This window comes from Kitasatospora sp. NPDC057518 (genome assembly GCF_042802075.1).
In the GTDB taxonomy this organism is placed as follows: Bacteria; Actinomycetota; Actinomycetes; order Streptomycetales; family Streptomycetaceae; genus Kitasatospora.
Genome location: NZ_JBHVEU010000007.1, coordinates 1 through 51,381, shown reverse-complemented (window position 1 = coordinate 51,381; position 51,381 = coordinate 1). Strand labels below are relative to the sequence as shown.

Below are 51,381 nucleotides of genomic sequence, written 5' to 3'. Positions count from 1 at the left end.
GAACCAGGGAACCCCGGAACCTCGGAATCCGAGAGCATCGGAACCCCCGTCAGGGCTGCCGCAGGGCCTCGGTGAGCCGGTGGGCCGCCTCGACGACGGCCTGGGAGAGCTGGGCGCCGGGGTGCCGGCTGAGCCGTTCGATCGGCCCGGAGACCGTGACGGCGGCCACCACCCGGTTGGACTGGCCGCGGACGGGCGCGGCCACGGAGGCGACCCCGACCTCGCGCTCGCCGACCGACTGGGCCCAGCCGCGGCGCCGCACGCCGCTCAGCGCGGTGGCGGTGAAGCGGGCCCCCTGCAGGCCGCGGTGGAGGCGCTCGGGCTCCTCCCAGGCGAGCAGGATCTGGGCGGCGGAGCCGACCTTCATGGGGAGGGTGACCCCCACCGGAACGGTGTCGCGCAGGCCGGTGAGCCGCTCGGCGGCGGCCACGCAGATCCGGACCTCGCCCTGCCGCCGGTAGAGCTGGGCGCTCTCGCCGGTGGCGTCCCGCAGCTGGGCGAGGACCGAGCCGGCCGCGGCCAGCAGCCGGTCCTCGCCGGCGGCCGCCGAGAGCTCGCCGAGGCGGGGGCCGAGCATGAACCGGCCCTGAACGTCCCGGCTGACCAGGCGGTGGTGTTCGAGTGCGACGGCCAGCCGGTGGGCGGTGGGCCGCGCCATGCCGGTGGCCGCGACGAGGCCGCCCAGGGTGGCGGGCCCGGCCTCCAGGGTGCCGAGGATCGAGGTGACCTTGTCGAGCACGCCGACGCCGCTCGTGTTCTCCATGGGATGGGTACTCCAGTCTCAAGGCCCGGGAGCAGCGGGTCCGCGCTGCTCACGGCGGCTCCTGGCGGGGAGCCGGGGGGTGTGGTCAGCGAGGACAGGCCGGAGAAGTCGGCCGATTGCCTGCGCCGGGCACGAGACGGGTACGCGAAAGGACCGGGGCGGGAAGCGCCCGGGCGAAGGACAGCACAGAGAGCACCGTGTCTCCTCATCTTTCCCGCGCCACAGTGGCGACAGGCCGGAGTTGGCACTGCCCCCGCCAACACGGCGCGTACTTCGGACGCCGGGTCGAACGGGGAGTTGCCGGGGCTTCGTAGGGCCGGTCCCTCCACCCCTCTGGATGATTCGCCAGGAACGATACAAGACATCCGGGGCGGGTCGGCAAGTCCCCCCGCCCTCGACCCGCCCTCGGCCACGCCCCGCGGGGCCGGCTCAGCGGTGGCGCGGCCCCGACAGGCCGGTGCACGGGGCCCCGTCCGGGCTGCCGGGCAGGGTCGCGTCCCAGGCGTGCAGGGCGGCGAGGGCGGCGGTGCGCTCGCGGTCCGTCGGCCGGGTGCCCTCGGGGCCGAGCAGGTAGTCGGCGACCGGGGTGAGCAGCAGGGTGGCGTCGCCGGCCGGGAGCAGCAGCGCCTCGTCCCACTGGTGCCGGATGACGGTGCGGCGCAGCAGCGTGCCGTGGCGCGGCGAGGTGCCGTGGCACGGCGGGGTGCCGGCAGAGGTCCGGCGGCGGAGTTCGGGGGCGACCTCGGCCTCCAGGACGGTGCGGACGTCCCGCAGGGCGCCGAGCGGCACGTGCTCGGCGGCGAGGTCGAGGAGGGCGGCGGCCTCCGGGGCGAGCCGGTAGGCGGCGACCACCGCGGCGGTCTCGACGGGCTCGAAGGGCTGCCCGGCGAGCCTGGCCACGTCGATCACGTCGCCCGCGAGGAAGGTGCGCCCGAGCCCCTCCTCGGCGAGGGCGATCAGGCATTCGACGTGGTCGTCGGCGGCCAAGTAGGGGCGGACCGGGACGGTGGCGAGGTCGCCGGGGAGCGCGGCGGTCGCGACCCGCACCTGGTACCACGGGTCGAGCAGCGGGTCCCCGGCCGGCCAGCGCAGGGTGACGGCGGTGTGCCGGGGGCGCTCGCCGAGCAGGGTGACCTCCACGGACTCCACCGGGTGGTCGGTGACCAGCCGGTTGACGGCCTGCCAGAGCGAGGCCTCGGTGGGGCTGACGAGGCTGAGCTCGGCCAGCGGCCGGGGCAGGTCGGGCGGGTAGTAGCCGGCCAGCGGCAGGTCGCGGATCGGGCGGACCCCGGTGGCGTCGGCGAGGTCGCGGGCGACCCGGGCGTAACACTCGACCCGGTCGCGGGCGCGCCGCAGCTCGTCCCGGGCGTGCGCGCCCATCCGGACGTCCTCCCGGGCGAGCGCGGCGAGCACCAGGTACGGGAGGTGGCGCTCGCCGCGGGCGCGGTGGAGCAGTTCGACGGGTCCGTCGGCCGGGTCGACGTCGAGCAGGCGGTGGAGCAGGTCGGTGTCCAGGCCGCCGTGCCGGTCCGTGACCCGGTCGGTGCTCAGGTCCGTGCTCAAGTCCGTGCTCGACGCCGTACTCGGTTCCGCGTTCGGATCCGCTTTCCGGCCGGTGCTCAGGTCGCTGTTCCGGTCCGTGTTCATGGGCGTCCGCCTCCGAGAGCCGTGGGGGTCGCCGGTCGGCGGCCGGGCGACCGGGGACGTGGCGGGTCCGGCGGTGAGGGGCCGGGCCGACTGCGGGCGCCACATCACCGATTGTGGCGACGGCCGATCAACACCGGATCACCACCGGGTCGACGATCTCTCGACATCCCGCCAGGTCCCGTGGGTTGATAGGGACTCACCAATTCGGGGGTGGCACGTGCGGGCGGGGGCGAGCACATGAAGCGGGCAGGTGCAGGAATGGATGATTTCCGGTTCTCGGTGCTGGGCTTGATGCGGGCGCAGCGCGGCGCGACCGTACTGAAGGTGGGCAGCCCCCAGCAGCAGGCGATGCTGGCGGTGCTGCTGCTCCGGCCCGGCCACGGCGCGAGCGCCACCGACCTGATCGACGCCCTGTGGGGCGAGGAGCCGCCGGGCACCGCGATGACGACGGTGCGCACCTACGCCTGGCGGTGGCGCAAGGTCCTGCACGGCGAGGCGCCGGACGCGCCGACCGTGCTGACCTCGGTCGGGGACGGCTACCGGCTGGTGCTGCCCAAGCACGCGGTGGACGCGGCGCAGGCGGAGGAGCTGGCGGCGCAGGCCGAGCGCACGGCGGCCGCCGGGGAGCCGCAGCAGGCGCGCGACCTGCTGAACCAGGCCCTGGAGCTGTGGCAGGGCGAGCCGCTGGCCGGCATCCCCGGGCCGTTCGCGCAGCGGCAGCGCCAGCGGCTCCAGGAGCTGCGGCTGACCCTGCTGGAGGAGCGGATCGCCCTGGACCTGGCGCTGGGGCGCTACTCCCGGTGCATCCCGGAGCTGACCTCGCTGACCACCGAGCACCCGCTGCACGAGCGGGCGTACGGGCTGCTGATGCGGGCGCTGTACCAGGCCGGGCGGCAGGCGGACGCGCTGGCGGTGTTCCGGGGCGCGCGTCAGCTGTTCCTGGCCGAACTGGGGGTGGCGCCCGGGGCGGAGCTGGACCTGCTGCACCAGCGGATCCTGGAGGGGGACCCGTCGCTCGCCGCCCCGGCACCCTCCGTCGCGCTCGTCCCCGCCGCGCTCGTCCCGGGCCCGGCCGCCGCCGGTCCGGCGGAGCCGGCCGCGCCCGGGGCCGAGGCACCGGACCCGCCCGTCGGCCCGTCGGCGCCGAACGCTCCCGCCGCCGCACCGGCCGGGAACACCGCCCCGGCCGGGAGCAGCACACCGACCCCCAGACCGGCCCAACTGCCGCCCGACGCGGCCGACTTCACCGGCCGATCGGTCCTGGTCGAACGGCTGGGCAAGGCTCTCGGCGGGGTGCACGGAGGGGCGCATGGAGGGGCGCCCGACAGAAACCCCGGCGCACCGGGCCAGCAGGCGCTGGTGATCGCGACCGTGGTCGGCATGGGCGGGGTCGGCAAGACCGCGCTGGCCCTGCACGTCGCCCACCGGGTGCGCGAGGCCTACCCGGACGGGCAGCTCTACGTCGACCTGCGGGGCGCCGACGCCACCCCGGCCGATCCGGAGGCGGTGCTCAGCGGCTTCCTGGTGGCGCTCGGCGTGCCCGCCGACGCGGTGCCGGAGGGGCTGGACGCCCGCTCGGCGCTGTTCCGCTCGGCGGTGGACGGCCGGCGGCTGCTGCTGGTGCTCGACAACGTCCACGACACCGCGCAGATCAGACCGCTGCTGCCGGGTGCGGTCGGCTGCGCCGTGCTCACCACCAGCCGGACCCGGCTGTCCGGCCTGCCCGCGACCGTCCAGGCCGACCTCGGCGTCTTCGAGCCCGAGGAGGCGCTCGAACTGCTGGGCCGCACCATCGGCGCCGAGCGGCTGGCCGCCGAGGCGCAGGCCGCCCGGGAGCTGCTGCTCGTCTGCGGCCACCTCCCGCTCGCGGTCCGGATCGTGGCGGCCCGGCTGGCGGCCCGGCCGAGCTGGACGGTGCAGACGCTGGGCCGCCGGCTGGCGGTCGAGCGGCGGCGGATCGACGAGCTGCGGATCGGCGACCTGGAGGTGGCGGCGGCCTTCGAACTGAGCTACCGCCAGTTGACGCCCGCCCAGGCCCGGGCGTTCCGGCTGGCCGCCTCGGTGGACGGGCCGGACCTCGGGCTGCAGGCCGCGGCCGCCCTGCTGGACCTGGACGAGTACGACGCCGAGGACCTGCTGGAGGCCCTGGTGGACGTGGCGATGATGGAGTCGCCCTTCCCCGGCCGCTACCGCTTCCACGACCTGCTGCGCGCGTTCGCCCGGCGCCGTCCGGACGATCCCGGCGCGGCCGTGGCGGCCCGCGACCGGATGCTGGACCACCTGCTGGCCACCGCGTGCTCGGCCTTCCAGCACGCCGTCCCCGGGGATCCGGCGGCCGGCGCGCTCGGGCCGGCCCGTAGCGCGGGTGTCCCGCTGGACGGGCCGGACGGGGCGCGGGCCTGGGCCGAGGCGGAGGGTTCCGGGGCGATCGCGCTGGCCGCGCAGGTGGCGGGCTGGAGCGTCGCGGACGACACCGACAGCCCGACCGGCGGGCCTTCCGACAGCCCGGCACCGGACCCCTCCGACGGACCGACCACGGACCCGCTGCGCGCCGCGATCGACCTGCTGATCGCGCTCACGCCGTTCGTCCTCGCCCCGCCCAGCCGCCAGCTGGCCACCACCGCGGAGGCCCTGGCCGCCGCCGCGGTCCACCGCGCCGACCACCGGGCAGCTGGTCGGGCGCACTTCCTGCGCGGCAACGTCGCCCTGGCCGCCACCCGGCTGGAGGAGGCGGAGGAGGCCTCCCGGCTGGCGGTGGCCGCCTCCCGCGCGGCGGGCGACACGGTGATCCTGCGCCAGGCGCTGAACGACCTCGGCCTGGTCTGCCAGTTCCTCAGCCGCTACGACGAGGCCGTCGGGCACTACGACGAGGCGCTGCTGCTGGCCCGCGAACTCGGCCACCGCTCCGGGGCGCTGGTGACGACGGTGAACGCGGCGCTGGCCCGGGTGCGCAGCGGGCGGGCCGCCGAGGCGGTGCCGATCTGCCACGAGGCGCTGGCCGAGCTGCGGACCCGGAACGACGATCCGGGCCGGGCGTACACGCTGTACGTGCTGGGGCTGGCGCTGCACGGGCTGGGGCGGCACGAGGAGGCGGTCACCTGGTTCGGCGAGTGCCTGGCGGTGGCCTCGGCGTCCGGTCTGCGGGCCCGGGCCGGGCACGCCCGCTACCGGATGGCGGACAGTCTGCGTTCGCTCGGCCGGACGGAGGAGGCGCTGGAGCACGCCGGGCAGGCGCTGGAGCTGTGCGAGGAGCTGGGTGCCGAACGGGACCAGGGCCACGCGCTGCTGGTGCTGGGCCGGACGCTGGCCGACCTCGGGCGGGAGGCCGAGGCGTACGGACGGCTGCGGGAGGCGCACCGGATCTTCGTCCGGCTGGGGCTGCCGGAGGCGGCGGAGGTGCCGGGGCTGCTGCCCCGGGCCGAGGGTCCGGATCCGTCGACCCCGTCGGGCCGGGCGGTCCGGCGGGCCGCCGACCGGCTCTCCTCGGGCTGCTGAGGAATCGATCCTGCTGACGGTTCCGGTGCGTTCAGGAACTGGTACGCAGGAACTGGTGCGCAGGAACCGGTGTGCTCAGGAGCCGATGTGTTCAGGAACCGGTGTGCTCAGGAACCGGTGCTGTTCCAGTCGCCGGTGCCACCGGTCGGGGTGGGCGTCGGGGTGGGTGTCGGCGTCGCGCCGCCGCCGCTCACCACCGTCGCCACCCCGGCGTCGGCCGCCGCCCCGGCGACCGTCACCGAGAGGCCGGCGCCCAGGGCGACGGTCACCCCGAGGCCGACCGTGAACAGCCGGAGGCGGGTGCGGATGGTGGTGGCCGGACGCTGCGTCATCTCTGGTACTCCTCGGCTCGCTTCCCTGCTGGGAAGGGGTTCCGTCGTGGTGTGGCACCAGTCTGGCCGGGAGCGTTCAACGGTCGATCTACAGTCGAGCACCGGTGATCACCAATGATCACCGGTGCTCGGTGGGCCGCCCGCTCAGGCCACCCGCTCAGGCCGTCGCGCGGATCTCCAGGGTGCAGCACTTCACGCTGCCGCCGCCCTTGAGCAGCTCGCTGAGGTCCATCCCGATCGGCCGGAAGCCGCGCTCGCGCAGTCGCGAGGCCAGTCCCACGGCCGCCTCCGGCAGCACCACGTGCAGGCCGTCGCTGATCGCGTTGAGGCCGAACACCTCCGCGTCGGCCCGGTCCGCCAGCAGCGCGTCCGGGAACAGCCGCCGCAGCACCGCACGGCTGCCGGCCGAGAAGGCCTCCGGGTTGTACATGATCTCGTCGCCGTCCAGCACGGCGAGGGCGGTGTCCAGGTGGTAGAAGCGCGGGTCGACCAGCTCCAGGCCGACCACCGGGCGGCCGAAGAACTCCTGCGCCTCCGCGTGTCCGTCGGCCACGCTGCGGAAGCCCCGCCCGGCCAGCACGTAGCTCGCGGTCGTCAGCAGGTCCCCCTCGCCCTCGTTGACGTACTCCGGGTCGCGGGTCTCGAAGCCCCGGGCGCGGAACCACTCCAGGTAGGCCGGGCCCTCGGCGGCCCGCTCGGTGTTGCGGAAGCGCGCCCCGAGCACCCTGCCGTCCACCACGGTGGCGCCGTTGGCCGCGTAGACCATGTCGGGCAGGCCGGGCAGCGGGTCGATCAGGTCGACCCGGTGGCCGAGCTCACCGTACAGGGCGTGCAGCCGCTCCCACTGGGCGACGGCCAGGTCGGTGTCCACCGGCTTCGCCGGGTCCATCCAGGGGTTGATCGCGTAGGTGACGTCGAAGTGGGTCGGACGGCACATCAGGTAGTGGCGCGGGCGGGCGGTGCGGGCCATCGGAAGCTCCTCGGAAGTCGGGTACGGGCGGCAGGGGCGGTACGGCGATACGGGCAGTACGGGCAGTAGGGGCGGGGGCCGGTCAGGCGGTGGGGGCCGGCGGCCGGGTCGGGAAGTCGCGCAGGCCTCGCAGCGGGCTGGCCAGCAGCACCGCGCCCGCCGACAGCAGCACGCCCGCCATCAGCCAGATCGTGCTGCGGGCGCCGATCGCCTCGCCGAGGTAGCCGCCGAGCAGGGCGCCCACCGGGATCGCGCTGTAGTTGAGGGTCGCGGAGCTGGCCCGGATCCGGCCGATCATCGCGGGCGGGCAGTAGCCCTGGGAGAAGCTGCCGGCGAGGACGTTGCCCGCCACCACCCCGCAGACCGCGACCGCCCAGGCGAGCGCGCTGACCACCAGCGGCAGCCGGTCGCCCGCCAACGGCAGCAGCAGGATGAAGGGCGCGACCACCAGTTCGCAGACCAGCAGCCCACGGGCGCTGCCCAGCTTGCGGGCGACCCGTCCGGCCAGCATCGCGCCGGCCAGTCCGCCGACGCTCACCAGCGCGAACACCCCGCCCACCGCGCCCGGTTCGAGCCCCACACTGCGCACCAGGAAGACCGTCTGCACCGCCTGGATGCCGTTCAGCCCCAGGTTGCCGACCGCCGCGAAGCAGGCGAACGTGCGCAGGTACGGGTCGCGCAGCAGGAACCGGACGCCCTCGCCGATCTCGCGCGGGATGCCGCGCCGCTCGGACACCGGCGGGGGGCGCTCCTCCGTCCTGATCCGCCGCAGGAACACCGCCGACACCAGGTAGGTGAGCGAGTCCGCGAACATCCCGCTGGCGGCGCCGAACGCCTGGGAGAGCAGACCGGCCGCGCCCGGGCCGGCGATCTCGGCCGCCGAGGCGCCGGAGCGCAGCTTGACGTTGGCCTCCAGCAGGTCGGCCTTGCCGACCAGGGTGGGCAGCACCGCGCCGTAGGCGGTGGAGAAGAACACCTTCACCGCCCCGGTCAGCAGGGCCACCACCACCAGGTGGGCCAGCGAGAGAACCCCCAGCCAACTGGCCACCGGCACGCTGCCGAAGAGGAGGAGCAGCAGCAGGTCGCAGACCAGCATCACCCGCAGCCGGGGCCAGCGGTCCACCCAGGCGCCGGCCAGCAGGCCGAGGAACAGCCAGGGCAGCCAGGCGGCCGCGTTGATCACGCCCACCGCGAGGGGGCTGGCGCCCAGGGTGACCACGGCCACCAGGGACAGCGCCACGCTCCCGACGGCCGTACCGAAGTTGCTGGTGGTCTCACCGATCCAGAGCCGGCGGAAGTCCCCGTGGGCCCACAGGCCCCACCTGCTGCGCGGCCGGTCCGGCGGTGCCGGTGACTCGATCGGGACGGTGGTGGTCATCGCGGCTCACGCTCCGGACTTCTCGGTGTTCTGGGACTTCTCGGCGTTGTCGGTGGTGCCGGCGTTGTCGGTGGTGCCTGCGTTGTCGGTGGTGCCGGCGCTCTCGGGCCGCAGCTTGTCGGCGAGGACGGCGGCGATCCGGGCGAGCGGCTCCGGCCGGGCCAGGTCGCCGTGGCCGAACGGCAGCCGGTGGCCCTCGATCAGCCCGTCCAGGTGAGGCCGCCAGGCCTCCTCGTACGGCCAGTCGGCCGGCTTGCCGAGGGTGGCGCCGAAGAAGACGGCATCGCCCCGGTAGTGCTGGGGCTGGTGTTCGGCCATCAGTTTGCGGTGCCGGTCGAACACCTCGGGCAGGACGTGCGCGGCCTCGCCGAGCACCGCCGCCAGATCGGCCTGGCCGCTGCCGTCCGCCGGGTCGTAGCCCAGCGAGCGCAGCAACTCGTCCACCGTGTCGGCGGGTTCGGACGGCGGGGCGGCATCGGTGCGGACCGCCGGGCCGCCGTCCAGCAGGGCCAGCAGCCCGACCGGCGCGCCCTCGGCCTGGAGCCGGACGGCCATCTCCTGGGCGACTACCGCACCGAAGGACCAGCCCAGCAGGTGGTACGGGCCGGACGGGTGGACGGCGCGGATCTGCCGTACGTAGTCCTCGGCGATCTCGGCGACGCTGGCCGGCGCCCCGCCGCGCAGGCCGCGGGCCTGGAGGCCGTACACCGGCTGCCCCGGGTCGAGGTGGCGCAGCAGCCCGGAGTAGACCCAGCTGATGCCGGCCGCCGGGTGGACGCAGAACAGCGGGGGCCGGTCGCCGCCGGTGCGCAGGGGCAGCAGCACGTCCAGGGCGTCGGCCGCCGGGCCCTGGTCGAGCCGGCCGTCCAGCCCGGCCACCGTGGGCGCCTCGAACAGCGCCCGCATGCCGAGATCGACACCGAGGGCGGTGCGGACGCGCGAGAGCAGTTTCATGGCGAGCAGGGAGTGCCCGCCCAGATCGAAGAAGTCGTCGTCGATGCCGACGCGCTCCAGGCCGAGGGTTTCGGCGAACAGGGTGCAGAGCAGCTGCTCGCGCGGGGTACGGGCCGGGCGGCCGGCCGGGTGGGCGGCGAACTCCGGTGCGGGCAGGGCGCGGTGGTCGACCTTCCCGCTGCCGGTCAGTGGCAGGGTGGGCAGCGCGACGAAGGCGGCGGGCACCATGTGGGCGGGCAGCCGCTCGGCGGTGAAGGCCCGCAGGCCGGCCGGGTCGAGCGGGCGGTCGGTGACCAGGTAGGCGACCAGTCGGGTGCCGCTGTCGTCCGGCCGGACGACGGCCGCGGCGACCTCGGGGTGAGTCGTCAACACCTGCTCGATCTCGCCGAGTTCGATCCGGAAGCCGCGGATCTTCACCTGGTCGTCGGTCCGGCCGAGGTACTCCAGCTCGCCGTCACGGGCGCGGCGCACCAGGTCCCCGGTGCGGTACATCCGCTCACCCGCGACGAACGGGCTGGCGACGAAGCGCTCGGCGGTCAGGGCGGGCCGGTTGAGGTAGCCCCGGGCCAGTCCGGCGCCCGCCAGGTACAGCTCCCCGGGGATGCCGACGGGCACCGGGTTCAGGTGCTCGTCCAGCACGTACCCGGCGGTCCCCGCGACAGCCCGGCCGAGCACCGGCCGGTCCGAGCCGTCGAGCGGCTGCTCCAGCGCCTCCACGGTGGACTCGGTCGGACCGTACAGGTTGTACGCCCGAAGCCCCGGGGTCTCCCGCAACCGCGTCCACAGCGCCTGGCCGACGGCCTCGCCGCCCACCAGCACGACGCCCGGCGCAGGCGCCTCCAGCAGGCCCTCCTCGACGAGTTGGGCCACGAAGGACGGGGTGGCGTTCACCACGTCGATGCCGTGCGAACCGAGGTGGCGGACCAGCGCGGCCGCGTCGAGGCGCAGGTCCTCGCCGATCAGGTGCAGTTCATGCCCGACCACCATCCACAGCAGGCCCTCCCAGGAGGCGTCGAAGCAGAGCGAGGCCGTCAGCGCGAACTTCCGGTTCTCCTCCCCCGCCATCATGCCCGCCCGATGGCCGGCCAGCAGGGCGGCGAGGCTGCCATGCGAGACCACCACACCCTTCGGGCGGCCGGTGGAACCGGAGGTGTAGATCACGTACGCCGCGTCCGCCCCGTCCAGGACGGGCCTGGTGAACTCCGCCGGTCCGGGCACGTCCGTGACGTCCAACACCGGGAGTTCTGCCAGCAGTTCGGGCAGCGGCCACCGGTCGTCGGTCAGCACCAGCGCGGGCCCGGCGTCCGCCAGGGTGTAGGCCGTGCGCTCCGCCGGATACCCGGCGTCCAGCGGCAGGTACACCCCGCCCGCCTTCAGCACCGCGAGCAGCCCGACCACGGACTCCACCGAGCGCGGCAGCGCCAACGCCACCACCGCACCGGGCGTCACCCCGGCACCGACCAGCCGACCCGCGAGCCGTCCGGCCCGTGCGTCCAACTCCCGGTACGTCAGCACCTCTTCACCGCACACCAACGCCACCGCCTCCGGCGTGGCCGCCACCTGCTCCTCGAACACCGCCGGAAGCAGCGGCACCTCCGAAGCCAACGGCCGCGCAGCACCGAGCAGTTCGGCCCGCTCCTCCGGACTCACCAACGGCAGTGCCCCGATCCGGGTGTCCGGCCGCTCGACGGCCGCCGTCAGCAGGCCGGCGAAGTGGCGGACCATCGCCTCGGCCGTCTCCCGGTCGAAGAGGTCCGTCGCGAAGTCGAGCACGCACTCCAGACCGGCCGGTGCGCCGTCCGGACCGAAGGACTCGCCGATGCCGACACTCAGGTCGAACTTGGCGACCGCGCGACCGGACGGCTCCACGGAGACGTCCAGCCCGGCCGCGTCCAGCGGCGCCGTGTCGCCACCGCCCTGAAGGACCAGCATCACCTGGAACAGCGGATGCCGGGCCAGCGAACGAGCCGGATTGAGCTCCTCGACCAGACGCTCGAACGGCACGTCCTGATGGGCATGGGCATCGAGCTGGGTCTCCCGGACCCGGCCCAACAGCTCCGTGAAACTCGGATTGCCCGACGTATCCGTGCGCAGCACCAGGGTGTTGACGAAGAAGCCGACCAGCTGGTCCACCGCCTCGTCCGAGCGCCCCGCCGTCACCGAACCGATCGGGATGTCCGTCCCGGCGCCGAGCCGGGTGAGCAGGGCGGCGAGCGCCGCCTGCGCGGTCATGAACATCGTCACCCGCTGCTCGCGCGCCAACGTCACCAGCGCACGGTGCAGTTCGGCACCCAACGGAAGCACCACCCGGTCACCCCGGTGGCTGGCCACGGCACCCCGCGGACGGTCCGCCGGCAGCGCCAGCTCCTCCGGAAGATCGGCCAGCGCCTCGCGCCAGTAGCCGAGTTGGCGTGCCATCGGGCCGTCCTGGTCCGCTTCGTCGAGCAGCTCGCGCTGCCAGAGCGCGTAGTCGGCGTACTGGACGGGCAGCGGCGCCCACCCGGGCACGGTACCCGCCGTCCGCGCCGCGTAGGCGGCGGCGAGGTCCCGCAGCAGCGGCCCCATCGACCACCCGTCACCGGCGATGTGGTGCAGCACCAGCACCAGCAGGTACTCGGCCTGCCCGGCCGGGATCAGGTGGGCCCGGATCGGCAGGTCGGCGGCCAGGTCGAACGGGCGCCCGGTGCAGGCCTCCGGCACGGTGCCCTCGGGCAGCAGCTCGACGGGCACCCGGGCCGCCCAGGCCGGCAGGACGCGCTGGTACGGGGTGCCGTCCTCCTCCTCGATCAGCGTGCGCAGGACCTCGTGCCGGGCGACCAGGTCGCCCAGGGCCGAGCCGAGGGCGTCGGCGTCCAGCTCACCCGCCACGCGGAGCACCAGCGGCAGGTTGTACACCGCGCTCGGCCCCTCCATCCGGTCGATCAGCCAGAGCCGCTGCTGCGCGAAGGACAGCGGCACCCGCTCCGGCCGCTCGGCGTGAGCGGTCAGCGCGAGACGCTCCGCCCCCGAACCCAGGCGGGCCGCCAGCCCGGCCGGCGTCGGCGCCTCGAACACGTCCCGGACGGCCAACTCGGCGGCCAGCGTCGAGCGCACCCGACTGAGCAACCGGGTCGCGAGCAGTGAGTGCCCGCCCAGCGCGAAGAAGTCGTCCTCCACCCCGATCACGTCCAGGCCGAGCACCTCCGCGAACAGACCGCACAGGATCTCCTCCTGCGGCGTACGGGCCGCCCGGCCACCGGCCGGCGCGAATGCTGCCAGGTCGGGTTCGGGCAGGGCACGGTGGTCGACCTTGCCGCTGCCGGTCAGCGGCAGGGCATCGAGCGTCACCACTGCGGCCGGGACCATGTAGCCGGGCAGCGACTCGGCCGTGAACCGGCGCAGTGCGCCGCCGAGTTCGGAGGTGGAAGCCTCGGCCACCGCGCAGTAGGCGATCAGCCGACGGTCCCCGTCCTCGCTCTCCCGAACGGTCACCACGGCCTGACGGACAGCCGGATGGGCCGCCAACACCGCCTCGATCTCACCGAGTTCGATCCGGAAACCACGGATCTTCACCTGGTCGTCGGTCCGGCCCAGGTACTCCAGCTCACCGTCACGGGCACGACGCACCAGGTCACCGGTGCGGTACATCCGCTCACCCGACACAAACGGGCTGGCGACGAACCGCTCCGCCGTGAGCGCGGCGCGGCCCAGGTACCCCCGGGCCAGTCCGGCGCCCGCCAGGTACAGCTCCCCGGGGATGCCGACCGGCGCCGGGTTCAGGTGCTCGTCCAGCACGTACCCGACGGTCCCGGCGACGGCCCGGCCGAGCACCGGCCGGTCCGAACCGTCGAGCGGCTGCTCCAGCGCCTCCACGGTGGACTCCGTCGGCCCGTACAGGTTGTACGCCCGCAGTCCCGGGGTCTCCCGCAGCCGCGTCCACAGTGCCTGGCCGACGGCCTCACCACCCACCAGCACGACGCTCGGCGCCGGCGCCTCCAGCAGGCCCTCCTCGACCAGTTGGACCAGGAAGGACGGCGTGGCGTTCACCACGTCGATCGCCGACTCGCGCACATGGCGGACCAGTTGCCCGGCGTCCCGGCGGACCTCGTCGTCGATCAGGTGCAGCTCATGCCCGACCACCATCCAGAGCAGGCCCTCCCAGGAGGCGTCGAAGCAGAGCGAGGCCGTCAGCGCGAACTTCCGGTTCTCCTCCCCCGCCATCATGCCCGCCCGGTGGCCGGCCAGCAGAGCGGCGAGACTGCCGTGCGAGACCACCACACCCTTCGGACGGCCGGTCGAGCCGGAGGTGTAGATCACGTACGCCGCGTCCGCTGCGCCCAGAGCAATCAGGGGACCCTGTGCCGATCCCGGCGCGTCCGTGACGTCCAACACCGGGAGTTCTGCCAGCAGTTCGGGCAGCGGCCACCGGCCGTCGGTCAGCACGAGAACGGGCTCGGCATCCGCCAGGGTGTAGGCCGTGCGCTCCGCCGGGTACCCGGCGTCCAGCGGCAGGTAGACCCCGCCGGCCTTGAGCACCGCGAGCAGCCCGACCACCGACTCCACCGAACGCGGCAAGGCGATCGCCACCACCGCCCCCGGCGTCACCCCGGCACCGACCAGCCGACCCGCGAGCCGTCCGGCCCGTGCGTCCAACTCCCGGTACGTCAGCACCTCTTCGCCGCACACCAGCGCCACCGCCTCCGGCGTGGCCGCCACCTGCTCCTCGAACACCGCCGAAAGCAGCGGCACCTCCGAAGCCAACGGCCGCGCAGCACCGAGCAGTTCGGCCCGCTCCTCCGGGGACAGCAGCTCCGCCCTGCCGATCGGCAGGTCCGGACCGGCCGCGACGGCGGCCAGCAGCCGGCCGAACCGGACGGCGATCGCCTCGACCGTCTCGCGGTCGAACAGGTCCGTCGCGAAGTCGACCACGCACTCCAGACCGGCCGGCGCGCCGTCCGGACCGAAGGACTCACCGATACCGACACTCAGGTCGAACTTGGCGACCGCACGACCGGACGGCTCGACCGAGACGTCCAGCCCGGTCGCGTCCAGCGGCGCCGTGTCACCGCCGCCCTGAAGGACCAGCATCACCTGGAAGAGCGGGTGCCGGGCCAGCGAGCGAGTCGGGTTGAGCTCCTCGACCAGGCGCTCGAACGGCACGTCCTGATGGGCATGGGCATCGAGCTGGGTCTCCCGGACCCGGGCCAGCAGCTCCGTGAAGCTCGGATTGCCCGACGTGTCGGTCCGCAGCACCAGCGTGTTGACGAAGAAGCCGACCAGCTGGTCCACCGCCTCGTCCGAACGCCCCGCCGTCACCGAACCGATCGGGATGTCCGTCCCGGCACCGAGCCGGGTGAGCAGGGCGGCGAGCGCCGCCTGCGCGGCCATGAACATCGTCACCCGCTGCTCACGCGCCAACGTCACCAGCGCACGGTGCAGTTCGGCACCCAACGGAAGCACCACCCGGCCGCCCTGGTGACTGGCGACGGCACCCCGCGGACGGTCCGCCGGCAGCGCCAGCTCCTCCGGAAGATCGGCCAGCGCCTCGCGCCAGTAGCCGAGTTGGCGGGAGATGAGGCTCTCCTCGTCGGCCTCGTCGCCGAGCAGGTCGCGCTGCCAGAGCGCGTAGTCGGCGTACTGGACGGGCAGCGGCGCCCACCCGGGCACCGTGCCCGCCGTCCGCGCCGCATAGGCGGCGGCGAGGTCCCGCAGCAGCGGACCCATCGACCACCCGTCACCGGCGATGTGGTGCAGCACCAGGACCAGCACGTGATCTTCCGAGGAGACCCGCAACAGCAGGGCGCGCACCGGGAGTTCGGCCGCCAGGTCGAAGGGCCGGCGGGAGGCCGCGTCGACGGACTCGCCGATCTCCTCGGCCGGGCAGTCCCGGACCTCGAAGGGCACCGGTGCCGCCCCGACCGGCAGGATCAGCTGGTGCGGTTCACCGTCGGTCTCCACCACCAGCGTGCGCAGGACCTCGTGCCGGGCAACCAGGTCGCCCAGGGCCGAGCCGAGGGCGTCGGCGTCCAGCTCGCCCGCCACGCGGAGCACCAGCGGCAGGTTGTACACCGCGCTGGGCCCCTCCATCCGGTCGATCAGCCAGAGCCGCTGCTGGGCGAAGGAGAGCGGCACCCGCTCCGGCCGCTCGGCATGGGCGGTCAGCGCGAGACGCTCCGCCCCCGAACCCAGGCGGGCCGCCAGCCCGGCGGGCGTCGGCGCCTCGAAGACGTCCCGGACCGCCAGCTCGGCAGCCAGCGTCGAGCGCACCCGGCTGAGCAACCGGGTCGCCAGCAACGAGTGCCCGCCCAGCGCGAAGAAGTCGTCCTCCACCCCGACCACGTCCAGGCCGAGCACCTCCGCGAACAGACCGCACAGGATCTCCTCCTGCGGCGTACGGGCCGCCCGGCCGCCGGCCAGCGCGGCGAAGTCGGGGGCCGGGAGCGCGGCGCGGTCCAGCTTGCCGTTGGCGGTCAGCGGCAGGGCATCGAGCGTCACCACTGCGGCCGGGACCATGTAGCCGGGCAGCGACTCGGCCGTGAACCGGCGCAGCGCGCTACCGAGCTCGGGGCCGGCGTCCTCGGCCACCGCGCAGTAGGCGATCAGCCGACGGTCCCCGTCCTCGCTCTCCCGAACGGTCACCACGGCCTGACGGACAGCCGGGTGGGCCGCCAACACCGCCTCGATCTCACCGAGTTCGATCCGGAAGCCACGGATCTTCACCTGGTCGTCGGTCCGGCCCAGGTACTCCAGCTCACCGTCACGGGCACGGCGCACCAGGTCACCGGTACGGTACATCCGCTCACCCGCGACGAACGGGCTGGCGACGAACCGCTCCGCCGTCAGCGCGGCGCGTCCCAGGTACCCGCGGGCCAGTCCGGCACCCGCCAGGTACAACTCGCCCGCCACCCCACGCGGGACCAGGTTCAGGTGCTCGTCCAGCACGTACCCGGCCGTCCCCGCGACGGCCCGGCCGAGCACCGGCCGGTCCACGCCGTCAAGCGGCCGGGTGAGGGCGTGCACGGTGGACTCGGTCGGGCCGTACATGGTGTGGCCTGCGGTCAGCGGAGCCGCGCACAGCCTGGTCCACAGGCCCTGCCCGATGGCCTCGCCACCGAGCAGCAGCAGCTTCGGCGCCGGCTCCTCCAGCAGCCCCTCCTCGACCAACTGCTCGGCGTACGACGGAGTGACGTGCAGCGCGTCCAGCCCGACCTCGCGGACGTGGCGGACCAGCTGCCGGGCGTCCCGGCGCACCTCGTCACCGATCAGGTGCAGTTCGTGCCCGGCGACCATCCACAGCACCACCTCCAACGAGGCGTCGAAGCAGAGCGAAGCCGTCAACGCCACCCGCAGCCTGCCGTGCGCCGCCTCCGCGTCCGCGACCAACGTCGCCCGGTGGCCGGCCAGCAGGGCGGCGATGCTCCCGTGCGAGACCACCACACCCTTCGGACGACCGGTCGAGCCGGAGGTGTGGATCACGTACGCCGCGTCCGCCCCGCCCAGGACGGGCCTGGTGAACTCCACCGGTCCGGGAACGTCCGTGACGTCCAACACCGGCAGCTCGGCCAGCACCTCGGGCAGCGGCCAGCGGCTGTCCGTCAGCACCAGCGCGGGCAGTGCGTCCGCCAGGATGTGCCCGGTACGCTCCGCCGGGTACTCGGCGTCCAGCGGCAGGTACACCCCGCCCGCCTTGAGCACCGCGAGCAGCCCGACCACCGACTCCACCGAGCGCGGCAAGGCGATCGCCACCATCGCGCCCGGCGTCACCCCGGCACCGACCAGCCGACCCGCAAGCCGTCCGGCCCGCGCATCCAACTCCCGGTACGTCAGCACCTCCTCACCGCACACCAGCGCCACCGCCTCCGGCGTGGCCACCGCCTGCTCCTCGAACACCGCCGGAAGAAGCGGCACCTCCGAAGCCAACGGCGTGGCACCGCCGAGCAGTTCGGCCAGCTCCGCCGGGCTCACCAGCGGCAGCGCCCCGATCCGGGTGTCCGGCCGCTCGACGGCCGCCGCCAGCAGGCCGGCGAAGTGGCGGACGATCGCCTCGGCCGTCTCCTGGTCGAACAGGTCCGTCGCGTAGTCGAGCGCGAAGTCGATCCCGGCGGGCTCACCGTCCGGGCCGAAGAGCTCCTGGGCGGTCACGTTGAGGTCGAACTTGGCGACCCCGGTGGCGGCCGGCAGCACCCCGTTCCACAGGCCGGACGAGGAGGCGTCGGCCTGCTCGTTGTTCTGGAGCACCATCGCGACCTGGAAGAGCGGGTGCCGGGCCAGCGAGCGGGTCGGGTTGAGCTCCTCGACCAGGCGCTCGAACGGCACGTCCTGGTGGGCGTAGGCGCCGAGGTCGGTCTCCCGGACCCGGGCCAGCAGCTCGGTGAAGCTCGGGTTGCCCGAGGTGTCGGTGCGCAGCACCAGGGTGTTGACGAAGAAGCCGACCAGTTCGTCCAGCGCCTCGTCGGAGCGCCCGGCGACCACGGAGCCGATCGGCACGTCGGTGCCCGCGCCGAGCCGGGTGAGCAGGGCGGCGAAGGCGGCCTGGATGGCCATGAACATCGTCACCCGCTGCTCGCGCGCCAGGGTCCGCAGCGCACGGTGGAGTTCGACGTCGAGCAGCTGTGCCACCCGGTCGCCCTGGTGGCTGGCGGCGGCGCCCCTGGGGCGGTCCGCCGGGAGCGCCAGCTCCTCCGGCATTCCGGCCAGGGTCTGGTTCCAGTAGGCGAGTTGGCGGGAGAAGAGGCTCTCCTCGTCGGCCTCGTCGCCGAGCAGGTCGCGCTGCCAGAGCGCGTAGTCGGCGTACTGGACGGGCAGCGGCGCCTGTCGCGGCGCGGTTCCGGCCGTCCGCGCCGCGTAGGCGGCGGCGAGGTCGCGCACCAGCTTGCGGGTCGACCAGCCGTCGCTCGCGATGTGGTGCAGCACCAGGACCAGCACGTGTTCCTCGGCGTCGACCCGCAACAGCAGGGCGCGCACCGGGAGTTCGGCCGCCAGGTCGAAGGGCCGGCGGGAGGCCGCGTCGACGGACTCGCCGACCTCCTCCGCCGGGCAGTCCCGGACCTCGAAGGGCACCGAGGCCGCCCCGGCCGGCAGGATCAGCTGGTGCGGTTCGCCGTCGGTCTCCACCATCAGGGTGCGCAGGACCTCGTGCCGGGCGACCAGGTCGCCGAGGGCGCGTTCCAGCGCCGCCTGGTCCAGCTCGCCGGTCAGGCGCAGCGCCAGCGGCGAGTTGTAGAGGGCGCTCGGCCCCTCGATCCGGTCGATCAGCCAGAGCCGCTGCTGGGCGAAGGAGAGCGGCACCCGCTCCGGCCGCTCGACGTAGGCGGTCAGCGCGAGACGCTCCGCCCCCGATCCGAGGCAGGCGGCGAGCCCGGCCGGTGTCGGCGCCTCGAAGACGTCCCGGATGCCGAGTTCCGCGCCCAGCGTCGCGCGGACCCGGCTGAGCAGCCGGATGGCGAGCAGCGAGTGGCCGCCGAGCTCGAAGAAGTCGTCGTCGGCGCCGACCACGTCGAGGCCGAGCACCTCGCGGAACAGGCCGCAGAGGATCTCCTCCTGCGGGGTGCGGGCGGCCCGGCCGCCGGCCAGCGCGGCGAAGTCGGGGGCCGGGAGCGCGGCGCGGTCCAGCTTGCCGTTGGCGGTCAGCGGCAGGGCGTCGAGCTCCACGAAGGCGGCCGGGACCATGTAGCCGGGCAGCGACTCGGCGGCGAAGGAGCGCAGGGCGGCCGCGTCGAGGGGGCCGTCGGCGACCAGGTAGGCGACCAGGCGCCGGCCGCTGTCGTCGGGCAGCACGGCGGCCTGGCGCACGGCCGGGTGGCCGGCCAGCACGGCCTCGATCTCGCCGGGTTCGATCCGGAAGCCGCGGATCTTCACCTGGTTGTCGGTGCGGCCGAGGTACTCCAGCTCACCGTCCCGGGCGCGGCGCACCAGGTCCCCGGTACGGTACATCCGCTCACCCGCGACGAACGGGCTGGCGACGAACCGCTCCGCCGTGAGAGCGGACTGGCCCAGGTACCCGCGGGCCAGTCCGGCGCCGGCCAGGTAGAGCTCCCCGGGGACGCCGACCGGCGCCTGGTTCAGGTGCTCGTCCAGCACGTACCCGGTGGTCCCGGCGACGGTCTGGCCGAGCACCGGCCGGTCCGCACCGTCGAACGGCCGGGTGAGGGCGTGCACGGTCGACTCGGTCGGCCCGTACATGGTGTGGCCGGCGGTCAGCGGAGCCGCGCACAGCCTCGTCCACAGGCCCTGCCCGATCGCCTCGCCACCGAGCAGCAGCAGCTTCGGCGCGGGCTCCTCCAGCAGCCCCTCCTCGACCAGTTGCTCGGCGTACGACGGAGTGACGTGCAGCGCGTCCAGCCCGACCGCGTGGACGTGGCGGACCAGCTGCCGGGCGTCCCGGCGCACCTCGTCACCGATCAGGTGCAGCTCGTGCCCGGCGACCATCCACAGCACGACCTCCATCGAGGCGTCGAAGCAGAGCGAAGCCGTCAACGCGACCCGCAGCCTGCCGTGCGCCGCCTCCGCGTCCGCGACCAGCGTCGCGCGGTGGCCGGCCAGCAGGGCGGCGATGCTGCCGTGCGAGACCACCACACCCTTGGGCCGGCCCGTCGAGCCGGACGTGTGGATCACGTACGCCGCGTCCGACCCGCCCAGGACAGGCCTGGTGAACTCCACCGGACCCGGCGCGTCGGTGACGTCCAACACCTGGAATTCGGCGAGCAGTTCGGGCAGCGGCCAGCGGCCGTCGGTCAGCACCAGCGCGGGCCCGGCGTTCGTCAGGGTGTAGGCGGTGCGGTCCGCCGGGTACTCGGCGTCCAGCGGTAGGTACACCCCGCCGGCCTTGAGCACCGCGAGCAGCCCGACCACGGACTCCACCGAGCGCGGCAGCGCCAGCGCCACCATCGCGCCCGGCGTCACCCCCGCACCGACCAGCCGGCCCGCGAGCCGGGAGGCCCGCGCGTCCAACTCCCGGTACGTCAGCACCTCGTCACCGCACACCAGCGCCACCGCCTCCGGCGTGGCCGCCGCCTGCTCCTCGAACACCGCCGGAAGCAGCGGCACCTCCGATGCCAACGGCCCTGCGGAGTGGCGGAGTTCGGCCGCCCCGCCCGCGGGCGTCAGCCCGGCCGCCGCGACGCTGAGCTCCGGGTCGGCGGCGGCCTGCCGCAGGATCAGGGCCAGTACGTCGGCCAGCCGCTGCGCGGTCTCCGGGTCGAACAGGTCGGTGGCGTACTCCAGCCCGCCCGCGAGCCCGTCCGGGGTGCCGTCGGCGCGGTGGCGCTCGGTCAGCGCCAGCTTGAGGTCGAACTTGGCGGTGCCGTACTCCACCGGCTCCTCGGTGGCCGTCACGCCGGGGAAGGCGGGGCCGCCCTCGGCGGCGGCGGCGAAGGTCAGCATCACCTGGAACAGCGGGTGCCGGGCCAGCGAGCGGACCGGGTTGAACTCCTCGACCAGGCGCTCGAACGGCGTGTCCTGGTGCTCGTACGCGGCGAGGTCGGTCTCCCGGACGCGGCGCAGCAGTTCGGCGAAGCTCGGCCGGCCGGAGAGGTCGGTGCGCAGCACCAGGGTGTTGGCGAAGTAGCCGACCAGGTCGGTGGCGGCCTCGTCGAGGCGCCCGGCCACCGGGGTGCCGATCGGCAGGTCGGTGCCGGCGCCGAAGCGGTGCAGCAGGGTGGCGTAGGCGGCTTGGAGGACCATGAAGAGCGTCGCGCCGTGCTCGGCGGCGAGGTCGGCGAGCCGGGCGTGCAGGTCCGCGTCGAGCTCCAGCGGGACGACGGCGCCGCGGTGGCTGGCGACCGGCGGCCGGGGGCGGTCCGCGGGCAGTGCCAGCTCCTCCGGCAGACCGGCCAACGCCTCGCGCCAGTGGGCGAGTTGGCGGGCGGCCAGGCTCTGCGGGTCGTCCTCGTCGCCGAGCAGGTCGTGCTGCCACAGCGCGTGGTCGGCGTACTGGACGGGCAGCGGCTCCCAGTCGGGGGCGTGGCCGCCCTGGCGGGCCCGGTAGGCGTCGGTGAGGTCGCGGTAGAGCGGGCCGAGCGAGGCGCCGTCCCCGGCGATGTGGTGCAGGACCAGGACCAGGACGTGCTCGTCCGGGCCCTCGGGCCGCAGGTAGGCGTGCACGGGCAGGTCGGCGGCGAGGTCGAAGCCGTGCCGGGCGAGTTCGTCCACCGGGCGGTCGGTGGTGGTGAGCAGCGGGGCCACGGGCCCGTCCAGGATGCGCTGGTACGGGGTGCCGTCGTGCTCGGCGAAGACGGTGCGCAGCGCCTCGTGCCGCCGGACGGTGTCGCCGAGGGCGTCCGCCAGGGCGGCGGGGTCGAGCGGGCCGCGCAGCCGCAGGGCGAGGGTGATGTTGTAGGTGGCGGTGGGGCCCTCGGCCTGGGCGAGGAACCAGAGGCGGCGCTGGGCGAAGGAGAGCGGCACCCGCTCGGGCCGGACGGCGGGCCGCAGTGCCGGGCGGGCCTGGGCGGGGGCGCCGGCGGCGCGCTCGGCGATCCGCTCGGCGAGCCCGGCGACGGTGGGCGCCTGGAAGAGGTCGCCGATGGCGAGTTCGACGCCGAGTTCGGTGCGCGCCCGGCCGACCAGGCGGGTGGCGAGCAGGGAGTGGCCGCCGAGGGCGAAGAAGTCGTCGTCGATGGTGATGTCGTCGATGCCGAGGAGTTCGCCGTAGAGCTCGCAGAGCACCCGTTCGCGCTCGTCGCGGGGGGCGCGCCCGGTGTCGTCGGCGGCGAGGTCGGGGGCGGGCAGGGCGCGGCGGTCGACCTTGCCGTTGGCGTTGAGCGGCAGGGCGTCCAGCAGGACGGCCGCGGCGGGGACCATGTAGCCGGGCAGTACGGTGCCGGCGAAGGCGCGCAGCCCGTCCGGGGTGAGCCCGGGCTCGGCGGTGCAGTAGGCGACCAGCCGCAGGTCGCCGGGGCGGTCCTCGCGGGCGATCACGATGACCTGGCGGACGGCGGGGTGGCGGGACAGCGCCGCCTCGATCTCGCCGAGCTCGATCCGGAAGCCGCGCAGCTTGACCTGGCCGTCGATCCGGCCGAGGAACTCCACGGCGCCGTCGGCGCGCCGGCGGACCAGGTCCCCGGTGCGGTACATCCGCTCGCCCGGCAGGTACGGGCAGGCGACGAAGCGTTCGGCGGTCAGGCCGGGCCGGTTGAGGTAGCCGCGGGCCAGACCGGCGCCGGCGAGGTACAGCTCGCCGGGGACGCCGGGCGGCACGGGGCGCAGCCGGGCGTCCAGGACGTAGCCGCGCATGTTGTCCAGCGGGCCGCCGATCGGCACCCGGGGGCCGTCGAGGTCGGCGGCGGCGAGCGGGTGGTGGGTGGCGAAGGTGGTGGTCTCGGTGGGCCCGTAGACGTGGGCGAGCAGCAGGTCGGGGCAGGCGTCCAGGACGCGCCGCAGCAGGGTGCCGGAGGCGGCCTCACCGCCGGTGCAGACGACGCGCAGGGCGGCGAAGGTCTCCGGGGCCTGCTCGGCAACGAGGTCGAACAGGGCCTTGGTGAGGAAGACGGCGGTGACGCCGTGGCGGACGGTGACGGCGTGCAGGGCGGTGGCGTCGAGGGCGCCGGGCGGGGCGACCACGACGGTGCCGCCGGCCAGCAGGGGCGTCCAGATCTCGTAGGTGGCGGCGTCGAAGGCGTGCGGGGAGTGCAGCAGGACGCGCTGGTGGCGGCCGTCCTGCCAGCGCCGGTCGGCGGCGAGGTCGACGACGTCGCGGTGGCGCACGGCCACGCCCTTGGGGCGGCCGGTGGAGCCGGAGGTGTACATCACGTAGGCGAGCCGGTCCGGGTGGACGGGCAGGGCGGGGCGGTGGTCGGGGGCGCCGGCCTCGTCGCCGGGGCGGACCACGGCGGCGCCGTGCGGGAAGCCGGGGTCCGCGCGGTCGGTGAGCAGGACGGGGGCGCCGGTGTCGGCGAGCACGTCGGCCATCCGCTCGGGCGGCAGGCCGGGGTGCATGGGGACGTAGCAGCCGCCGGCCTTGAGGACGGCGAGGGTGGCGACGACGACGTCGGCGGAGCGCTCCATCAGCATCGCGACGGGGGTCTCGGGGCCGACGCCGAGGGCGGTCAGGTGGTGGGCGAGGCGGTTGGCGCGGGCGTCGAGTGCGGCGTAGTCGAGGGTGCCGCCGTCGTGGACGAGGGCGGTGGCGTGCGGGGTGCGGTCGGCCTGGCGCTCGAAGGACTCGGCGAGGGTGCCGCTCCACCGGGGCGTGTCGGTGGCGTTCCACTCGGTGAGGACGCGGGTGCGCTCCTCGGGGGCGAGCAGCTCCAGGGTGCCGATGGGGGCGTGGGGGTCGGCGGCGGCGCCGGCCAGCAGCCGGCCGAGCCGCTCGGCGAGGGCGGTGACGGTGGCGCGGTCGTAGAGGTCGGCGGCGTACTCGATCGAGCCGGTGAGCCCGGCGGGGGCACCGTCGGGGCCGTGCTGTTCGGCGATGCCGATGTTGAGGTCGAACTTGGCGACCCGCAGGCCGATCGGTTCGGGGGCGGACTCCAGCCCGGGCAGGGCGAGTTCGGCGTCCTGGCCGTGGTTCTGGAGCACCAGCAGGGTCTGGAACAGCGGGTGGCGGCCGAGCGCGCGGGGCGGGTTGAGCTCCTCGACGAGGCGCTCGAAGGGGAGGTCCTGGTTCGCGAAGGCGTCGAGCTGGGCCTCCCGGACCCGGCCGAGCAGCTCGGCGAAGCCCGGGTCGCCGGAGGTGTCCGCTCTCAGGACCAGGGAGTTGACGAAGAAGCCGACCAGGTCGTCCAGGGCCTCGTCGGCGCGTCCGGCGAGGCCGGTGCCGAGCGGGATGTCGGTGCCGGCGCCGAGCCGGGTGAACAGGGCGGCCAGACCGGCCTGGAGGACGGTGAACAGGGTGGTGCGGTGGGTGTGGGCGAGGTCGAGCAGGGCGGTGTGCAGGCCGGCGTCCCAGGCGAGGTCGACGGAGTCGGCGGCGCCGGTGGGGGCGGGCGGCCGGGGGCGGTCCGTCGGCAGTTCCAGTTCCTCCGGCAGACCGGCCAACGCCTCGCGCCAGTGGGCGAGTTGGCGGGCGAGCAGGCTCTCGGGGTCGTGCTCGTCGCCGAGCAGGTCGCGCTGCCAGAGCGCGTAGTCGGCGTACTGGATCGGCAGCGGCTCCCAGTCGGGGGCGCCGCCGGCCAGCCGGGCCCGGTAGGCCTCGGCGAGGTCGCGCAGCAGCGGGCCGAGCGACCAGCCGTCGCCGGCGATGTGGTGGAGCACCACGAGCAGCACGTGCTCGGTCGGGGAGAGGGTGAACACCGTGACCCGGATGGGCAGTTCGCGGCTCAGGTCGAAGGTCTCGGCGGCCGCGGCGTCCCGGCGGGCCGGGTAGTCGGCCGGTGCGCAGTCCTCGGCCAGGAAGCGCGGTCGCGCCTCCTCGGCCGGCAGGATCCGCTGCACCGGGACTCCCCCGGCCACCGGGAACACCGTGCGCAGGGCCTCGTGCCGGGCGACCACGTCCGCCGTCGCGGCACGCAGCGCGGCGGTGTCGAGCGCGCCGCGCAGGCGCAGGGCGAACGGCAGGTTGTACAGCGCGGTCGGCCCCTCGATCTGGTCGATCAGCCAGAGCCGCTGTTGGGCGTACGAAACCGGGATCACGGTGCTTCCTCTACTCGGGTCTACTGACGGCACGGGCTGGTCGAGGGGACGGACGGCGGTCAGACGGTGAGCCCCGCGGTGGGCCGGCAGTCCTGGATCTCCAGGGGCTGCCCCATCGAGACGGCGATCTTGCGCCCGCCCCGGTACGGGTCCCGGCCGTGGGCGCAGAGCACGTTGTCGACCAGCATCACGTCGCCGACCTGCCAGCGCTCCCGCACGGTGGCGGCGTGGTAGGCCTCGTTGAGGGCGTCGACGTCGGCGCGCTCCAGCGGCTCGCCGTCGCCGAAGCCGGTGTTGAACGGCAGTCCGTCCGGCCCGAACTCCTCGGTCATCGCCTCCCGGATGTCCGGGTCGAGCGACCACGCGTTCCAGAAGGCGAGGTGGTTGAACCAGACCTGCTCGCCGGTCCGCGGGTGGCGGATGGTGCCGGGGCGCACCTGGGTGGTGCGCAGGTTGCCGTCCGCCAGCCACTCGCAGCTGATGCCGTTCTCCTTGCAGTAGGCCTCGACCTCGGCGCGGTCCTCGGTGGCGAAGGCGGTGCGCCAGCCGAGCGAGATGTAGTCCGAGTAGTTGCGGGTGAGCGTCCAGCCGTTGGTCCGCATCCGCTCCACCAGGTGGGCGGGCAGCTGCGCGAGCACCTGGCGGCAGTCCGCGGTGGGGGTGGCCCCGCCCTCGTCGGGGGCGGTCAGGCAGGCGAAGAGCAGCCGGCCGGGGAAGGTCAGGGTGTAGCTGTTCTCGTTGTGCATCCGGATCGGCTGGACCGGCGGCAGGTCGGTGGACGAGTAGACGCCGTTGCCGTAGTCGCTGCGCGGGGTGGCCTTCTCCCGGTAGGGGGTGCGCTCGGGGATGAGGACGTCGCGCACGGCGGCGACGTCCTCGGTGCCGGTGACCGGCAGGCCGCGCAGGAAGATGGTGCCGTACCGGTGCAGGGCGTCGGTGAGCGCGCTCTCGTTCTCGCGCAGCCACTCGCAGGCCTCGCCCATGTCCGCGGTGCGCGGCGCGTGGGCGAGGGCCGGGCGGCCGGGGTTCAGTTCCCAGGTCGGCATGGCGGCGGTCACCGGTCGGCGGGGGCGGAGAGGGCGGCGACCAGGCTGGCGGGCCTGATGTCGGTCCAGTTGGCCTCGATGTAGTCGAGGCAGCCCTGGCGGGTGTCCTCGCCGTGGACGGTGGTCCAGCCGGCCGGCACGTCGATCCAGACCGGCCACAGCGAGTGCTGGTTCTCGTCGTTGGCCAGGACCAGGTAGCCGGCGCTGTCGTCCTCGAACGGGTTGCTCATGGTGTCCTCTTCGGGTTTCTTCGAAGCTCGGCTTGCTTCGCTCGGGTTGCTTCGAAGGTAGGGGCGGGCCGCGGGGCGGAAGGGCAGGAGTCGCGGCAGGAACGCGGCAGTTGGGCCCTGCCGCCTGCCGCCCCGCCCGCCGCCCCGCCCGCCGCCCCGCCTGCCACCCCGTCGGCCGCCCCGCCCGCCGTCCCGTCGGCCGCCCCGTCGCCCGGCGGTTCAGCGCGGGGTGAGGCGGACCGGGAAGCGGTCCAGGCCGAAGTTGATGATCGAGCGGTTGTGGACGACCGGCCCGGTCTGCTCGATCACGGCGACGCGCTCCAGCAGCGCCGTGAACAGGCCGCCGAGTTCGGCCTTGGCCAGCGGCGCGCCGACGCAGTAGTGGGCGCCGAGGCCGAGCGCGAGGTGCTTGTTGGGGGCGCGGTCGAGCAGGATCTCCTCGGGCCGGTCGAAGGCCTCCGGGTCCCGGTTGGCGGACCAGACCCAGACCGCGACCCGGTCGCCGCGCCGGATGGTGCGCCCGTCGAGCTCGGTGTCCCGGCTCGCGGTGCGCAGGGTGTGCAGCCCGACCGAGGTCCAGCGCAGGAGTTCGTCCAGCGCCGAGTCCATGCCGACCTCGCCGCGCTGGAGCCTCCGCCACAGCTCGGGGTGCCGGACCAGGGTGTACAGGCCCATCGCTGCGGTGTGGCGGACGGTCTGGACGCCGCCGACCACGATGTTGTCCAGGTTGAGGACGACGTCCTCGATCGGCAGCAGCCTCCCGCCGACCCGGTAGGTGGCCATCTTGCTGATCAGGTCGTCGCGCGGGTCGCTGCGTCGCAGCATCACCTGGTGCAGCAGGTACGGGATGAGCTGCTGGTGGCCGGCCCGGCGCTCCTCGGGGGTGCGGCCGAGGAACGCGACGTCGCAGACCCGCTCGACCATCTCGCGGTCGCCCTCGGGGACGTCCAGCAGGTCGCACATGACGGACAGCGGCAGCGCGGAGACCGCGTCGACGAGGTCCACCTCGCCCAGTTCGACGGCCCGGTCGACGATCGAGGCGGCGAGTCCGGCGATGCCCCGGGCGGCCCCGCGCACGGCGCCGGGCGAGAAGAACGGGTTGGCGGGGGCGCGCAGTTCGCGGTGCCGGGGCGGGTCGGTGAGGGCCATCATCCGGCCGGAGCCGACCGGGACGTTGCCCTCGCCGGCACCGAGCAGCGAGCCCTGCTCGGAGCTGTAGACGGCGGCGTTGCGCAGCACCTCGGCGGAGTGCCGGTAGGAGAGCACCGACCAGACCGGCCCGTCGTCGACGGTGTCGGTGCGGTGGACGGCGGACTCCCGGCGCAGCTCCGCGACCAGCGCGGGGGTGTCGGGCCGGGCCCAGAGGTCGGGGTCGGTGAGGTCGACCGCGGTGGTGGTGGGCATCAGTGCTCCGTCCGGGACAGGTGCGCGGTACGGGGCCGCGCGATGAGGGAGGTCAGCAGGTCGACCGGGCCGGGCCCGTCGACGGTGGCGAGCAGGTGGCCGCCGGGGACGACGTGGTGGCCGGAGCCGCCACTGGTGTGGGCGGCCCAGCCTTCGAGGCCGCCGACGGCCAGGAGCGGGTCCTCGGCGCCGACGACGGTGTGCAGGGCGGAGCCGATCGGCGGGTGCGGACGGGGCCGGTAGGTGTCGACCACGTCCAGGTCGGTGCGGATGCCGCGCAGCGCGTGCTCCTTCAACTCGGCCTCGCCTTCGACGAGTTGTCCCATTCCGGCGAGGCGCAGCAGCTCGTCGGCGGTGTACTGGGGGCGGTCCGCCCCGGCCCAGGCGGCGGGCGGCGAGGCGGAGGCGGCGACGACCAGTTCGGGCCGCCGCCCGGCCGGCAGCGCCCGGGCGGCCTCGTAGCCGAGCAGGGCGCCGAAGCTCTGCCCGTAGAAGCCGAACCGCCCGGTCAGGTGCGGGCCGAGGGCCTCCAGGACGGCGTCGACCAGCAGGTCGAAGCTCGCGGGCATCGGGTGGCCGAGCCGGCCGCCGCGGGCCGGCGGGCGCACCGCCCAGACCTCGGCCACCGGGGCGAGTGCGCGGGCCAGCGGGGTGTAGGCGGTGGCGTCGCCCCCGGCGTGCGGGAAGCAGAACAGCCGGTACGGGCTCCGCGGTTGGGGCACGGGGACGAACAGCCAGTCCCCTTCGACGCGGGGCCGCACCCGCAGGGCGGTGGTCATGCGCCGGCCGCCCGGGCGCGGGCGGTCAGGGCGGGCCGGGGGGCGGCGGTGCCGGCCGCGACGGCCCGTTCGACGGTGGCGGTGAAGGCGGCCAGGTCGGCCGAGTCGAGCAGGTGGCGCAGCTGGAGTTCGATGCCGAGGCGGCGGCGCAGCAGGTGGACGACCCGCAGTGCGGCGATGGAGTGGCCGCCGAGCGAGAAGAAGTCGTCGGTGGGCCGGAGGCCGGTGACGCCGAGCACGGTGCCCCAGACCTCGGCGACCTGCCCGGTCAGTCCGCCGGCGCCCGACTCCGCGGCGGAGGCGGAGGCGGCGGGGGCGGGCAGCGCCGCCAGGTCGACCTTGCCGTTCGGGGTGAGCGGCAGGGCGTCCAGCACGGTGATCACCGAGGGCACCAGGTGGGCGGGCACGGTGGCCCGCAGCCGCTCGGTCAGCTCGGCGGCGGTGACGGCGCCGGTGACGTAGCCGGCCAGCCGGCGGTCGCCGGGGGCGGGCTCGTGGACGGTGACGGCGGCGGCCCGGACGCCCGCCAGCCGGGCCAGGGCGTGCTCGACCTCGCCGAGCTCGACCCGGTAGCCGCGCAGCTTGACCTGGCGGTCCACCCGGCCGACGTACTCCAGCCGGCCGCCCTCGTCGCGCCGGGCCTGGTCCCCGGTGCGGTACATCCTCTCCCCCGCGGCGACCGGGTCGGCGACGAAGCGTTCGGCGGTCAGCCCGGGGCGGCCGAGGTAGCCGTGGGCGAGGCCGGGCCCGGCCAGGTACAGCTCGCCGACGACGCCGTCGGGGACGGGGGCGAGCTTCTCGTCCAGCAGGTGCAGGCGCATCCCGGGCAGCGGCTCGCCCAGGTGCGGTCCGGGGCCGCTGATCGGCGCGGTGACGGCGTCGACGGTGCACTCGGTGGGCCCGTACAGGTTGAGCGCGTCGACGCCGCCGTCGGCCAGCTCCCGCCAGGTGCGCTCGGGGACGGCCTCGCCGCCCATGAACAGCCGCGGCACCCGGGCGCCGGCCAGCGGCTCGCGCAGCAGCTCCCAGTGCGAGGGGGTCAGGTCGAGGTCGGTGACGGCGTGCTCGGCCAGCAGGGCGGCCACCCGGGCCGGGTCGGCGCGGTGCTCCTCGCCGATGACCAGGACGGTGTCGCCGCGGCAGATCCGGGCCCACTGCTGGACGGAGGCGTCGAAGGAGACGCTGGCGTTCCAGCCGACCACGCCGGGCTCGGCGCGGTAGGCGCCGCTCGCCTCCAGGGCCGTGACCAGGGCGGCGACGGCGCCGCGCGGCACCTCGACGCCCTTGGGGCGGCCGGTGGAGCCGGAGGTGTAGATGACGTACGCCGGGTCCAGCGGGTGGGCGTGCTCGGGCAGTTCTCCCCCAGCCTGGCGGCCGGGAGGTACCCCCAGCCCGTCGGCGGCGGCGTCCGGGCGCAGCACCGGCACCCCGTCGGCCGCCGGGAGGCCGTCGGCGCTGATCAGGGCCGCGAGCCGGGCGTCGGCGGCCATGTGGGCGAGCCGCTCGGCGGGGTAGGCCGGGTCGAGCGGGACGTAGGCGGCGCCGGCCCGCCAGACGGCGAGCAGGGCGACCGGCAGGTCGGCGGTGCGGGCGAGGTGGACGCCGACCCGGTCGCCGCGGCCGACGCCGCGCTCGCGCAGGGCGCGGGCCAGGGCGGCGGTGCGGCGGTCGAGTTCGGCGAAGTCCAGGCGGTCGGCGCCGGCCAGGACGGCGGTGCGCCCGGGGTGGGCGGCGACGGTGTCGCGCAGGCGGTCCAGCAGATCGGTCATGACGGCTCCTCAGGACTCTCGGGCGGCGGCGGCCATGGTGTGCAGGGCGGCGGCGTAGGTGTCGATGAACTGCTCGGCGGTGTGGTCGGCGACCAGCGAGCGCTGGTGGTCCACGGCGAGCAGCACCCGCTGCGTGACCGGGTCCTGGATGACCGAGGCGCCGAAGGCGAAGCTGTTGGGTTCGTGGCGCAGGGTCGGCTCGGTGCCGATCCGGCCGTCCACGATGCGGGCCGAGCTGAGCCGGCCGAGGGCGTGGAAGCGCAGGTAGCCGAACTGGCTGTCCAGCGCGGTGTCGGTCATCAGCCGGGCGAGGCGGGCGAAGGGCACCCGGCGGTGCGGCATCATGTCCAGCTCCTCGCGGTGGACCTCGCGGACCAGGGCGAGCAGGTCGTCGGTGGGTTCGCAGCTCAGCGGGACGGTGTTGAGGAACAGCCCGTACACCTCGGTGCCGCCGAGCCGTTCCAGCCGGCCGTTGACGGCCAGGCCGGTGGTGACGCGCCGACGCCCGGTGACGGCGGCGAGGGCGTGCAGGTGGGCGGCGAGCGCCACCGACTTGACCGGCACGCCGAGCGCGTCGGCGACGTCGCGCAACTGTCCGGGCGCCTCCGGCAGCACCCGTTCGACGGTGCGCGGCGCCTCGTGCACGGACTCGCTGCCGGGGAAGGACTGGCCGCTGACGCCGTCCAGCCGCTCGCGCCAGTAGGCGAGCGAGCGCTCGTCCCCGGCGGCCTGCCGTTCGACGGCCACGAAGTCGCGGAAGGCGGTGCGCGGCGGCGGGGCGGGCGCGCCGAGCGGGTCCTCGGCGATGGCCGTGTGGCGTTCCAGGATCTCGGTGAGCAGCGAGGTGAAGCTCCAGCCGTCGAGGATCGCGTGGTGCTCGGAGACGGTGAGCTGGAAGGCGTCCTCGGCGAGGCGCTGCACGGTGATCCGGAACAGCGGCGGCGCGGTGAGGTCGAAGGGCGTCCACCGGTGGGTGTCGAACACCTCGCGGATCGCGGCGTCCTGGTCCGCTTCGGCGGCGCCGCGCAGGTCGGCGAACTCGACGGGGGCGGGCAGCCGGCCGTGGACGAGCTGCAGCGGTTCGCCGTAGCCGGACAGGTCCAGGCCGGTGCGCAGCACGGCGTGGCGGTCCATGGCCTCGGCGACGGAGCGGCGGAAGGCCTGCTCGTCGAGGTCGCCGGAGATCTTGTAGGAGTTGACGTTGTGGTAGCTGTCGGTGCCGCCGGCGATCTCCATGTGGAAGACCATGGAGAGCTGCATGGACACCATCGGGTAGGCGTCGACCAGGCCGGGCGGCAGGTCGGCGCGGTCCTCGGGGGTGACCAGGGCGAAGGGCTCGTGGGCGTCCGGGCCCTGGGTGACGGGCTCGGCGAGCGGCAGCAGGGCGGCGACGGTGGGGGCGTTGAAGACGTCCCGCAGGCTCAGCCCCCAGCCGCGCTCGTGCAGCGCGCCGGCCAGCTGGACGGCCCGGATGGAGTCGCCGCCGAGGTGGAAGAAGTCGTCGTGGACGCCGATGCCGTCCACCCCGAGGACCTCCGTCCAGACGGCGGCGAAGGCCTCCTCCTCCGGGGTGCGCGGCTCGACGTGCCGGCCTCCGGTGGCGGTGGCCCGCTGGCCGGGGGCGGGCAGCGCGGCGCGGTCCACCTTGCCGTTGACGGTCAGCGGCAGCGACTCCAGCACGGTGAAGCTCGCCGGGACCATGTACGGGGGCAGCGAGCGGCCGAGGAAGGCGCGGACGTCGGCGGGCTCGCGTCCGGTGACGTACGCGGCGAGGCGGTCCTCGTGCACGGTGACGACGCAGGCGTCCACGTCCGGGTGGGCGGCGAGCGCGTTCTCGATCTCGCCGAGCTCGATCCGGAAGCCGCGCAGCTTGACCTGGAAGTCGGCGCGCCCGATGTACTCCAGCCCGCCGCCGGGCAGCCGCCGGGCGACGTCGCCGGTGCGGTAGAGCCGGGCCCCGGGCGGGCCGTACGGGTCGGCGACGAAGCGCCCGGCGGTGAGGCCGGGGCGGCCCCAGTAGCCGTGGGCGAGGCTGCCGCCGCCGATGTACAGCTCGCCGGCCGCGCCGGGCGGCACCGGCCGCAGCCAGTCGTCCAGGACCTGGGCGCTCAGGTGCGGCATCGGCGTGCCGATCAGGCTGCGCTCGAAGCCGGCGCTGCCGGCCAGGTCGTGGGTGGTGACGTGGACGGTGGTCTCGGTGATGCCGTACAGGTTGCACAGCCGGGCCGGGGGCGGCGGGTCGAGTTCGAACCAGCGCTGGACGACGGCCGGGTCCAGCGCCTCCCCGCCCAGCATGATCCACTTCAGTGCGGGCAGGGCGCGCGGGCTGCGGCGCAGCACCGGCTCCAGCTGGCGCAGCGCCGAGGGGGTCAGGCAGAGGTACGAGACCTCCTCCTCCGCCAGCAGCTGGGCGAACTCCTCCGGGGAGCGGCTGGTCACGTACGGGACGACGACCAGGCGGGCGCCGTACAGCAGGGCGCCCCACATCTCCCAGACCGTCCAGTCGAAGGCGTAGCTGTGGAAGAGCGTCCAGGTCTCCTGGGGGCCGAAGCCGAAGTGCCGCTCGCCGTCCGCCATCAGCCGGCTGACGTGCTCGTGGGCGACGGCGACGCCCTTGGGGCGGCCGGTGGAGCCGGAGGTGAAGATGACGTAGGCGACGTCGCCGGGGCGGCCGGCGGCCGGCGGGCGGGTGTCGGGGCGGGCGGCCAGGTCGGCGGCCTCGGCGGTCAGGTCGTAGGCCTGCCAGGGGCCTTCGGGCACCAGGTCCGGGCGGTCGGTGACGACCAGGGCGACGCCGGTGTCGCCGAAGACCAGCGCGGCGCGGTCGGCGGGGGCGGCCAGGTCGACGGGCACGTAGGCGGCGCCGGTCTTGAGCACGCCGAGGACGGTGACCAGGACGTCGGCGGTGCGGTCCAGCAGCATGCCGACGCGGTCGCCGGGGCCGACACCCCGGGCGCGCAGGGCGTGCGCGAGGCGGTTGGCCCGGCGGTCGAGTTCGGCGTAGCCCAGGGTGCGGTCGGGGTCGCTGACGGCGGGCCGGTCGGGGTGGGCGTCGGCGGCCCGTTCGAACAGGTGGTGCAGGCAGTGGCCGGGGGTGTCGGTGGCCGCGGCCCCCTCGGCGGGGCGGGTGGTCAGCCGCAGCACGGTGGCGTCGGGGTCGTCCAGGGCCGCGGCGAGCAGGGCGTCGAACTCGGCGGCCAGCCGGCGGACGGTCTGCGGGTCGAACAGCTCACTGCGGTACTCGGCCTCGCCGCGCAGCTCGCCGCCGTCTCCCCCGTCGAACACGGACCAGGTGAGGTCGAACTTGCTGGTGCCGTTGGAGCGCACCCGGCTGCGGGCGGTGGCCGCCGGGCCGAGCGCCAGCGGGGTGCGGTCCTCGCCGTGGGCGCCGAACACCACCTGGACCAGCGGCGGGTGCTGGGCGCTGCGGGCGGCGCCGAGCCGGTCGACGATCTGGTCGAAGGGCAGGTCGAGGTAGCCGTACGCCTCGAAGGCGACGTCCTGGACGTGCTCCAGCAGGTCCCGGAAGCTCAGCGCGGGCGCGAGCCGCAGGCGCAGCGGCAGCAGGTTGACGAAGTAGCCGAGCAGGTGCTCCAGTTCGGGCCTGTCGCGGGTGGTGACCGGGGTGCCGACGACCAGGTCGTCGGCGCCGGTCCAGCGGTTCAGCAGCAGGGCGAAGGCGGCCAGTTGGACGGTGAACGGGGTGACGCCCTCGGTCTCGGCCAGGGCGCGGACCCGCGCCGCCGTCCCCGGGGCGAGGTCGAACCCCTCGGTGCGGCCGGCCGCGCCGCGCTCGGCGGGCCGGGGCCGGTCGGTGGGCAGCTCCAGCAGCGCGGGGGCGCCGTCCAGCTGCTCCTTCCAGTAGGTCAGGTGCTCCTCGTAGGAGGTGCCGAGCTCCTCCTCGGCGCGGTCGGCGTACTGCACGGTCAGCTCGGGCAGTTCGGCCTCCCGGCCGCGCAGCGCCGCATCGTACAGCTCGGCGAGTTCGCGCTCGAAGACCTCGGCGGACCAGCCGTCCCAGACGATGTGGTGGACGGTGAACAGCACGGTGGTGCGCTCGTCCGCGAGCCGGAAGGCCTCGGCGCGCAGCAGCGGGCCGGCGGCCAGGTCGAAGGGCTCGGCGCAGCGGGCGGCGAGCAGCTCCTCCAGGCGCGCGGCCCGGTCGGGGTGGTCCCGCAGGTCGGTCTCCGCGAGCGGCACGGCGAGCCGGTGGTGCACGTGCTGGCGGGGGCCGTCGGGGTGCAGCGCGAAGGTGGTGCGCAGCGTCTCGTGCCGGGCGGTGACGGCGTCCAGCGCCCGTCGGAGCAGCGCGAGGTCGAGCGGGCCGGTGACGTCGAGGGTCCAGGGGGTGCAGTAGGTGACGGCCTTCGGGTCGAGGCGGTCGAGGAACCAGAGGCCGCGTTGCAGCCCGGAGACGGGCGCGGTGCGCGCCGGGTGGTCGGACGGGCTCACGGCCTCGTTCCCTTCGTGTGCGGTGCGGCCGGTCACCGGGCGGCCAGCCGTTCGGCGATGGCGCTCACGGTCCGGGCCCGGAACACCAGTTGCGGGGGGACGCGGCTGCCGGTCTCCCGGGACAGCCGCATCGCGACCCGGACGGCGGCCAGCGAGTTGCCGCCGATCCGGAAGAAGTTGTCCTCGCGGCCGACCTCGGCGAGGTCGAGCACCTCGCGCACCGCCTCGGCGACCAGGCGTTCGGCCTCGGTCAGCGGGTCGGCGGCCTCGTCGGCCGTCGCGTCCTCGTCGGAGGCGGCCGGGCGCCCGGCGGGGGCGGGCAGCGCCTTGCGGTCCACCTTGCCGTTGTGGTTGAGCGGCAGCGCGGCCAGGACGTCCAGGGTCGCGGGCAGCATGTGCTCGGGCAGCAGGCCGGCCAGGTGGTCGAGCAGGGCGTCCGGGCCGGGGGCGCCGGCGGCGACGGTGACGTAGGCGGCGAGCCGACGGTCGCCGGGGGCGGGCTCGTGGACGGCGACGGCGGCCTCCCGGACGGCCGGGTGGCGGGTGAGCGCGTCCTCGATCTCGCCGGGTTCGACCCGGAAGCCCCGGATCTTGACCTGGTCGTCGATCCGGCCGGTGACCTCCAGCAGGCCCTCGGCGGTGCGGTGGCCGAGGTCGCCGGTGCGGTAGAGGCGCTCGCCGGGGGCGCCGTACGGGGAGGCGACGAAGCGTTCGGCGGTCAGGGCGGGCCGGCCGAGGTAGCCGTGGGCGAGGCCGCCGCCGGTGGCGTACAGCTCGCCGGTCACCCCGGGCGCGACGGGGCGCAGCCGCTCGTCCAGGACGAGGACGCCCTTGCCGTGCAGCGCGACGCCGATCGGGATGGAGCCGCCGGCCGCGTCGGCGGGGCCGACCCGGTGGCAGGTGGTCAGGCCGAGGCTCTCCACCGGGCCGTAGCCGTTGGCGACGACCAGGCCCGGGTAGGCCTCCAGGGCCTTGGCGACATGGGTGGTGGAGGCCCGCTCGCCGGCCGTGAAGGCGAGCTTCAGGCCGTCGTAGGTCTCCGGGAACTCCTCCAGCAGGAAGTTGAACAGGCTGGCGGAGAGCTGGAGTTGGGTGACGCCGTGGCGGCGGGTCAGCTCGGCGACGGTCTGCGGGTCGGGGCGCTGGCCGGGCTGGAGGACGCAGGTGCCGCCGAAGCAGAGCGCGCCGTACAGCTCCAGCGCGAAGGCGTCCCAGGAGACCGGCGAGCACTGCAGCCAGACCTCGTCGGGGCCGAAGCGGGCGTAGTCCTGGCCGAGGTAGGTGGTGGTGAGCGCGCGGTGCGGGACGGCGACGCCCTTGGGGCGGCCGGTGGAGCCGGAGGTGAACATCACGGTGGCGAGGTCGGCGCCGTCGACCGGCAGGCCGAGGTCGTGGGCCGGGTACCGGGCCAGGTCGGCGGCCGAGGCGTCCAGGTCCACCTGGCCGGGGACGGCGAACGGCACGGTGGCGCGCCGGTGGGTGACCACCGTGGCGGCGCCGGTGTCGGCGACGGCGCCGGCCAGCCGCTCGGCCGGGAAGTCCGGGTCGAGCAGGGTGTAGGCGGCGCCGGTCTTGAGGGCCGCCAGCAGGGCGGTGACCAGCTCCGGACCGCGCTCGGTCAGCACGGCGACGGTGTCGCCGCGGCCGATGCCCCGGCCCGCCAGGTGGCGGGCGAGCCGGTTCGCGGCGGCGTTCAACTCGCCGTACCCGACCGTCCGTTCGCCGGACACCAGGGCGACGGCGCCCGGCTCGCGGGCGGCCCGCGCCTCGAACAGGGCGTGCACCGGCACCTCGACGGCGGCGGCCAGGGCGCCCAGCCACTCCTCGCACAGGCCGGCCATGGTGGCCGGGTCGAAGAGGTCGCTGTCGTACTCGAAGCGGCCGGTGAAGCCGGTGCCGAGGTCGTCCACCGAGACGGACAGGTCGAAGCGGGAGACCGGGTTGGAGTGCAGGGAGCGGGTGACGGCGTGCCCGCCGACCGTGAACGGCCGGGGGTCCAGCGGGTGCAGCTCCAGCAGCACCTGGCAGAGCGGGTTGCGGTCCTCGGGGCGCTCGTCGAGCACGGCGTTCGCGATGTCGTCGAAGGGCACCTCCTGGTGCCGGTAGCCGCCGATCGACACCTCGCGCACGTGCCGGACCAGCTCGCGGAAGGAGGCGCCCTCCTCCAGCTTCAGCCGCAGCGGCAGCAGGTTGACGAAGTAGCCGATCAGGCCGTCGAGTTCGGCCCGGCCGCGGGCGTTCACCGGCGAGCCGAGGACCAGGTCGCGCTGGCCGGAGCGGCGGTGCAGGGTGAGCGCCAGCCCGGCCAGCAGCACCATGAACGGGGTGGCGTCCTCGCTGCGGGCGAGCGCCCGGACGGCCTCGGCCACCGGATCGGGCATGGCGAAGCGGTGGAAGGCGCCGCGGAAGGCCTGCTCCTCGGGGCGGGGGCGGTCGGGCGCCAGCGCGTCGGCGGTCGGCGCGTCGCGCAACTGCTCGCGCCAGTAGTCGAGTTGCTTCTCGGCGGTGTCGTCCTGGTACTGCCAGGCGGCGTAGTCGCCGTACTGGACGGCGAGTTCCGGCAGCTCGGCCGGGCGGCCCTCGGCCAGCGCGGCGTACAGCTCCTGGAGTTCGGCCTCCAGTACGGGCAGCGAGCCCTCGTCCCAGACGATGTGGTGGAGGAGCAGCAGCAGCGTGGTCGCCCCGTCGGCCCGGAAGACCCGGGCCCGCACCAGCGGTCCCCGCGCCAGGTCGAAGGGCTCCAGCGCGGCCTCGGCGACCAGCTCGTCCACCCGGTCGGCGGTGGTCTCGGTGAGCGTGAACGGCAGCTCCACGGAGGGGTGGACGACCTGGCGCGGGCCGTCCTCGGCGAGCTCGAAGGTGGTCCGCAGGCTCTCGTGCCGCTCCACCACCCCCGCCAGCGCCCGCCGCAGCAGCTCGGGGTCGACCGGCCCGGAGAAGCGGAACACCCAGGGCACCACGTAGGTCGGCGCGTCCGGGTTCCACTGGTCGAGGAACCACAGGCCGCGCTGGAACTTCGACAGCGGGGCCTCGGCGGCGCCCGAGCGCACCGGGGCCGGGCGCGCGCCGCCGGTCGCGGAGGTCACCGCGGCGGCGAACCCGGCCAGGGTCGGCGCGTCGAAGATGGTGTACGGCGACACCATGCCGAAGACGTCGAAGACCCGGCCCACCACCCGGACGGCGGTCAGCGAATCGCCGCCCAGGTGGAAGAAGTTGTCGTCGGCGCCGACCTCCGGCACCCCGAGCACGTCCGCCCAGACCGCCGCGATCAGCTGCTCGGCGGGGGTGCGCGGCGGGCGGCCGGCCGCCCTGCCCTCCGGCGCGGTCCGCGGCTCGGGCAGCGCCGCGCGGTCCACCTTGCCGCCGGCCGTCAGCGGGAAGGCCTCCAGCGCGGTGAGCGTCGCCGGGACCATGTGCTCGGGCAGCCGCTCGGCCAGCCAGGCCCGGGCCTCGGCGTACCCCGGCGCGGCGCCGGTGACGTACGCGGCCAGCCGGTCCTCGTGCGCCACCACCACGCAGCCGGTGACGCCGGGGTGGCCGGCCAGCACCTGCTCGACCTCCCCGGGCTCGACCCGGAAGCCGCGGATCTTCACCTGGTGGTCGGTGCGGCCGAGGAACTCCAGCGGGCCCTCCCCGGTGGCTCGGCGCACCAGGTCGCCGGTGCGGTACATCCGGGCTCCCCCGGGACCGTCCGGGTCCGCGAACGGGTCGGCGACGAAGCGGCCGGCGGTCAGGCCCGGGCGGCCGAGGTAGCCGGAGGCCAACAGCGGCCCGCCGACGTACAGTTCGCCGGCCTCGCCGGGCGGCACCGGCCGCAGCCGCTCGTCGAGCACGTGCAGCAGCCGCCCGCCGACGGCGGTGCCGATCGGCACCCGGGCACCCGGCTGCTCCTGCCCGCCGTCGAGCCGGTGGACGGTGGCGGTGACCACCGTCTCGGTCGGACCGTACGCGTTCAGCAGCGGCACCCCGGTCGCCGCCCACCAGGCGGCGGCGGTGGCCGGCTCCAGCTTGTCGCTGCCGGAGACCATCAGCCGCAGGGTGCGCGGCACCCGGCCGCCCAGCGCCGCCACCACGTCCTGGAAGTAGCCCGCGGCCAGGTTGGCGACGGTGACGCCCTCGGCGTCCAGCAGTTCCAGCAGCGCGGCCGGGGCGAGCAGCCGCTGCTCCGGCAGGACCAGGCAGGCCCCGGCGGACAGCGCGCCGAGCACCTGCTCCACGGCCACGTCCACGGTCGGACGGGCGAACTGCAGCACCACGTCCCGCTCGGTCAGGCCGAGGGCCTCGACCACACCGGCCAGGTGGCCGGTCAGGGCCGCGAGCGGGACGTGCACGCCCTTGGGGCGGCCGGTGGTGCCGGAGGTGTAGATGACGTAGCCGGCGCCCGCGCCCTTCCCTTCGCCGAGCTCGGTGAGCTCCTCGCCGTCGAGGGCGAGCCCGGCCCCGGCGTCCTCGACGATCCAGCGGTTGCGCTCCTCGGGCGCCTCCCGGTCCAGCGGCAGGTAGGTGGCCCCCGCCCGCAGCGCCGCCAGCAGCGCGACCACGTGGTCCAGCCGGTCGCGGCCGGTCACGGCGACCGTCCGGCCGGGGGCGAGCCGGGCGGCGAGGGCGGCGCTCAGTCCGTCCAGCTCCCGGTAGCCGACGGTCCGGGCCCCGGCCCGGACGGCCGGCCGCTCCGGGAAGCGCGCGACGGCGGAGGCGAACGGCGCGAATGCGGGCGCCGTGAATTCGACGGGAAAACCGCGAGAGGACATCATCCAGCCCCAGATCGTGAGAGGAATCGGCGAAGAAGGCGATAGGGGGATCACGAAGCCCTATCGGCAGAACGGGCGGAAGGAAGTCGGCAGTTTCCTTCTGCCGCTTCCCGAGCAGGCCAGGGCTACCGGCCGAGGGGGATTCCGGAACTCCCGGGGGACCAGACGTCCGCCTCTTCCAGGGCCTCCGGGGAGTACTTCCCGAGCGCGCTGATCAGCAGCCGGAGTTCCAGCGCCAGGCATTCCGCGAAACGGCGGAGCCCGGATTCCCGGTCCTCCGCGACGGCGAGCAGCGCCGCCCGCCCGAGGCCCACCGCGCGGGCCCCCAGCGCCAGGCTCTTGACCGCCCGGGCGCCCTCCCAGATCCGCCCGGAGACCAGCAGGCAGGGCGGCGGCACGACCGCCAACCGGCGCAGGCACTCCGCGAGCGGCAGGCCGACGTGCGGCAGGAACACCCCCGGCGCCCAGCCGGTGCCGCCCTCCGCGCCGTCCACCACGACGGCGTCCGCCCCGGCCTCGTGCGCCACCCGGGCGGCCTCGGCCACGTCCCGGCCGGGGTAGAGCTTCACCCAGATCCGCACCCGCGGGTAGTTGTTGCGCATCAGCCGGATCTGCTGGCGCAGGATCTCCGCGGTGAAGGTGCCCGGGGTGGCCGCGCGCAGCACCCGCCCGTCGCCGAACAGCGGGTCGAGCCCGAAGCGGTCGCCGAGCGCGGCGGCGGCCTCCGCGTCCAGCACGGTCATCCCGCCCAGACCCGGCTTGGCGCCCTGGCCGACCTTCAACTCGAAGGCCAGCCGCCCGGATTCGAGCAGCGGGAGGGCGGCCGGGTCGCTGTGGACGAGGTTCCACACCTCGGCGTCGGCGTCCTCGGTGCTCTGCTGGACGGCCACCCCGCCGAGCCCGTCCGGGAGTTGCTCACCGTAGGCGCGCAGCCGGCCGAGCAGGGTGCGGTCGGCGGCCTCGCCGAGCCGGCCGTAGCCGTTGACCGGCACCACGTTCTCGCCGATCACCATCGGGATCCCGAGCGCCCCGGCCTGCCGGCTGAGGGCCAGTCCGAGGTCGCCGCCGGCCGCCCGGGTGGAGCCGGTCGCGGAGACGTACACCGGCAGCGCGGAGGCGAACCCGCCGATGGCGGTGGCGAGTTCGACGTCCCGGTAGTCGGGCTCGCGGCCCAGGTCGATCAGCTTGGCGAGCCGCTGCGGCAGGAACAGCGGTGGGACGATCCGCAGGGCGTCGAGGGCGTCGGACGGCGCCGCCTCCTCGGCCGCGCCGGCGCCGAACAGCACCCGCCCGTACTCCTCGGCGGGCGGGAACACGGCGGCCGCCCCGACCCGGGCCCGCCGCCGGACCTCCTCCTCCGGGAACCCCGGCGCGGTCAGGTCGCTCATGGCGACACCACCCCGGCGACCTTGGGGAACGCGCTGGCCTGCCAGACGGCGTCCAGCCCGGCGACGTACCGGGTGAGCCGCTCGACGCCGATGCCGAAGCCCGCGCTGGCCGGCACGCCCTCGCGCACCAGGTCCAGGTACCAGCGGTACTTCTGCGGGTTCTCGCCGGTCTCCCGCATCCGGGTGACGATCTCCGCGTAGTCGTTGGTGCGCTGGCTGCCGCTGCACAGCTCGCCGTAGCCCTCGGGCGCGAGCAGGTCGAAGTTCCGCAGCAGGCCCGGGTCCTGCGGGTGCTCGCGGTCGTAGAAGCCGCGCGAGCCCTTCGGGTAGTCGGTGACGAAGAACGGCCGGTCGCGCCGGGCCGACAGCAACGCCTCGCCCTCCCAGTCGAGTTCGGCGTCCAGGCTCTGCGGGTGCCCGATCCCGCGCAGTTCGGCGACCGCCTCGGCGTGCCGGACGCGGCCGAAGGAGCCCTTCAGCAGGTCGGCGAACGCCTGCGGGTCCCGGCCGAGTTCGGCGAACTCCTTGGGCAGCTCACGGACCGTGCTGCCGACGATGTGCACCACCAGCTCCTCGGCCAGCCGGACGGCGTCGTCCCGGCTCGCGCCGGCCGCCTCCACGTCCAGCTGGTGGAACTCGGCCAGGTGCCGGCTCGTCCCGGCGGTCTCCAGCGGCTCCAGACGGACGTTCGGGGCGATGCAGAAGATCTTGTCGAAGGCGAGCAGCGAGGCCTGCTTGTACAGGATCGCGCTGGTCATCAGCTTGTAGCGGTGGCCGTAGAAGTCGATGTCCACCTGCTTGGAGCCGCGCGCGCCGGGGTCGGTGACCGGGCCGATGATCGGCGGCAGCAGCTCGGTGAAGCCCCGGCCGCGCAGGAACTCACGGGCGGCGGACAGCAGGTGCTGCTGGATCCGCAGCGCGCTGCGGGTGGTCGGGTCGGTCAGGTGCCGGCCCGGATCGGTCGGGGGCAGGGGGGTGGCGTCGGGCATGGTCGGAGTCCTCTTCTCTCGGGGGGCCGTGGTCCGCCGTCGGGGGCGCGGGCGGTCGTCGGTGGTGGAGCGCCGGCCGGGCGGGACGGCTGGAGCGCGGGCGGCTCGGCTGGGCGGCGGCTCAGCGCGCGACGGGCAGGCCCCGGGCGGCGGACGCGGACGCGGAGGCGGCGGCGTACCGGGCCCGGCCGTCGTAGCTCCGCTGGACGTGGGAGAGGGCGGCGAGCAGCCCGGCCGAGCCGGGGATCGGCGCGCGGCCGCGCTCACCCAGCCCGGCGATCGGCATCGAGCCGACCGAGGACCAGTACAGCCGCCCGTCCGGGCCCAGCGAGCTGCGCGTGCGCCCGGCGTTGTCGGGGTGCAGGCAGTACGGCACGTCCAGGTAGCCGGCCGCGAACGCCCGTACCAGGGCCCGCCCGACGTCGGTGTCCAGGTCGAGCACCGCGCCGATCAGCGCCCTGGCCTCGGCCTCGATCCCGGTGTCCGGCGGCACGGCGGGACGGCGGTCGGATGCCAGGGGCCGGGCCCGCTCCGCCGTGGCGGCCGCGGCGGCGGCCTCCAGCGCCCGGACGTTCTCGGCGACGGTCGGGATGCGGTGCGCCTCGGCCGTGGTCTTGACGATCAGCCGGGCCGCGCCGCCGCGCACCGCGAGCCGCGCCGCGTCCTCCAGCAGCAGCCGCGCACCGCCGGGCGAGCGCGGGTACACACCCATGTACGCGTACACCACCAGGTGCCAGTCGACGTCGGTGAGCAGTTCCCCCGCGATCCGGCCGAGCGCGGCCAGCGCCTCCTCGTCCTGGCGGGCGTCGGCCTGCTGGGCGTAGCTGAGCGAGATGCTGCGCAGCCCGTGCCGGCGGAAGAACAGCGCCTCCAGCACGCTGACGGCGATCAGCAGCGAGGGCGGGCAGAGCTGGCCCATCAGGCAGCCGCCGAACGTCTCCAGGTGCGGCTCGGCGCCGAACTCCCGTACGGAGGCCAGAAGTTCGCAGCCGCGACGCCAGCGGGCCACCGCCTCGTGGAGCGGGGTGCGGCCGTACGGCAGGCAGTAGGAGACCGGTCCGCCCTCGGTGGCGTCCAGGCCCGCCGCCAGCAGCGCCTCGACGATCCGCTCCGGTGCGGCCGAGCCGTGCCGGACCTGCACCGGGAAACCCGCGTCCGCGACCCCGCGCAGCACCGCCCGGGTGACCTCGACGGGGTGGGTGGCGATCGGGTAGCCGTTGAGGCCCGCCCCGGCGGCCAGGGCGCGCCGGGCGGCCGCGAGGTCGCCGGTGCGGGTGTAGCTGTCCAGGGTGATGGTGCCGACGGTGACGGCGGCCGCGCCCCGGGTGGCGAGCAGGCCCGCCCGCATCGGGGCCGCCTCCGCCATGCCCATCCGGGGCTGGACCACCAGCGCGCCGGCCTCGGCGGCCTGCGCCACGAACGCGCCGAAGCCCGTCCCGGCGGGGCCCGCCCGTTCAGGACCGGTCTCCGCGGGACCGAACCCGGCGGGACCGGCCCCGGCGGGAGCCGTCACAGCAGCACCCCGGAGCGCAGTCCGCCGACGAAGGCGCGGAACCCGGCCACCGCGGCGCCGTCCTCGAAGACCGCGTCGAACCCGGCCGCCAGCAGCGCGCGTTCGCGGTCCGGGTCGTCGGCCCCGGCGATGCCGAGCTTGCCGCCGATGACGGTCGGGGTGCTCCGCAGCTCCGGGCAGGCGCGGAGGGCCTCGATCACCCGCAGGCCCTCCTGGTGGCCGTGCCCGTTGACGCTGCTGATCACGATCAGGTCCGGTTCGGCCCGGCGGCATTCGGAGAGCAGCAGCGCGTCCGGGACGCACGCGCCCAGGTTCGTCACCCGGTGGCCCATCTCCTCCAGCAGGAACTGGAGGTACACCAGGTTCCAGGTGTGCGAGTCCGAGGCCGTCGTCGTCACGACGACGTCCAGACCGCCCGGACCGTTCTGTTCGGCATTCCCGTGCTCCACGACTCCGCCCTCACCGGTAGTGATCCTCGATGGCGTTCCGTCGCGTTCTGCGCGGCGGCCCGGCCCCACGGAGAACGCTAGGAACGATCGGGCCCGGCAAGCGGCAGCTCCGGCGGCATTAAGCGGCAGAATGGGTCGGCCTGCGGCAGAATCGGTCAGCCCGCGGCCGCCAGCAGCGGGACGTCCCCGGTCGGCGCGAGCCGCGGCCCGGGCTCCTCCCGGACCAGCCGGCGGCACAGGTTGAGCACGGTGAAGCGCACGCCGTCCCGGGCGGGCACGCTGCGGATCAGCCCCCGCGACAGCAGCTCGTGCACCGTGGCCAGGCAGGTCTGCAGCGTCCAGCCGCTGCGGACCACCGCGTCCTCCCCCGACCAGTCCCCGGGCTCGTCCACCAGCACCTCCAGCAGGGCGCGCTGACGGTCCGTCAGGCAGAGGATCGCCGGCTCCAGGTCGTCCCGCAGGTCACCGCGCGCGCCGAACACCACCGGCGGCGCCGCCAGCGTGAACGGGACGGCCGCCAGCCCGGCCACCAGCTGGGCGGTGGACCGCACCAGCGCCCAGCCCGCCGCCCGCTCCAGCGCGCCCGGCAGGCCGTCCAGTCGGCGGCAGAGCTCCGCGACGGCGGGCGCCTCGGAGCGCTCCAGGGTGTAGCCGGGCCGCAGCCGGCACAGGTGCGAGAGCAGCAGCCGGACGGCCCCGACCTGCGCCAACGCCTCGGGCTCGGCGTCGAGTTCGGGGTCCGGTACGGGCAGCGGCGCGAGCGGGATGACCTGGCCGCCGGGCAGCGGCCGGGCCTCCCGGGCGGTGATCAGCACCCGCAGTCCGGGGCAGTGGCGGAACAGCCCGTCCAGCTGCCCGGCGTCCACCCCGCCGTCGGCGCCGTCCAGCACCAGCAGGGCGGGCCGCTCGCCGATGTCCCGGACGAGGTCGTCCAGCCGCCCGCGCCACGGGTGCGGGCCGCCGCCGCAGTCCACCCAGCGCACCGACCAGCGGACGGCCAGGTGCAGCCGGCGGGCCACCTCCAGGGCGAGCCGGGTCTTGCCCACCCCGCCGAGGCCGACCAGCGAGACCAGCCGGTCCCCGTGCACGGCGAAGGCGTCGGCCAGCACCTCGGCCTCCGCCTCCCGGCCGACGATCGCCCCGCGCGCCACCGGCGGGGCGGCCGGCTCGTCCCCCGGCTCGTCCGCGGCCTGCTGCCGGCGGGCGGCCTCCTCGAAGTCCGTCCGGCTGCGGCCCTCCAGCCGCAGCGCGTCCGCCAGCAGCCGGACGGTCTCGTTGCGGGGCCGTCGCACCCGGCCGCTCTCCATGTCCCGGATCGCCCGCACGCTCAGGGTCGCGTGATCCGCCAGGCACTGCTGGGTCAGCCCGATCCGCTCGCGCCGTAGCCGCAGCAGCTCGCCGAAACCCGCCGCCGTTCTCACCGCTTGCACCGACAGCCCGCCGTCCATGCCTCGTCTGCCCTTCGTGGTCCGGACTCCTCCTGGCGTCGGGACCGGTGGCGGCGTCAGCCACGGGCGCCCGTACGGCCCGTGGTCCGGCCGTACGGGACCCGGCGATCAGGCTGTGGCCTCCGGACCGGTTCCCTCCGGGTCCCGATGCTCCAGGCTCGCCGTCTACGCCCGATCAACGGCCGATCACCGGCCCTACCCACGACCTTCACCCGGGCCTCACAGCCCGCCCGCCGCCTGGGCGGCCTCCCCGACGCATCCGGGTGAACCGTGGTGCCACTCGGGCACGTTAATGCGGTTTATCGGATTTTCGGCACGCATACTACGCCCGTACGGTCACTGTCCGTATCAGGTCAACGACACCCCGCATCCGCTCCACGACCCCCGTGCCCGTCACCACCGCCATCCACCCCGCGCCGTCCAACCCACCGCCGTCCAACCCACCGCTGTGCAGCCCACCGCGTGACACCGGACCGCTCGACCGAAGGGAATCGTCATGAGGCGCTGTCCAGCCACCAGCGGACACGAGCGAAGTCGACGCGGCCGCCGACACGGAGGCCGACCCGGGATGGACACGCTCCGCGACCGCCTCGTCGGGGCCGTGCTCACCCTCCTCCTCGCGTTCGCCACGGCCTCCGGCTCCTTCGCCGCCCCCGCCGTGGCACACGCGCCGAGCCGTGACCCCCGCACCCCCGCCACCGGCACGACGGCCGCCCCCGCCGACCAGCGGAACGGCCGCCACGACGTCCGCCAGCAGCCCGTGACCCTGGCGAAGACCGGCACCGACACCACCACCGGCAGCACCACCCAGACCGCCCAGGGCGACACCGTCCGCTGGGTCGTCTCCGCGACCAACCCCGACGGCGCACCGGTCAGCACCACCGTCACCGACGCCATCCAGGGCGGCCCGGGCAGCACACCGCAGACCCAGTCCTACGTCCCCGGCTCGCTGCAGGTGCCCCCCGGCTTCACCAAGCAGTGGTCCACCGACGGCGGCACGACCTTCTCCGGCACCGACCAGGGCGCCGCCACCAACGTCGTCCAGGCCACCAACCCGACGCTCTCCTCCCCGGCGACCGGCCAAGTGGTCCAGATCCCGCCGCCGTTCACCCCGATCAACACCGCCACCGGCGGCGACGGCTTCACCCCCATCCGCTACACCGCCACGATCAACGGCGTCCCCACCCCCGAGATCTGGAACATCTACCACCACGGCTTCTCCAACACGGCCAGCGTGGTCTGCACCGACCTGCTCACCAACGGCCCCTGCCCGACCCCGACCGGAGCCCCCGCCACCTGGCCCCAGGCGCTGAACTCCTCCGCCGCCGACACGACCACCGGCGACATCGGCAGCACCCGCACCCCGACCTACGTGCAGATCGGCTCCCGGCTGTACTACGCCGCGATCAGCCGGGTCACGCAAGCACTCATCGGCGTCGGCTGCATCGACCTCCAGGCCCAGACCAGCTGCGGCCTCACCCCGCTCCAGACCGGCACCGGCCTGGTCATCGGAGGCGTCGTCCAGGCACCCAACCAGCTGATCTACGCGGTCTCCGGCACCGGCGAGATCCTCTGCTACGACCCCGTCGGCAACTCCTCCTGCGGCACCTTCGACATCGGCCTGCCGCCCAACGAGGGCCAGGTCGCCTTCAGCGGCGACTACGCCGGCATCATGCGGGTCATCAACGGCAAGATCTACGTCACCGACAACCAACTGGCCCCGCTGCCCACGGTGATGTCCTGCTTCGACCCGTCGACGAACGCCGCGTGCACCGGCTGGGCCACCCCCAAGACCGTCGTCACCCCGACCGGCACCGAAGCCGCCCGCGCCGACAACGTCTTCGAGATGTACGACACCGCCGGCACCGTCACCGGCGTCTGCACGGCGGTCGGCGGCGTCGAACTGGCCGTCACCCCGCCGGTCGGCACCGTCGTCTGCTTCGACTTCGCCGGCAACCCCGTCGCCGCGCCCCCCGGCCTGCAGACCCTCCTCAGCACCAACGTCGCCCCCGGCGAATCCAACTTCCAGGTGCCGCTCACCATCACCGCCCCCAACGGACACCTCGAAACCGAGTTCCCGTTCTGGATCTACCTCAGCATCTCCCCCACCTCCAACAGCTCCGAGTTCTGCTACGACTGGAACACCCAGGCCCCCTGCGCCCAGTACGGCACCAACGGCGTCGTCAACGGCCCGCCCAACGTCAACGGCGGCGACACCAGACCGTACGGCTTCGCCTACGACGGCCAGTGCAAGTACAGCCTCGGCGACACCGGCTACCTGTTCTCCATCGACCCGATCACCGGCGCCTCCCCCTGCCTGAAGACCAAGGCCCAGGGCAGCCTCAACCCCTCCGCGTACTACTGCGACGGGGCCACCGGGCACGTGAGGTCGTACGGCACGGTCAGCCTCCTCGGCCTCGACCCCACCACCGTCGACTTCACCCAGTCCTCGGTGACCGTCCTGGCCTCCGACGGCACCACCATCGGCACCTTCCCGTTCAACCCCACCACCGAGACGGCGGACATCTCATCCGTCCCGACCAGCGACTCACCGATCCAGGTGATCGCCAACCTCACCCTCGTCAACGGGTCGTCCTTCACCCCCGGCAACCACCCGCAGATGCAGGTGACCTTCGTCGGCGACGCGCCGCAGATCTGCTTCGAGACCACGGTCTCCACCGACTGCTCCGTCACCGCCGTCTCCAACCAGGCCTCCGCCGTCACCAACGGCCAGCCGCCCGTCACCTCCAACACCGTCACCCTCCAGGTCACCCCCGGCGCCGAGTGCGCGCCGAAGCTGGAGATCCTCAAGGAGGTCTGCACCTCCACCAACGCCGCCGACTGCGGGCCCGGCGGCCCCGGGCCATGGGCCAAAACCACCACCCTCGCCCCCGGCGGGACGGCCTACTGGCGGATCACCGCGACCAACACCGGCCTGGTCAACATCACCGGCATCACCCTGGACGACACCGTCACACCGTCCTGCGTGACAGCCGCCGGGACGTTCGACCTCGCAGCGGGCGCCTCCCATCAGATCTTCTGCAACCTGCCGGGCGTCACCCAGTCGACGACGAACACGGTGACCGCCTCCTTCCCCGGCCCTGGCGGCACACCGGTCAGGACGGGGCCGTCGGAGGCGAGTGCCGTCGTCCCGTCCCTGGCGATCAACAAGGAGGTCTGCACCTCGGCCAACGCCGCCGACTGCGGCGCCGGGGGTCCGGGCCCGTGGGCCAAGACCACCACCGTGGCGCCTAACGGGACGGCCTACTGGCGGATCACCGTCACCAACACCGGCACGGTCAACGTCACCGGCATCACGCTGAACGACACCGTGACGCCCTCGTGCGTGACGGCCGCCGGGACGTTCGACCTCGCCGCAGGCGCGTCCCAGCAGGTGTTCTGCAACCTGCCGGGCGTCACCCAGTCCACCACCAACACGGTGACGGCCTCGTTCCCGGGGCCTGGTGGCACCCCGATCACCACGCCGCCCTCCGAGGCGAGCGTCGACGTTCCATCTCTGGCCATCAACAAGGAGGTCTGCACCTCCGCCAACGCCGCCGACTGCGGCGCCGGGGGTCCGGGCCCGTGGGCCAAGACCACCACCGTCGCGCCGAACGGCACCGCGTACTGGCGAATCACGGTCACCAACAACGGCCCGGTCAACATCACCGGCATCACCCTCGCCGACGCCATCACACCGGCCTGCGTCACAGCCGCGGGGACGTTCGACCTCGCCGCAGGGGCCTCCACACAGGTCTTCTGCAACCTCCCGGGCGTCACGCAATCCACCACCAACACGGTGACGGCCTCGTTCCCGGGGCCTGGCGGCACCCCGATCACCACGCCCCCGTCCGAGGCGAGCGTCGACGTCCCGTCCCTGGCCATCAACAAGGAGGTCTGCACCTCGACCAACCCGGCCGACTGCGGCACCGGAGGCGCAGGCCCGTGGGCCAAGACCACCACCATCGCGCCGAACGGCACCGCGTACTGGCGAATCACCGTCACCAACAACGGCCCCGTCAACATCACCGGCATCACCCTCGCCGACGCCATCACACCGGCCTGCGTCACAGCCGCCGGCACCTTTGACCTCGTGGCAGGCGCCTCCACACAGGTCTTCTGCAACCTGACCGGCGTCACCCAATCCACCACCAACACCGTCACCGCCTCCTTCCCGGGACCCGGCGGCACACCCATCACCACACCGCCCTCCGAAGCGAGCGTCGACGTCCCGTCCCTGGCCATCAACAAGGAGGTCTGCACCAGCACCAACGCCGCCGACTGCGGTGACGGAGGCGCAGGCCCGTGGGCCAAGACCACCACGGTCGCGCCTAACGGCACCGCGTACTGGCGCATCACGGTCACCAACAACGGCCCGGTCAACATCACCGGCATCACCCTCACCGACTCAGTGACGCCCTCGTGCGTGACGGCCGCGGGGACGTTCGACCTCGCCGCAGGCGCCTCCACACAGGTCTTCTGCAACCTGACCGGCGTCACCCAATCCACCACCAACACCGTCACCGCCTCCTTCCCCGGTCCCGGCGGCACACCCATCACCACACCGCCCTCCGAAGCCAGTGCCGACGTCCCCTCCCTGGCCATCAACAAGGAGGTCTGCACCAGCACCAACCCGGCCGACTGCGGTGACGGCGGCGCAGGCCCCTGGGCGAAGACCACCACCGTCGCCCCGAACGGCACCGCGTACTGGCGGATCACCGTCACCAACAACGGCCCCGTCAACATCACCGGCATCACCCTCACCGATGCCATCACACCGTCGTGTGTCACAGCCGCCGGCGCCTTCGACCTCGCGGCGGGCGCCTCCCATCAGGTGTTCTGCAACCTGACAGGCGTCACGCAATCCACCACCAACACCGTGACAGCCTCCTTCCCGGGACCCGGCGGAACACCCATCACCACACCGCCCTCCGAGGCGAGCGTCGACGTCCCCTCCCTGGTCATCAACAAGGAGGTCTGCACCTCCGCGAACGCCGCCGACTGCGGTGAGGGCGGCGCGGGACCGTGGGCGAAGACCACCACCGTCGCCCCGAACAGCACCGCGTACTGGCGGATCACCGTCACCAACAACGGCCCCGTCAACATCACCGGCATCACCCTCACCGACGCCGTCACACCGGCCTGCGTCACGGCCGCCGGCTCGTTCGACCTCGCGGCAGGTGCCTCCCATCAGGTGTTCTGCAACCTGCCGGGTGTCACGCAGTCAACGACGAACACCGTCACGGCGTCCTTCCCCGGCCCTGGCGGAACACCCATCACCACACCCCCGTCCGAGGCCAGTGCCGACGTTCCGTCCCTGGTCATCAACAAGGAGGTCTGCACCTCCGCAAACGCCGCTGACTGCGGCGAGGGCGGCGCGGGACCGTGGGCCAAGACCACCACCGTCGCCCCGAACGGGACGGCGTACTGGCGGATCACCGTCACCAACAACGGGCCCGTCAACATCACCGGCATCACCCTCGCCGATGCCATCACGCCGTCGTGCGTCACAGCCGCCGGCACCTTCGACCTCGCCGCAGGCGCCTCCAAGCAGGTCTTCTGCAACCTGACAGGCGTCACGCAATCCACCACCAACACCGTCACGGCCTCCTTCCCCGGCCCCGGCGGAACACCCATCACCACACCCCCATCCGAGGCCAGTGCCGACGTTCCGTCCCTGGTCATCAACAAGGAGGTCTGCACCTCCGCGAACGCCGCCGACTGCGGCGAGGGCGGCGCGGGACCGTGGGCCAAGACCACCACCGTCGCCCCGAACGGCACCGCGTACTGGCGCATCACCGTCACCAACAACGGCACGGTCAACCTGACCGGCATCACCCTCACCGACACGGTCACGCCGTCGTGCGTCACAGCTGCTGGCACCTTCGACCTGGCGGCGGGCGCGTCCCAGCAGGTGTTCTGCAACCTGACGAGCGTCTCCCAGTCGACGACGAACACGGTGACGGCGTCCTTCCCCGGCCCCGGCGGAACACCCATCACCACACCCCCATCCGAGGCCAGTGCCGACGTTCCGTCCCTGGTCATCAACAAGGAGGTCTGCACCTCCGCGAACGCCGC

At 74.6% G+C, this 51,381-nt stretch carries 20 protein-coding genes and 1 riboswitch; of the genes, 2 read left to right on the top strand and 18 right to left on the bottom strand.

Translation table 11 applies throughout. The features are described from left to right. Positions 1 to 49 precede the first annotated feature (49 nt). Both ACFU7Z_RS01590 and ACFU7Z_RS01585 read right to left on the bottom strand, forming a co-directional pair. Positions 50 to 763: an IclR family transcriptional regulator gene (locus tag ACFU7Z_RS01590; protein WP_049657219.1), complete on the bottom strand. Its 714-nt coding sequence runs from the start codon at positions 761 to 763 to the stop codon at positions 50 to 52. 202 nt (positions 764 to 965) lie between these two features. Beyond that, positions 966 to 1,107, bottom strand: a riboswitch (SAM riboswitch). 85 nt (positions 1,108 to 1,192) lie between these two features. Then, entirely contained in the window at positions 1,193 to 2,326 is a 1,134-nt protein-coding gene (locus tag ACFU7Z_RS01585) for a hypothetical protein (protein WP_380775248.1), read from the bottom strand. A 342-nt stretch (positions 2,327 to 2,668) separates the two neighbouring features. Between ACFU7Z_RS01585 and ACFU7Z_RS01580 the strand changes: the two genes are divergently transcribed. Then, positions 2,669 to 5,905, top strand: a complete 3,237-nt coding sequence (locus tag ACFU7Z_RS01580) for a BTAD domain-containing putative transcriptional regulator (RefSeq protein ID WP_380775246.1) — start codon at positions 2,669 to 2,671, stop codon at positions 5,903 to 5,905. A 107-nt stretch (positions 5,906 to 6,012) separates the two neighbouring features. Here ACFU7Z_RS01580 and ACFU7Z_RS01575 read toward each other — a convergent pair whose 3' ends face one another. From ACFU7Z_RS01575 to ACFU7Z_RS01500, 16 genes are all read right to left on the bottom strand, one after another. After that, positions 6,013 to 6,237 (bottom strand): hypothetical protein, encoded by a 225-nt coding sequence (locus tag ACFU7Z_RS01575; RefSeq protein ID WP_380775244.1) that lies wholly within the window; start codon positions 6,235 to 6,237, stop codon positions 6,013 to 6,015. A 157-nt stretch (positions 6,238 to 6,394) separates the two neighbouring features. After that, positions 6,395 to 7,207: a dimethylargininase gene (gene ddaH, locus ACFU7Z_RS01570; RefSeq protein WP_049650865.1), complete on the bottom strand. Its 813-nt coding sequence runs from the start codon at positions 7,205 to 7,207 to the stop codon at positions 6,395 to 6,397. Positions 7,208 to 7,289: 82 nt separating this feature from the next. Further along, positions 7,290 to 8,585: an MFS transporter gene (locus ACFU7Z_RS01565; protein WP_049650866.1), complete on the bottom strand. Its 1,296-nt coding sequence runs from the start codon at positions 8,583 to 8,585 to the stop codon at positions 7,290 to 7,292. A 6-nt stretch (positions 8,586 to 8,591) separates the two neighbouring features. After that, positions 8,592 to 25,085 carry an amino acid adenylation domain-containing protein gene (locus ACFU7Z_RS01560; protein WP_380775242.1) on the bottom strand — a complete coding sequence of 5,498 codons (16,494 nt, stop codon included), beginning with the start codon at positions 25,083 to 25,085 and terminating at the stop codon, positions 8,592 to 8,594. A 59-nt stretch (positions 25,086 to 25,144) separates the two neighbouring features. After that, positions 25,145 to 26,131: a TauD/TfdA family dioxygenase gene (locus ACFU7Z_RS01555; RefSeq protein WP_074006474.1), complete on the bottom strand. Its 987-nt coding sequence runs from the start codon at positions 26,129 to 26,131 to the stop codon at positions 25,145 to 25,147. Positions 26,132 to 26,139: 8 nt separating this feature from the next. Then, a complete protein-coding gene (locus ACFU7Z_RS01550; protein ID WP_049650867.1) occupies positions 26,140 to 26,361 on the bottom strand; it encodes an MbtH family protein in 222 nt (73 codons plus the stop codon). A gap of 219 nt (positions 26,362 to 26,580) precedes the next feature. Next, entirely contained in the window at positions 26,581 to 27,765 is a 1,185-nt protein-coding gene (locus ACFU7Z_RS01545) for a cytochrome P450 (protein WP_117486794.1), read from the bottom strand. Continuing rightward, entirely contained in the window at positions 27,765 to 28,544 is a 780-nt protein-coding gene (locus ACFU7Z_RS01540) for a thioesterase II family protein (protein ID WP_380775240.1), read from the bottom strand. Before ACFU7Z_RS01540 ends, ACFU7Z_RS01545 begins: the two co-directional genes overlap by 1 nt. Continuing rightward, on the bottom strand, positions 28,541 to 30,313 hold the full coding sequence (locus ACFU7Z_RS01535; RefSeq protein ID WP_380775238.1) for a non-ribosomal peptide synthetase: 1,773 nt from the start codon (positions 30,311 to 30,313) through the stop codon (positions 28,541 to 28,543). The genes ACFU7Z_RS01540 and ACFU7Z_RS01535 overlap by 4 nt, the downstream gene beginning before the upstream one ends. Before the next feature lie 9 nt (positions 30,314 to 30,322). Continuing rightward, positions 30,323 to 34,765, bottom strand: coding sequence for an amino acid adenylation domain-containing protein (locus tag ACFU7Z_RS01530; protein ID WP_380775236.1), 4,443 nt, complete (start codon positions 34,763 to 34,765; stop codon positions 30,323 to 30,325). Positions 34,766 to 34,797: 32 nt separating this feature from the next. Next, complete coding sequence (locus ACFU7Z_RS01525; RefSeq protein ID WP_380775234.1) at positions 34,798 to 39,519, bottom strand: amino acid adenylation domain-containing protein; 4,722 nt, start codon at positions 39,517 to 39,519, stop codon at positions 34,798 to 34,800. A gap of 122 nt (positions 39,520 to 39,641) precedes the next feature. Beyond that, positions 39,642 to 40,904 (bottom strand): glutamate synthase-related protein, encoded by a 1,263-nt coding sequence (locus ACFU7Z_RS01520; protein ID WP_380775232.1) that lies wholly within the window; start codon positions 40,902 to 40,904, stop codon positions 39,642 to 39,644. Then, a complete protein-coding gene (locus ACFU7Z_RS01515) occupies positions 40,901 to 41,893 on the bottom strand; it encodes an asparagine synthetase A (RefSeq protein WP_074006450.1) in 993 nt (330 codons plus the stop codon). The genes ACFU7Z_RS01520 and ACFU7Z_RS01515 overlap by 4 nt, the downstream gene beginning before the upstream one ends. A gap of 121 nt (positions 41,894 to 42,014) precedes the next feature. After that, the gene (locus ACFU7Z_RS01510) at positions 42,015 to 43,310 is read right to left on the bottom strand and encodes a methylaspartate mutase (protein WP_380775250.1); all 1,296 of its coding nucleotides are present in this window, start codon (positions 43,308 to 43,310) and stop codon (positions 42,015 to 42,017) included. Between the two features lie 92 nt (positions 43,311 to 43,402). Continuing rightward, the gene (locus ACFU7Z_RS01505; RefSeq protein WP_049658201.1) at positions 43,403 to 43,855 is read right to left on the bottom strand and encodes a cobalamin B12-binding domain-containing protein; all 453 of its coding nucleotides are present in this window, start codon (positions 43,853 to 43,855) and stop codon (positions 43,403 to 43,405) included. Between the two features lie 155 nt (positions 43,856 to 44,010). Next, positions 44,011 to 45,276: a helix-turn-helix domain-containing protein gene (locus tag ACFU7Z_RS01500; RefSeq protein ID WP_380775230.1), complete on the bottom strand. Its 1,266-nt coding sequence runs from the start codon at positions 45,274 to 45,276 to the stop codon at positions 44,011 to 44,013. 595 nt (positions 45,277 to 45,871) lie between these two features. On the opposite strand from ACFU7Z_RS01500, the gene ACFU7Z_RS01495 reads away from it, so the two are divergent. Then, a partial coding sequence (locus ACFU7Z_RS01495) for a hypothetical protein (protein ID WP_380775228.1) occupies positions 45,872 to 51,381 on the top strand: 5,510 nt, incomplete at its 3' end.

Coding starts and splice junctions, on each gene's coding strand:
- ACFU7Z_RS01590 (WP_049657219.1), bottom strand. CDS start 763: ATGGAGAACACGAGCGGCGTCGGCGTGCTCGACAAGGTCACCTCGATC.
- ACFU7Z_RS01580 (WP_380775246.1), top strand. CDS start 2,669: ATGGATGATTTCCGGTTCTCGGTGCTGGGCTTGATGCGGGCGCAGCGC.
- ACFU7Z_RS01575 (WP_380775244.1), bottom strand. CDS start 6,237: ATGACGCAGCGTCCGGCCACCACCATCCGCACCCGCCTCCGGCTGTTC.
- ddaH (WP_049650865.1), bottom strand. CDS start 7,207: ATGGCCCGCACCGCCCGCCCGCGCCACTACCTGATGTGCCGTCCGACC.
- ACFU7Z_RS01565 (WP_049650866.1), bottom strand. CDS start 8,585: ATGACCACCACCGTCCCGATCGAGTCACCGGCACCGCCGGACCGGCCG.
- ACFU7Z_RS01555 (WP_074006474.1), bottom strand. CDS start 26,131: ATGCCGACCTGGGAACTGAACCCCGGCCGCCCGGCCCTCGCCCACGCG.
- ACFU7Z_RS01550 (WP_049650867.1), bottom strand. CDS start 26,361: ATGAGCAACCCGTTCGAGGACGACAGCGCCGGCTACCTGGTCCTGGCC.
- ACFU7Z_RS01545 (WP_117486794.1), bottom strand. CDS start 27,765: ATGCCCACCACCACCGCGGTCGACCTCACCGACCCCGACCTCTGGGCC.
- ACFU7Z_RS01540 (WP_380775240.1), bottom strand. CDS start 28,544: ATGACCACCGCCCTGCGGGTGCGGCCCCGCGTCGAAGGGGACTGGCTG.
- ACFU7Z_RS01535 (WP_380775238.1), bottom strand. CDS start 30,313: ATGACCGATCTGCTGGACCGCCTGCGCGACACCGTCGCCGCCCACCCC.
- ACFU7Z_RS01525 (WP_380775234.1), bottom strand. CDS start 39,519: ATGATGTCCTCTCGCGGTTTTCCCGTCGAATTCACGGCGCCCGCATTC.
- ACFU7Z_RS01520 (WP_380775232.1), bottom strand. CDS start 40,904: ATGAGCGACCTGACCGCGCCGGGGTTCCCGGAGGAGGAGGTCCGGCGG.
- ACFU7Z_RS01515 (WP_074006450.1), bottom strand. CDS start 41,893: ATGCCCGACGCCACCCCCCTGCCCCCGACCGATCCGGGCCGGCACCTG.